This window comes from Pediococcus ethanolidurans (assembly GCF_001437405.1).
Taxonomy (GTDB): domain Bacteria; phylum Bacillota; class Bacilli; order Lactobacillales; family Lactobacillaceae; genus Pediococcus; species Pediococcus ethanolidurans.
Map to the genome: position 1 here is coordinate 1 of NZ_JQBY01000018.1, position 45,888 is coordinate 45,888.

At 38.5% G+C, this 45,888-nt stretch carries 59 protein-coding genes; 54 read left to right on the plus strand and 5 right to left on the minus strand.

What is annotated here, in order from left to right:
• A partial coding sequence (locus tag IV87_RS07870) for an A24 family peptidase (protein WP_057807137.1) occupies positions 1-671 on the minus strand: 671 nt, incomplete at its 3' end.
• Between the two features lie 996 nt (positions 672-1,667).
• On the opposite strand from IV87_RS07870, the gene rpsL reads away from it, so the two are divergent.
• The 3 genes from rpsL (at position 1,668) to fusA (ending at position 4,800) form a co-directional block, all read left to right on the plus strand.
• Positions 1,668-2,081: a 30S ribosomal protein S12 gene (gene rpsL, locus IV87_RS07875; RefSeq protein WP_046871289.1), complete on the plus strand. Its 414-nt coding sequence runs from the start codon at positions 1,668-1,670 to the stop codon at positions 2,079-2,081.
• 13 nt (positions 2,082-2,094) lie between these two features.
• Positions 2,095-2,565, plus strand: coding sequence for a 30S ribosomal protein S7 (gene rpsG, locus IV87_RS07880; RefSeq protein WP_057782453.1), 471 nt, complete (start codon positions 2,095-2,097; stop codon positions 2,563-2,565).
• Positions 2,566-2,700: 135 nt separating this feature from the next.
• Complete coding sequence (fusA, locus tag IV87_RS07885; protein ID WP_057807139.1) at positions 2,701-4,800, plus strand: elongation factor G; 2,100 nt, start codon at positions 2,701-2,703, stop codon at positions 4,798-4,800.
• Positions 4,801-4,885: 85 nt separating this feature from the next.
• Here fusA and IV87_RS07890 read toward each other — a convergent pair whose 3' ends face one another.
• Positions 4,886-5,440, minus strand: a complete 555-nt coding sequence (locus IV87_RS07890) for a cysteine hydrolase family protein (protein ID WP_057807141.1) — start codon at positions 5,438-5,440, stop codon at positions 4,886-4,888.
• A gap of 298 nt (positions 5,441-5,738) precedes the next feature.
• Here IV87_RS07890 and rpsJ point away from each other — a divergent pair, with 298 nt between their 5' ends.
• From rpsJ to rpsI, 35 genes are all read left to right on the plus strand, one after another.
• Positions 5,739-6,047 carry a 30S ribosomal protein S10 gene (gene rpsJ, locus IV87_RS07895; RefSeq protein ID WP_046871293.1) on the plus strand — a complete coding sequence of 103 codons (309 nt, stop codon included), beginning with the start codon at positions 5,739-5,741 and terminating at the stop codon, positions 6,045-6,047.
• 48 nt (positions 6,048-6,095) lie between these two features.
• Entirely contained in the window at positions 6,096-6,731 is a 636-nt protein-coding gene (rplC, locus tag IV87_RS07900) for a 50S ribosomal protein L3 (RefSeq protein ID WP_057807144.1), read from the plus strand.
• Positions 6,732-6,749: 18 nt separating this feature from the next.
• Positions 6,750-7,373: a 50S ribosomal protein L4 gene (gene rplD / locus IV87_RS07905; protein ID WP_057807146.1), complete on the plus strand. Its 624-nt coding sequence runs from the start codon at positions 6,750-6,752 to the stop codon at positions 7,371-7,373.
• Positions 7,373-7,660, plus strand: coding sequence for a 50S ribosomal protein L23 (gene rplW, locus IV87_RS07910; RefSeq protein WP_057751148.1), 288 nt, complete (start codon positions 7,373-7,375; stop codon positions 7,658-7,660). Before rplD ends, rplW begins: the two co-directional genes overlap by 1 nt.
• 26 nt (positions 7,661-7,686) lie before the next feature.
• A complete protein-coding gene (gene rplB / locus IV87_RS07915) occupies positions 7,687-8,535 on the plus strand; it encodes a 50S ribosomal protein L2 (protein ID WP_057807148.1) in 849 nt (282 codons plus the stop codon).
• Positions 8,536-8,564: 29 nt separating this feature from the next.
• Positions 8,565-8,849, plus strand: coding sequence for a 30S ribosomal protein S19 (gene rpsS, locus IV87_RS07920; protein WP_057807150.1), 285 nt, complete (start codon positions 8,565-8,567; stop codon positions 8,847-8,849).
• A 12-nt stretch (positions 8,850-8,861) separates the two neighbouring features.
• Positions 8,862-9,209 carry a 50S ribosomal protein L22 gene (gene rplV / locus IV87_RS07925; protein WP_057782471.1) on the plus strand — a complete coding sequence of 116 codons (348 nt, stop codon included), beginning with the start codon at positions 8,862-8,864 and terminating at the stop codon, positions 9,207-9,209.
• Between the two features lie 12 nt (positions 9,210-9,221).
• Positions 9,222-9,893: a 30S ribosomal protein S3 gene (gene rpsC, locus IV87_RS07930; protein WP_057807153.1), complete on the plus strand. Its 672-nt coding sequence runs from the start codon at positions 9,222-9,224 to the stop codon at positions 9,891-9,893.
• A 2-nt stretch (positions 9,894-9,895) separates the two neighbouring features.
• Positions 9,896-10,330, plus strand: a complete 435-nt coding sequence (gene rplP, locus IV87_RS07935) for a 50S ribosomal protein L16 (protein WP_057782475.1) — start codon at positions 9,896-9,898, stop codon at positions 10,328-10,330.
• Positions 10,320-10,514 (plus strand): 50S ribosomal protein L29, encoded by a 195-nt coding sequence (rpmC, locus tag IV87_RS07940; RefSeq protein WP_057807155.1) that lies wholly within the window; start codon positions 10,320-10,322, stop codon positions 10,512-10,514. The genes rplP and rpmC overlap by 11 nt, the downstream gene beginning before the upstream one ends.
• 27 nt (positions 10,515-10,541) lie before the next feature.
• The gene (gene rpsQ, locus IV87_RS07945; RefSeq protein ID WP_057807157.1) at positions 10,542-10,808 is read left to right on the plus strand and encodes a 30S ribosomal protein S17; all 267 of its coding nucleotides are present in this window, start codon (positions 10,542-10,544) and stop codon (positions 10,806-10,808) included.
• 54 nt (positions 10,809-10,862) lie between these two features.
• The gene (gene rplN, locus IV87_RS07950; RefSeq protein WP_057782481.1) at positions 10,863-11,231 is read left to right on the plus strand and encodes a 50S ribosomal protein L14; all 369 of its coding nucleotides are present in this window, start codon (positions 10,863-10,865) and stop codon (positions 11,229-11,231) included.
• A gap of 33 nt (positions 11,232-11,264) precedes the next feature.
• The gene (gene rplX / locus IV87_RS07955) at positions 11,265-11,576 is read left to right on the plus strand and encodes a 50S ribosomal protein L24 (protein WP_057807159.1); all 312 of its coding nucleotides are present in this window, start codon (positions 11,265-11,267) and stop codon (positions 11,574-11,576) included.
• A 25-nt stretch (positions 11,577-11,601) separates the two neighbouring features.
• The gene (gene rplE, locus IV87_RS07960; protein WP_057807161.1) at positions 11,602-12,144 is read left to right on the plus strand and encodes a 50S ribosomal protein L5; all 543 of its coding nucleotides are present in this window, start codon (positions 11,602-11,604) and stop codon (positions 12,142-12,144) included.
• Between the two features lie 18 nt (positions 12,145-12,162).
• A complete protein-coding gene (locus IV87_RS10920) occupies positions 12,163-12,348 on the plus strand; it encodes a type Z 30S ribosomal protein S14 (RefSeq protein WP_074693903.1) in 186 nt (61 codons plus the stop codon).
• Positions 12,349-12,382: 34 nt separating this feature from the next.
• Complete coding sequence (gene rpsH, locus IV87_RS07965) at positions 12,383-12,781, plus strand: 30S ribosomal protein S8 (RefSeq protein ID WP_057807163.1); 399 nt, start codon at positions 12,383-12,385, stop codon at positions 12,779-12,781.
• A gap of 30 nt (positions 12,782-12,811) precedes the next feature.
• Complete coding sequence (gene rplF / locus IV87_RS07970; protein WP_057807166.1) at positions 12,812-13,348, plus strand: 50S ribosomal protein L6; 537 nt, start codon at positions 12,812-12,814, stop codon at positions 13,346-13,348.
• Between the two features lie 43 nt (positions 13,349-13,391).
• Positions 13,392-13,748, plus strand: coding sequence for a 50S ribosomal protein L18 (rplR, locus tag IV87_RS07975; RefSeq protein ID WP_074693901.1), 357 nt, complete (start codon positions 13,392-13,394; stop codon positions 13,746-13,748).
• A gap of 21 nt (positions 13,749-13,769) precedes the next feature.
• On the plus strand, positions 13,770-14,273 hold the full coding sequence (rpsE, locus tag IV87_RS07980) for a 30S ribosomal protein S5 (protein WP_057807170.1): 504 nt from the start codon (positions 13,770-13,772) through the stop codon (positions 14,271-14,273).
• Between the two features lie 13 nt (positions 14,274-14,286).
• Complete coding sequence (rpmD, locus tag IV87_RS07985) at positions 14,287-14,469, plus strand: 50S ribosomal protein L30 (protein ID WP_057751191.1); 183 nt, start codon at positions 14,287-14,289, stop codon at positions 14,467-14,469.
• 28 nt (positions 14,470-14,497) lie between these two features.
• A complete protein-coding gene (gene rplO / locus IV87_RS07990) occupies positions 14,498-14,932 on the plus strand; it encodes a 50S ribosomal protein L15 (RefSeq protein WP_057807172.1) in 435 nt (144 codons plus the stop codon).
• Positions 14,932-16,245: a preprotein translocase subunit SecY gene (secY, locus tag IV87_RS07995; protein ID WP_057807174.1), complete on the plus strand. Its 1,314-nt coding sequence runs from the start codon at positions 14,932-14,934 to the stop codon at positions 16,243-16,245. The genes rplO and secY overlap by 1 nt, the downstream gene beginning before the upstream one ends.
• Before the next feature lie 16 nt (positions 16,246-16,261).
• On the plus strand, positions 16,262-16,921 hold the full coding sequence (locus IV87_RS08000; protein WP_057807175.1) for an adenylate kinase: 660 nt from the start codon (positions 16,262-16,264) through the stop codon (positions 16,919-16,921).
• Positions 16,922-17,082: 161 nt separating this feature from the next.
• On the plus strand, positions 17,083-17,301 hold the full coding sequence (gene infA, locus IV87_RS08005) for a translation initiation factor IF-1 (RefSeq protein ID WP_057771895.1): 219 nt from the start codon (positions 17,083-17,085) through the stop codon (positions 17,299-17,301).
• Positions 17,302-17,327: 26 nt separating this feature from the next.
• A complete protein-coding gene (rpmJ, locus tag IV87_RS08010; protein ID WP_011668476.1) occupies positions 17,328-17,447 on the plus strand; it encodes a 50S ribosomal protein L36 in 120 nt (39 codons plus the stop codon).
• 21 nt (positions 17,448-17,468) lie between these two features.
• Complete coding sequence (gene rpsM / locus IV87_RS08015) at positions 17,469-17,834, plus strand: 30S ribosomal protein S13 (protein WP_057751206.1); 366 nt, start codon at positions 17,469-17,471, stop codon at positions 17,832-17,834.
• Between the two features lie 21 nt (positions 17,835-17,855).
• Positions 17,856-18,245, plus strand: a complete 390-nt coding sequence (gene rpsK / locus IV87_RS08020) for a 30S ribosomal protein S11 (RefSeq protein WP_057782502.1) — start codon at positions 17,856-17,858, stop codon at positions 18,243-18,245.
• A gap of 82 nt (positions 18,246-18,327) precedes the next feature.
• Positions 18,328-19,272 carry a DNA-directed RNA polymerase subunit alpha gene (locus tag IV87_RS08025; protein ID WP_057807177.1) on the plus strand — a complete coding sequence of 315 codons (945 nt, stop codon included), beginning with the start codon at positions 18,328-18,330 and terminating at the stop codon, positions 19,270-19,272.
• Positions 19,273-19,293: 21 nt separating this feature from the next.
• A complete protein-coding gene (gene rplQ, locus IV87_RS08030) occupies positions 19,294-19,677 on the plus strand; it encodes a 50S ribosomal protein L17 (RefSeq protein WP_057807179.1) in 384 nt (127 codons plus the stop codon).
• Between the two features lie 244 nt (positions 19,678-19,921).
• Positions 19,922-20,758 (plus strand): energy-coupling factor ABC transporter ATP-binding protein, encoded by an 837-nt coding sequence (locus IV87_RS08035; protein WP_057807224.1) that lies wholly within the window; start codon positions 19,922-19,924, stop codon positions 20,756-20,758.
• Positions 20,734-21,606: an energy-coupling factor ABC transporter ATP-binding protein gene (locus IV87_RS08040; RefSeq protein ID WP_057807181.1), complete on the plus strand. Its 873-nt coding sequence runs from the start codon at positions 20,734-20,736 to the stop codon at positions 21,604-21,606. Before IV87_RS08035 ends, IV87_RS08040 begins: the two co-directional genes overlap by 25 nt.
• Entirely contained in the window at positions 21,599-22,396 is a 798-nt protein-coding gene (locus IV87_RS08045; protein WP_057807183.1) for an energy-coupling factor transporter transmembrane component T family protein, read from the plus strand. Before IV87_RS08040 ends, IV87_RS08045 begins: the two co-directional genes overlap by 8 nt.
• Before the next feature lie 10 nt (positions 22,397-22,406).
• Complete coding sequence (truA, locus tag IV87_RS08050; protein ID WP_057807185.1) at positions 22,407-23,174, plus strand: tRNA pseudouridine(38-40) synthase TruA; 768 nt, start codon at positions 22,407-22,409, stop codon at positions 23,172-23,174.
• A 119-nt stretch (positions 23,175-23,293) separates the two neighbouring features.
• Entirely contained in the window at positions 23,294-23,737 is a 444-nt protein-coding gene (gene rplM, locus IV87_RS08055; protein WP_057807186.1) for a 50S ribosomal protein L13, read from the plus strand.
• Positions 23,738-23,751: 14 nt separating this feature from the next.
• The gene (gene rpsI / locus IV87_RS08060; RefSeq protein WP_057782518.1) at positions 23,752-24,144 is read left to right on the plus strand and encodes a 30S ribosomal protein S9; all 393 of its coding nucleotides are present in this window, start codon (positions 23,752-23,754) and stop codon (positions 24,142-24,144) included.
• Positions 24,145-24,280: 136 nt separating this feature from the next.
• Here the strand turns inward: rpsI and IV87_RS08065 are convergent, their stop codons facing one another.
• Positions 24,281-24,817, minus strand: a complete 537-nt coding sequence (locus IV87_RS08065; RefSeq protein WP_057807188.1) for a phenolic acid decarboxylase — start codon at positions 24,815-24,817, stop codon at positions 24,281-24,283.
• Between the two features lie 115 nt (positions 24,818-24,932).
• On the opposite strand from IV87_RS08065, the gene IV87_RS08070 reads away from it, so the two are divergent.
• A complete protein-coding gene (locus tag IV87_RS08070; protein WP_057807190.1) occupies positions 24,933-25,472 on the plus strand; it encodes a PadR family transcriptional regulator in 540 nt (179 codons plus the stop codon).
• A gap of 138 nt (positions 25,473-25,610) precedes the next feature.
• A complete protein-coding gene (locus tag IV87_RS08075) occupies positions 25,611-27,032 on the plus strand; it encodes an amino acid permease (protein WP_057807192.1) in 1,422 nt (473 codons plus the stop codon).
• 240 nt (positions 27,033-27,272) lie between these two features.
• Here IV87_RS08075 and IV87_RS08080 read toward each other — a convergent pair whose 3' ends face one another.
• Entirely contained in the window at positions 27,273-28,226 is a 954-nt protein-coding gene (locus IV87_RS08080) for an NAD(P)-dependent oxidoreductase (protein WP_057807194.1), read from the minus strand.
• Between the two features lie 116 nt (positions 28,227-28,342).
• On the opposite strand from IV87_RS08080, the gene IV87_RS08085 reads away from it, so the two are divergent.
• The 13 genes from IV87_RS08085 (at position 28,343) to IV87_RS08145 (ending at position 43,457) form a co-directional block, all read left to right on the plus strand.
• The gene (locus tag IV87_RS08085) at positions 28,343-28,948 is read left to right on the plus strand and encodes an ECF transporter S component (RefSeq protein WP_057807196.1); all 606 of its coding nucleotides are present in this window, start codon (positions 28,343-28,345) and stop codon (positions 28,946-28,948) included.
• A gap of 35 nt (positions 28,949-28,983) precedes the next feature.
• Positions 28,984-29,625, plus strand: coding sequence for a glycoside hydrolase family 73 protein (locus tag IV87_RS08090; protein WP_057807227.1), 642 nt, complete (start codon positions 28,984-28,986; stop codon positions 29,623-29,625).
• 19 nt (positions 29,626-29,644) lie between these two features.
• Positions 29,645-30,217, plus strand: a complete 573-nt coding sequence (locus IV87_RS08095; RefSeq protein ID WP_057807198.1) for a xanthine phosphoribosyltransferase — start codon at positions 29,645-29,647, stop codon at positions 30,215-30,217.
• Positions 30,218-30,349: 132 nt separating this feature from the next.
• A complete protein-coding gene (locus IV87_RS08100) occupies positions 30,350-31,519 on the plus strand; it encodes an ATP-grasp domain-containing protein (protein WP_057807200.1) in 1,170 nt (389 codons plus the stop codon).
• A 199-nt stretch (positions 31,520-31,718) separates the two neighbouring features.
• Positions 31,719-33,986: a DNA helicase PcrA gene (pcrA, locus tag IV87_RS08105; protein WP_057807202.1), complete on the plus strand. Its 2,268-nt coding sequence runs from the start codon at positions 31,719-31,721 to the stop codon at positions 33,984-33,986.
• Between the two features lie 112 nt (positions 33,987-34,098).
• Positions 34,099-35,256 (plus strand): CamS family sex pheromone protein, encoded by a 1,158-nt coding sequence (locus IV87_RS08110; RefSeq protein WP_057807205.1) that lies wholly within the window; start codon positions 34,099-34,101, stop codon positions 35,254-35,256.
• 75 nt (positions 35,257-35,331) lie between these two features.
• Positions 35,332-35,649, plus strand: coding sequence for an Asp-tRNA(Asn)/Glu-tRNA(Gln) amidotransferase subunit GatC (gene gatC / locus IV87_RS08115; RefSeq protein WP_057807207.1), 318 nt, complete (start codon positions 35,332-35,334; stop codon positions 35,647-35,649).
• Positions 35,650-37,113: an Asp-tRNA(Asn)/Glu-tRNA(Gln) amidotransferase subunit GatA gene (gene gatA, locus IV87_RS08120; RefSeq protein ID WP_057807209.1), complete on the plus strand. Its 1,464-nt coding sequence runs from the start codon at positions 35,650-35,652 to the stop codon at positions 37,111-37,113.
• Positions 37,113-38,540: an Asp-tRNA(Asn)/Glu-tRNA(Gln) amidotransferase subunit GatB gene (gene gatB / locus IV87_RS08125; protein WP_057807211.1), complete on the plus strand. Its 1,428-nt coding sequence runs from the start codon at positions 37,113-37,115 to the stop codon at positions 38,538-38,540. The genes gatA and gatB overlap by 1 nt, the downstream gene beginning before the upstream one ends.
• A 24-nt stretch (positions 38,541-38,564) precedes the next feature.
• On the plus strand, positions 38,565-39,578 hold the full coding sequence (locus IV87_RS08130) for a diacylglycerol kinase (protein ID WP_057807212.1): 1,014 nt from the start codon (positions 38,565-38,567) through the stop codon (positions 39,576-39,578).
• Between the two features lie 101 nt (positions 39,579-39,679).
• On the plus strand, positions 39,680-41,050 hold the full coding sequence (rlmD, locus tag IV87_RS08135; protein ID WP_057807214.1) for a 23S rRNA (uracil(1939)-C(5))-methyltransferase RlmD: 1,371 nt from the start codon (positions 39,680-39,682) through the stop codon (positions 41,048-41,050).
• Between the two features lie 731 nt (positions 41,051-41,781).
• Positions 41,782-42,231, plus strand: a complete 450-nt coding sequence (locus IV87_RS08140; RefSeq protein WP_057807216.1) for a helix-turn-helix domain-containing protein — start codon at positions 41,782-41,784, stop codon at positions 42,229-42,231.
• A gap of 269 nt (positions 42,232-42,500) precedes the next feature.
• Positions 42,501-43,457 (plus strand): DHH family phosphoesterase, encoded by a 957-nt coding sequence (locus IV87_RS08145; RefSeq protein ID WP_057807218.1) that lies wholly within the window; start codon positions 42,501-42,503, stop codon positions 43,455-43,457.
• A gap of 87 nt (positions 43,458-43,544) precedes the next feature.
• Here the strand turns inward: IV87_RS08145 and IV87_RS08150 are convergent, their stop codons facing one another.
• Positions 43,545-44,870 carry an APC family permease gene (locus IV87_RS08150; protein WP_057807220.1) on the minus strand — a complete coding sequence of 442 codons (1,326 nt, stop codon included), beginning with the start codon at positions 44,868-44,870 and terminating at the stop codon, positions 43,545-43,547.
• A 132-nt stretch (positions 44,871-45,002) separates the two neighbouring features.
• Here IV87_RS08150 and IV87_RS08155 point away from each other — a divergent pair, with 132 nt between their 5' ends.
• Positions 45,003-45,785 (plus strand): GH25 family lysozyme, encoded by a 783-nt coding sequence (locus tag IV87_RS08155; RefSeq protein ID WP_057807222.1) that lies wholly within the window; start codon positions 45,003-45,005, stop codon positions 45,783-45,785.
• The last annotated feature ends 103 nt before the right edge of the window (positions 45,786-45,888 follow it).

Genomic DNA, 45,888 nt, shown 5'->3' on the forward strand with positions numbered 1-45,888 from the left:
TTCACCAATACCAGAAAGTGTAGACCCATAAATGGTGTTTTACGTTTATGAAAATAAGGAAAACAAAATTTAAAAATTAAACAAAGCCCAGAAGCCAGCCAAATTATTTTGGGAATGGCTTGGATAGTTAGAAGAATGCCGAACACTAGAATAAGTTCAAAGTCGGCTTCACCTAAGCCTTTGATAATGTTACTAAACTGAAAACGAGTAAAAAGACTGAGTACTAAAAGGGAAAACAGTAATAGGTTTATCGGTGTGAACTGTTCGATGATTCCCGTAAGACCCAGTAACCCGATCCACATGCCATTTACAGAAGTAGTTTTTAAGTCAACTAAACTTAGATAAACGAGTAAAGTAACTACAACCAATTTTGAACTCAATTCCAAAGGAGAAGTTGATCGGTCAGCAAGTTGTAAATAAAGTGTGCCCAAAGTTAATTCGATTAAGCAAGAAGTCGGTGAAAATTTCTGATGACAAAAACGACATTTGCCATTTAAGAGGCAATAGCTGACAATAGGAATGAGGTCAAAAAGTTTTAGGGTGGTTTGACAGTTTGAACAGTGAGAACGGGGCCACATGATTGATTGATGTGTTTGACTTCTATCAAAACAGAGCGTAAGAAAAGAACCAATTGTGGTACCGGTTATGAAAAAATAAAGTTTGATGAGCATGTTAGTTTCCTCCTTCATTTAATAAACTACAAAATTTTGGGATGATTTTTTTAAACTAATTTTGTTGTTATGATTATTTTTTGTGTTAGGGAACTAAGTGCAATTTTTGTGGTTTTAACTTTAAGCAGATTCTTAAAGTTTGAAAGTATCAAAATTACTTCAATAACTGATGGTAAACGACATAGTCTATAAAAAATAGTCTAATTGCCGTCCTGCGGCTCACCCGGTCTGGAACAGGGTGGGCACGATTTGAAGCCAAGAAGTACACTTGTCTTCAAACTCGGCCTTATTCTAAGTAATAAATTACTAAGAATAATTTCACCCCTGAGACCAATCGCTTCCGGACTAAAAATGTTTGATGTTAAATAATACTCAGTAACATTGATATAACACCATTTATATCGATGCATTGGTTACAAAGATTAGACTTAGTCTGGAAGCAAATGGGCTCAGTAGTGACATTTATCTTAGCGGGTTTCGCTTAGATAAAGGCCGAGCTTAGAGACGTGTATTTCGGCTCTAAGTTGTGCCCACTACTACGCAAAGAAGAATGATTTTCGTTCCGAAAATCTTGATGCTCCGTACGATGTCGATTCTTGTGGCCAAGACCGCCGCAAGAACTCGCACTACGTTCCAGCCCAAATTTGCTGGAAGACGGCATTTAAATCTAATTTTGTTACTATGAGCACTTTTATATCAGGTAACGAGATGTTTTTTACAGTTTAAGCCTCAGCAAATTCATTAAATACGAGTGAAAGCCTATTAAGTGGGGGATAAGTACTAATATTTTTTTGATAAATGTTTGACAAGTTATGCTGATGATGATAATCTAAAAAAGGTGCTTTTTGTGGACAGGTTCTGTATTAGACAGACATGCTGACTGAAAACGGTGGCACAAAGCCATGTTGAGGCGGTTTTTTTTATCAATAAAAAAGACCCACCTGGATGTGTGTACTTAAACAATTAAGATTATATATTTGGAAGGGGAAACAATTAATGCCTACAATCAACCAATTGGTTCGTAAGGGTCGTCATTCACACGGTTCTAAATCTAAGGCTCCTGCTTTAAATTATGGCTATAACAGCATGAAGAAAAAAGCTGTTGCTAACCCAGCACCACAAAAACGTGGCGTTGCAACTCGTGTTGGTACCATGACACCTAAGAAACCTAACTCTGCTTTACGTAAATATGCTCGTGTACGTCTTTCTAACTTGATCGAAGTTACAGCATATATCCCAGGAATCGGACATAACCTTCAGGAACATAGTGTTGTGCTCATTCGTGGCGGTCGTGTTAAGGATTTACCTGGTGTACGTTATCACGTTATCCGTGGTGCACTTGATACTGCCGGTGTTACTGATCGTAAACAAAGCCGTTCTAAATACGGTACAAAGAAACCTAAGAAGTAAGGAGGTTATTTAAATGCCAAGAAAAGGCCCTGCATCAAAACGCGAAGTATTACCTGATCCAATTTACAACTCAAAACTAGTAACTCGTTTAATTAACCATTTAATGTTAGATGGTAAACGTGGTACAGCTTCAAAGATTCTCTATAATGCATTCGACGTCATCAAATCCGAAACTGGTAATGAACCAACTGAGGTATTTGATGAAGCTATGAAGAACATTATGCCAGTTCTTGAAGTTAAAGCTCGTCGTGTTGGTGGTTCTAACTACCAAGTACCAATTGAAGTACGTCCCGATCGTCGGACAACTTTAGGACTTCGTTGGCTCGTGAACTATTCACGCCTTCGTGGTGAACATACAATGACAGAACGTCTTGCTCGTGAAATCATGGACGCTGCAAATAATACAGGTGCTTCAGTTAAAAAGCGTGAAGATACTCATAGAATGGCTGAAGCCAACCGAGCATTTGCTCATTATCGTTGGTAATTTTCCGCTTGTTGCTTAATCCATGTTTATGGGAAAAGCAATGACGAATGGCTATTATATGAAGTCCATATAGTAGTCATTTTTTCTAATTTTGACTCTTTAACCATTAATTTGAAGGGAGAAACATTTTTTAATATGGCTAACAAAAGAGAATTTCCACTTGAAAAGACTCGTAATATCGGAATCATGGCTCATATCGATGCTGGTAAAACGACTACTACAGAGCGGATTTTGTACTACACTGGTAAAATTCACAAAATTGGTGAAACCCATGATGGTGCTTCACAAATGGACTGGATGGCCCAAGAACAAGAACGTGGTATCACAATCACATCAGCTGCTACTACAGCTGCTTGGAAAGATCATCGAATCAACATCATTGATACACCAGGACATGTGGACTTCACTGTTGAAGTTGAACGTTCATTACGTGTTTTAGATGGTGCCGTTGCGGTTCTTGATGCCCAAGCTGGTGTTGAACCTCAAACAGAAACTGTTTGGCGTCAGGCTTCTGATTACAGTGTTCCACGAATTGTTTTTGCAAATAAGATGGATAAAGTTGGCGCTGACTTTGACTATTCTGTACAAACAATCAAGGATCGTCTTCAAGCTAATGCTTTACCAATTCAAATGCCAATTGGTGCCGAAGATGATTTTGAAGGGGTTATTGACCTCGTTGAAATGAAGGCTGATCTTTATGATGAAGATCAACTTGGTACTGAATGGGATACGGTTGATGTTCCTGATAAGTATAAGGAAGAGGCTGAAAAGCGTCGGACTGAAATGATTGAACAATTAGCTGATATTGATGATGACATCATGGAAAAATACCTTGGTGGCGAAGAAATCAGTAAAGAAGAAATCAAAGCTGCTATTCGTAAAGGTACATTGAATCTTGAATTATTCCCTGTTTTAGCTGGTTCAGCTTTCAAGAACAAGGGTGTTCAGATGATGTTGGATGCTGTTGTTGATTATTTACCATCACCATTGGATGTTAAACCATACAACGCGATTGATCCTGATACTGATGAACCTGTTGAGTTAACCGCTGGTGATGACAAACCATTTGCTGCTTTAGCATTTAAAGTTGCAACTGATCCATTCGTTGGTCGTTTGACTTACATTCGAGTTTATACTGGAACTTTGGAATCAGGTTCTTATGTATTGAACTCAACCAAGGACAAACGTGAACGTGTTGGACGTTTACTACAGATGCATTCTAATCACCGTCAAGAAATCCCAGAAGTTTTCTCTGGTGATATTGCTGCTGCGATTGGTTTGAAGAATACAACTACAGGTGATTCATTAACTGATCCAGATCATCCATTACATTTGGAATCAATGGAATTCCCTGACCCAGTTATCCAAGTTGCCGTAGAACCAAAGTCTAAGGCCGACCAAGATAAGATGGATATTGCGCTTCAAAAACTTGCTGAAGAAGATCCTACATTCAAGGCTGAAACCAACCCTGAAACTGGTGAAACTTTGATTGCCGGAATGGGTGAGTTACATTTGGACATTATCATTGATCGTATGAAACGTGAATTTAACGTTGAAGCGACTGTTGGTGCTCCTCAAGTAGCTTATCGTGAAGCATTCACAAAACCAGCATCTGCTCAAGGTAAGTTTGTTCGTCAGTCTGGTGGTAAAGGTCAATATGGTGATGTTTGGATTGAATTCACACCTAATGAAGAGGGTAAAGGATTTGAATTCGAAGATGCCATTGTTGGTGGTGTTGTACCTCGTGAATTTATTCCAGCTGTTGAACAAGGTTTACGTGAAGCTTTGAATAATGGTGTTCTTGCAGGCTATCCATTAGTTGACTTGAAAGCTAAGTTATACGATGGTAGTTATCATGAAGTCGATTCTAGTGAAGCAGCTTTCAAGGTTGCTGCATCAATCTCACTTCATAATGCTGCTAAGAAGGCTGCTCCTGTAATCTTGGAACCAGTTATGAAGGTTGAAGTTCGTGTACCAGAAGAGTACATGGGTGATATCATGGGCCAAATTACAGCTCGTCGTGGCCGTGTCGAAGGTATGGAAGCTATTTCAGGTGCTGAAGAAATTCATGCATTTGTACCACTTTCAGAAATGTTTGGTTATGCAACAACCTTACGTTCAGCTTCACAGGGTCGTGGGACATTCACAATGACGTTTGATCATTACGAAGCAGTTCCTAAGTCTATTCAAGAAGATATCATCAAGAAAAATGGTGGTTCTTCAAGTAAGGACTAAAGTTAAATAAGTTAAAATAAAAAATCTCAACAAATTCAGTTTTTATACTGAGTTTGTTGAGATTTTTTTGTTTACATTAAATTGATTAAATAACTTGAGCACCCAAAGAATTTTTGAAATGTGTTAATGCCCAAGTGTGACCGTTTTGATCAAAACTGGCAACCGCATTTTGTGGGATTGTAAGTTGATAATTAAGATTATAAGCAGAAATTGCCGTGTGCAATACGCAAATATCTGTGCAAACACCGGTTAAGGTGAGTGAACAAATTTTGTGGGTTCTCAAAAAATTGTCTAAATTCGTGTTTACGAATGCACTGTATCTGTTTTTATCAAAATAATAAACATGTTCATCAGTTTGATGATTGTTAAACCAGATTTGAACTTGATCATATAATTCATGTCCCCATGTATTTTTTAAATTATGTGGGGGAAAAAGTTTTGTTTCAGGATGAAAAGGATCATTTTCTTTATGAAGATCAGTAGGGAAAATAACATAGTCCCCATTTTTTAGAAATGTATTTGCTAGTTTTAAAATTTCAGGTTCAATTTTCTGACCTGGTTTGCCAGTAGTAAGTGCACCAGAAGTATCAACAAAATCATTTGTGTAATCAATAATAAGAAGCGCCTTTGGATTTTTCATTAAAATTCCTCCAATCTTTTGTTTCATTATGAAACATAAATCGTTTTCATATGTTACAAATACGTTACATTTTTTTAAACGATAAATAAATACAATCAAAGCCTTGTAAAACCGCAGTTTATCTAGTATTATGGATAAGTACTTGAATTTTAGCGGGTGGATTATGCCCATTAATCAAGTAAAACAAGGAGCTTTGATGTGAAAGGTTGCGACACACCCGGCCGCTTTGCCACGACAGTGTGGCGGTAATTTTCACGGAGCAAGTCTCATTTTCAAAATAGACGAAGGAGGTAACACAATGGCAAAACAAAAAATTCGTATCCGTTTAAAGGCTTACGAACATCGCATTTTAGATCAGTCCGCAGACAAGATTGTCGAAACAGCAAAAAGAACTGGTGCCACAATTTCTGGTCCAATTCCATTGCCAACAGAACGTACAATTTATACGGTATTGAGCTCACCACATAAGTTCAAAAAAGCACGTGAGCAGTTTGAAATGCGTACTCACAAGCGTTTGATTGATATCGTTAACCCAACACCAAAGACAGTTGACTCATTGATGAAGTTAGATCTGCCAAGTGGCGTTGATATTGAAATCAAGCTTTAATTTTTAGAAACACAAATTTAGAATCACAATAATATTGGAGGTGTACTCATGACCACAAAAGGAATCTTAGGAAAAAAGGTTGGTATGACCCAAGTCTTTACTGATAACGGTGAATTAGTTCCCGTTACTGTTGTTGATACAACACCAAACGTTGTATTACAAGTTAAAACTGTCGAAAGTGATGGTTATAACGCAGTGCAATTAGGGTTCGATGACAAACGTAAAGTATTGAGCAACAAACCTGAACAAGGTCATGTAGCAAAAGCAAATACAAATCCTAAGCGCTTCATTCATGAAATCAGAGATGTTGAGCTGGGAGAATTAAAAGTCGGTGACGAAGTTAAAGCTGACTTGTTCGCAGCAGGCGATATCGTTGATGTCACAGGTACTTCTAAGGGACATGGTTTCCAAGGAAATATCAAGAAGGATGGACAACATCGTGGTCCGATGGCACATGGCTCTCGTTATCATCGTCGTCCAGGTTCATTAGGTGCAATTATTAACCGAGTGTTCCCTGGAAAGAAGTTACCAGGTCGTATGGGTAACAATACACGAACAGTTCAAAATCTAGAAGTCGTTAAGGCTGATACAGAAAACAATGTTTTATTGATCAAGGGTAATGTCCCAGGATCAAAGAACTCATTCTTAGTTGTTAAGAATGCAGTTAAACCACATAAAAAGTAGAAAGGAGGACTAAATTAAATGACAAGCGTATCTTTATATAAACAGGATGGTACGAAGAATGGTGACGTTGAACTTAACGCTGACATTTTTGGTATCACACCAAACGATAATGTGATTTTTGAAGCTGTTGTTATGCAACGCGCATCATTGCGCCAAGGCACACACGCCGTTAAAAATCGAAGTGCAGTTCGTGGTGGTGGTAAGAAGCCATGGCGTCAAAAGGGTACTGGTCGTGCACGTCAAGGTTCAATCCGTTCACCACAATGGCGTGGCGGTGGTATTGTATTTGGCCCCACACCTCGTTCATATGCATACAAATTGCCAAAGAAAATGCGTCGTTTAGCGTTGAAGTCTGTACTTTCACAAAAAGTATTGGATGACAGCTTAGTAGTTGTTGATGGTTACAGCTTTGATCAACCAAAGACCAAAGCATTTGCACAATCACTTGACAGCTTGAAAGTTTCAACGAAAGCATTATTAGTCCTTGAAGAAGATAACGAAGCAACTGCACGTGCAGCTCGCAACCTTGAAAATGTCAAAATTGTTTCACCAACTGGTGTAAATGTTTTAGATGTTGTCAATAGTGATAAGCTCGTTATTACTCAAAAGGCTCTTTCTCAAGTAGAGGAGGCTCTCGCATAATGGAATCACGTGATGTAATCTTACGTCCAGTTGTCACTGAAGCTTCAATGGCAGAAATGGATGACAAACGTTACACATTCGATGTTGATACTCGTGCAACCAAAACAGAAGTTAAAAAAGCTGTTGAAGATGTCTTTGATGTCAAAGTTGTTAAAGTAAACATTATGAATGTTAAAGGTAAACTCAAACGTCAGGGACGTTATTCTGGTTATACTAAGAAGCGTCGTAAGGCAATCGTTACATTGTCTTCTGACTCAAAAGAAATTAAATTATTCAACGAAGAATAATAACTAAACTATAGGAGGAAAAACACGTGGGGATTAAGAAATTTAAACCAACGACAAATGCTCGTCGTGGCATGACACAGCTTGATTATAGCGAAATTACCAAGACGACTCCTGAAAAATCGTTACTTGAATCTCAAAGCCACACAGCTGGCCGTAATAATTCTGGCCGTATGACCGTTCGTCATCGTGGCGGCGGTAATAAGCGTCAATATCGTATTATTGATTTCAAACGAATTAAAGACGATGTTGAGGCAACTGTTAAAGCTATTGAATATGATCCAAACAGAACAGCAAACATTGCATTACTTGTTTATGCTGATGGAGTTAAGTCATATATTATTGCACCAAAGGGCCTTAAGGTTGGCGACAAAGTTCAATCAGGTTCAGATGCTGATATTAAAGTTGGTAATGCTTTACCATTAACAGACATTCCTGTTGGTACCATTATTCACAATATCGAATTAAAACCTGGTAAGGGCGGTCAGTTGGCTCGTTCTGCCGGTGCTTCAGCACAATTACTTGGTAAGGAAGGCAAATACGTCTTAGTACGTTTAGCTTCATCTGAAGTTCGTATGATCTTATCTGCTGGTCGTGCCACAATCGGTGCTGTTGGTAATGAAGAACATGAATTGGTTAATGTTGGTAAGGCAGGACGTACTCGTTATGCTGGCCAACGTCCACACGTTCGTGGTTCTGTAATGAACCCTAACGATCATCCACATGGTGGTGGTGAAGGTAAAGCTCCAGTCGGTCGTCCATCGCCTCTTTCACCTTGGGGTAAGAAGACCATTGGTAAGAAGACACGTAACAAACGGAATAAATCCAATAAATTTATCGTTCGTGGTCGTAAGCGCGGTCGCTTAGGTAATATTTAGTCGAAAATTTCCCTAAAGGAGGTTTCATAATGAGTCGTAGTTTGAAAAAAGGACCATTTGCAGACGATTATCTTTTAAAGAAGATCGATGCACAAAAAGATCAAGACAAAAAGTCTGTAATCAAAACATGGTCACGTCGTTCCACAATTTTCCCAAGTTTTATCGGTTATACAATTGCTGTTTATGATGGCAGAAAACATGTCCCTGTTTATATTCAAGATGACATGGTTGGCCATAAACTTGGTGAGTTTGTTCCTACTCGAACATTCCATGGACATGGTACCGACGATAAGAAGACAACAGTTGCTAAATAAGGAGGATGAATCATGGCTGAACAAGTAACATCTGCACATGCAACTGCAAAAACTGTTCGCATTGCCGCTCGTAAGGTTCGTTTAGTAATTGATCTTATTAGAGGAAAAAGTGTCGCAGAAGCAATTGCAACTCTTAAGTTCACACCAAGAGGTGCATCACCAGTTGTAGAAAAAGTTTTAATGTCTGCTGTAGCTAATGCAGAAAACAACTTCGACTTAGATCGTGAAGATTTGGTTGTAAGTGAAGCTTATGTTAATGAAGGACCAACTTTAAAACGTTTCCGTCCTCGAGCAAAAGGTTCTGCTTCACCAATCAACAAACGAACAAGTCACATTACAGTAGTCGTATCTGAGAAATAGGAGGGAACACGCGTGGGTCAAAAAGTAAATCCAAATGGATTTCGTGTTGGTGTCATCCGTGACTGGGAAGCAAAATGGTATGCTGAAAAAGATTTTGCTAACTACTTACGTGAAGATTTACAAATTCGTAAATTCATCTCAACTAAGCTTGCCGACGCATCTGTTTCCAATGTAGAAATCGAACGTGCTGCAAATCGCGTGAACATTTCAATCCATACTGCAAAACCAGGTATGGTCATTGGAAAAGGCGGATCCGAGGTAGAAAGCTTACGTAAACAATTAAATGAACTTACAGGTAAACGAGTTCATATTAATATTATTGAAATCAAGAAACCTGATTTAGATGCCAAATTAGTTGGTGAAAACATTGCTGCTCAATTGGAAGGCCGTGTTGCTTTCCGTCGCGCAATGAAACAAGCTATGCAACGTACAATGCGTGCAGGTGCTAAGGGTATTAAAACTCAGGTTGCAGGTCGTTTGAACGGAGCAGATATGTCCCGTGTTGAACATTATTCTGAAGGAACGGTTCCATTGCATACATTACGTGCTGATGTGGATTATGCTTGGGTTGAAGCAAGTACTACATACGGTCGTTTGGGTGTTAAAACTTGGATCTACCGTGGAGAAATCTTACCAGAAGCTAAGAGTTCCAAAGGAAATTCTAAAGAACAAGGAGGGAAATAATCATGCTAGTACCAAAACGAGTTAAGTTCCGTCGTGTGCATCGTGGTAAAATGCGTGGTGCCGCAAAGGGCGGTAGAACCGTTACATTCGGTGATTACGGTTTACAAGCTTTAGATTCACATTGGATCTCAAACCGTCAGATTGAAGCAGCACGTGTTGCTATGAACCGTCACATGAAACGTGGTGGTAAGGTTTGGATCAAAATTTTCCCTCACAAGTCTTACACTTCTAAAGGTGTAGGTGTTCGTATGGGTAATGGTAAAGGTACACCTGAAGGTTGGGTAGCACCAGTTAAACGCGGTAAGGTTATGTTCGAAGTCGGTGGTGTTAGTGAAGAAGTTGCACGTGAATCATTACGTCTTGCTTCCATGAAACTACCCGTTAGAACGAAGATTATCAAACGCGAGGAAGTAGGTGGCGAATCAGATGAAGGCTAAAGAAATTAATGAATTAACCACTGATGAGATGCTTAAAAAGGAACAAGATTATAAGGATGAGCTTTTTAACTTACGTTTTCAATTAGCAACTGGCCAATTGGAAAACACTGCTCGTCTCAAGCAAGTTCGTAAGAACATTGCACGAATTAAAACTGTTTTGCGTCAAAAAGAATTAAACAAGTAGAAGAATACGAAGGGAGGAACTTAACACATGAGTGAAGAACGTAACGCTCGTAAAGTATATCAAGGCCGTGTTGTTTCAGACAAGATGGATAAAACAATCACAGTTCAGATTAATACTTACAAAACGCACCCTGTTTATGGCAAACGTGTTAAATATTCAAAGAAATATAAAGCACATGATGAGAATAATGAAGCTAAAGTTGGCGATGTTGTAAGAATCATGGAAACACGGCCTTTGTCCGCAACCAAACGATTCCGTTTACTTGATATCGTTGAGAAAGCAGTTACTATCTAAATTTGTTATTTTAATTTCGTATTCTGATACAAAAATGGAAGGAGGACACTAACTGTGATCCAACAAGAGAGTCGTTTAAAAGTTGCTGACAATTCAGGTGCACGTGAAATTTTGGTAATCAAGGTTTTAGGTGGATCTCGAGTAAAATTTGGTTATATTGGTGATACTATTGTGGCTACTGTCAAACAAGCAACACCAGGTGGCGTTGTCAAAAAAGGTGACGTCGTTAAGGCAGTTGTTGTTCGTACTAAAGATGGTGCACACCGTGCTGATGGCTCATACATCAAATTTGATGAAAATGCTGCAGTTTTAATCAAAGATGATAAGAGCCCTCAAGGAACACGTATCTTCGGACCCGTTGCACGTGAATTGCGTGACAAAGATTACATGAAGATTGTTTCTTTGGCCCCTGAAGTATTGTAAATAACAATCGGATCTAAGGAGGTGCGACACGGCATGTTCGTAAAAAATGGTGATAAAGTTCGCGTAATTAGCGGCAAAGAAAAAGGCAAAGAGGGCACAATTATTAAAACCCTTGCTAAGAAAAATCGCGTTGTGGTTGAAGGCCTTAACAAAGTTAAAAAACATCAGAAAGCAAGCAATGAAAACCCTCAAGGTGGAATTCTTGATGTAGAAGCTGCAATTGATGCTTCTAACGTGATGTTAATTGATCCATCAACTAATGAACCTACTCGTGTAGGCTACAAAGTTGTAGATGGTAAAAAAGTACGTTTTGCTAAAAAATCTGGCGAAACAATCGATAAATAATTCATGAAAGGAGGAAAAATTTTTCATGTCTAACCGTTTAAAAGAAAAATACGTTAAAGAAGTTACTCCAGCGCTTGTAAAAAAGTTTGATTACACTTCAGTAATGCAGGCACCCAAGGTCAACAAAGTTGTCTTAAATATGGGTGTTGGTGATGCAACAACTAATGCTAAGAATCTTGACGAAGCTGTTGAAGAATTAACATTGATCTCTGGTCAAAAACCTTTGGTAACAAAGGCTAAGAAGTCAATTGCCGGATTCCGTTTACGTGAAGGTATGTCAATTGGTGCTAAAGTTACACTTCGTGGCGAACGCATGTATGATTTCTTAGATAAGTTAATCAATGTGTCGTTACCACGTGTTCGTGACTTCCATGGTGTTAGTTCAAAGGCTTTTGATGGCCGTGGAAACTATACACTTGGTGTCCGTGAACAATTAATCTTCCCTGAAATTGATTATGATAATGTTAACCATGTTCGTGGTTTAGATATTGTTATCGTAACAACTGCTCAGACAGATGAAGAATCACGTGAATTATTGGCACAACTTGGAATGCCATTCGAAAAGTAAACGAAGGGAGCAATAAATTTGGCAAAAAAATCGTTAGTTATTAAGAGTCAACGTCCTGCAAAGTATTCGACACAAAACTACACACGTTGTGAGCGTTGTGGCCGTCCACACTCTGTATATCGTAAGTTCCATCTTTGCCGCATTTGTCTTCGCGAGTTAGCTCATGAAGGCCAAATCCCTGGCATGAAAAAAGCAAGCTGGTAAAAAGTATACCGGAGTAAAAGGAGGGTAAACATTAATGTCTATGACTGATCCTATTGCAGATTTCTTAACACGTATTCGTAATGCGAACATGGTTCGTCACGAATCTTTAGAAGTTCCTGCATCAACAATCAAACATGATATTGCTGAAATTCTTAAGAACGAAGGCTTTATCAAGGACGTCGAATATGTCGATGACGACAAGCAAGGTATTATTCGTGTGTTCCTTAAATATGGTAAAAACAAAGAACGTGTTATTACTGGATTGAAACGTATTTCAAAACCAGGTTTACGTTCATATGTAAAAGCTGATGATGTACCAAAGGTTTTGAATGGTTTAGGTATCGCAATCATTTCAACATCTGAAGGTGTAATCACTGATAAAGAAGCTCGCGCTAAAAAAATCGGTGGCGAAGTTTTAGCTTACGTTTGGTAAAATTTTAAAAAGTAAGGAGGTGCAGTTAAATTGAGTCGTATTGGTTATAAAGCTGTAGAAATTCCATCTGGCGTTGAAGTCAAGGCCGATGGTGATCAAGTTACTGTTAAGGGTCCTAAGGGAACATTAACTCGTACTGTTAGCACTGAGATCACAATGTCTGTAAAGGATAACGTGGTTACATTTGATCGCCCAACTAATGATAATAAAATGCGTGCCTTACATGGAGCAACTCGTGCAAACTTTAACAACATGGTTGAAGGAGTTACTAAAGGTTACAAAAAAGACTTACAGTTAGTTGGTGTTGGTTATCGTGCACAACTTAAGGGAAAAACACTGGTTTTAAACTTAGGTTATTCCAATCCTGTTGAACTGGAAACTCCTGCTGATTTACAGTTAGAAGTTCCTGATAACACACATATCACGGTTAGTGGAATTAGCAAACAACGTGTTGGCGATTTTGCTGCTGAGATTCGTGCCGTTCGTTCTCCAGAACCTTATAAAGGCAAGGGTGTTCGCTATGTTGGTGAATACGTTCGTCTTAAGGAAGGTAAAACTGGTAAGTAATGCCGCTTAGGCTAGTCATTAGAATATTCTAGAGGTGAAAATTGTGATTTCAAAACCAGATAAAAATAAAACACGTCAAAGACGTCATTTACGTGTTCGTAATAAGATTTCTGGGACTGCAGAGTGCCCACGCTTAAATGTATATCGTTCAAATAAAAACATCTACGCTCAAGTAATTGATGACGTAGCGGGTGTAACGCTAGCAAGTGCCTCAACATTGGACAGTGAAGTTAGTGGAGATTCAAAAACTGATCAAGCAAGTTCTGTTGGTGCTTTGGTTGCAAAACGCGCAACAGAAAAGAAAATTGAAAAAGTCGTTTTCGATCGTGGCGGATACTTGTACCATGGCCGAGTTCAAGCTTTAGCTGAAGCTGCTCGTGAAAACGGACTTAAATTCTAAGATAAGGAGGGAATACCGTACATGTCGAATTATATCGATCCAGAAAAGTTAGACTTAGAAGATCGGGTTGTTGGTATCAACCGTGTTACTAAGGTTGTTAAAGGTGGCCGTCGTCTTCGTTTTGCTGCTTTAGTCGTTGTTGGCGATAAAAATGGTCACGTTGGTTTTGGTACTGGTAAAGCTCAAGAAGTTCCAGAAGCTATTCGTAAGGCTGTTGAAACTGCTACAAAGAGTTTGGTCCAAGTCCCAATTATTGGCACAACCATCCCTCACGAAATCATCGGTGAGTTTGGTGGCGGACGAATTTTATTAAAGCCTGCTGAAGAAGGTTCTGGTGTTGCAGCTGGTGGTGCTGTTCGTGCCGTTATGGAACTTGCAGGAGTAGATGATGTTACAAGTAAACGTTTAGGTTCAAACACACCTGTAAACGTTATTCGTGCAACATTTGAAGGTTTGAAGGGCTTACGTAGTGCTGAAGAAATTGCTTCATTACGTGGTGTTTCTGCAGAACACTTGGCTGAATAAGGAGGAACAAAAGATGGCTCAATTAAAGATTACACTTATTAAGAGTGCAGTACATCGCCTCCCCAAGCAACGTAAGATTGTTAAAGAATTAGGTTTGGGACGGGTTAATAGCTCAGTCGTTTTACCTAATAATGAGGCGACTCGTGGTGCAATTTTCCATATTGCCCATTTAATCGAAGTTGAAGAAGTTAAATAATTTAATTAGTTAGGAGGTGCCGATACTTATGAAGTTGAATGAATTAAAACCTAGTGAAGGTTCACGTAAGGTACGTAACCGTGTTGGACGTGGAACCTCATCTGGTAATGGTAAGACATCTGGCCGTGGTCAAAAAGGCCAAAAGGCTCGTGGAAAAGTTCGTTTGGGCTTTGAAGGTGGCCAAATGCCACTTTATCGTCGAATTCCAAAACGAGGCTTTACTAACATTAACCGTAAAGAGTATGCCATTGTAAATTTGACAAACTTAAATGCGTTTGATGAAGGTGCAGAAGTTACACCAGAAGCTCTTTTAAAAGCTGGTGTAATTAATAAAGTGCTTAGTGGTGTTAAAGTTTTGGGTGACGGTGAGTTATCTAAGAAATTAACAGTTAAAGCTAATAAGTTCTCAGAAAGTGCAGTAAAAGCAATTGAAGCTGCAGGTGGCAAAACTGAGGTGATTTAATGCTATCGACTATCAAAAACGCTTTTAAAGTAAAGGATATTAGAAATAAAATTCTGTTTACCCTAGGTGTTTTGATTATTTATCGTTTAGGTGCGTATATCACAGTTCCTGGGATTAACGCCAAAGCATTACAAAGTGTTGCTTCCTCTGGATTGGTTGGCATCTTAAATACCTTTAGTGGTGGTGGCCTATCCAATTATTCTATTTTTGCGATGGGTGTTTCTCCATACATTACTGCGCAAATTGTTATTCAACTTTTGCAAATGGACATTGTTCCTAGGTTTGTTGAATGGAGTAAACAAGGTGAAGTTGGTCGACGTAAGTTAAATCAGGCTACGCGGTACTTAACTATCATATTGGCGTTTGTCCAATCGGTTGGTATTACAGCTGGATTTAATGCGTTAAGCAGCTTGAACTTGGTTAAAGATCCTAGTGTGCAGACTTATGTCACAATAGGACTTATCTTGACTGGTGGAACAATGTTAGCAACCTGGATGGGTGATATGATCACCGATCGAGGTCTTGGTAATGGTGTTTCAATCTTGATTTTTGCCGGAATTATCGCACGAACACCAACAAGTATTTATCAAATTTATCAAGAACAATTTGTGGATACTGCTAAAAGTCAATGGTTGAACAGTTATATTTTTGTGGCTGTTTTGATTATTGCCGTATTGGCAATCGTGATCTTTGTTACTTGGGTTCAACAGGCTAGTCGTCGTGTTCCAATTCAGTATACAAGAAGAGCGTCAGGTGCACCTGACAGTAGTTACTTACCTTTAAAGGTTAATGTAGCTGGTGTTATTCCAGTTATCTTTGCGAGTTCATTTATTGCAACACCTCAAACTATCTTGATGGCTTTTGCAAATAATCACTCCTCTGATACTTGGTACCAAATTTTGTCGGATGTGTTTAACATGCAAACGACAGATGGTGCAATTTTGTACACATTCTTGATTGTCGTCTTTACCTTCTTCTATGCATTTGTTCAGGTTAACCCTGAAAAATTGGCAGAGAATCTTCAAAAACAAGGAAGTTATATTCCGGGAGTTTGGCCTGGTCATGAAACACAGAGTTATGTGTCTCAATTGTTAATTCGTTTGTCAGTAGTTGGATCGCTATTTTTAGGATTAGTTTCACTAATTCCATTGTTGGCACAAGACTTCTGGAACTTGGATGAATCAATTGGTTTAGGCGGAACAAGTTTGTTGATTGTCGTTGGTGTTGCAATTGAAATCATCAGTCAGATTGATGGTTTAATGATGAAACGCGAATATGTCGGTTTTATCAGAACACCAGAACAAACCAAATAATTGGAGGAAAACAAAAATGACAACTCTTAATCTCGTTTTGATGGGATTACCAGGTGCTGGTAAGGGTACCCAGGCACAAAAGATTGTTGCTGAATTTCATACAGTTCATATTTCAACTGGTGACATTTTCCGAGCAGCAATGAAAAATGGCACTAAGATGGGAATTGAAGCTAAGAAATTTATTGATCAAGGTAATTTGGTTCCAGATTCCGTTACTGACGGAATTGTGGAAGATCGTCTTGCTGAGGATGATACTAATGCCGGCTTTATGCTGGATGGTTATCCTCGTAATCTTGAACAAGCTAATGCTTTGGACAAGATGACTGCAAAATTGAACAAACCAATCAATGCGGTTATTAATATCCACGTTGATCCGGAAGTTTTGATTGAGCGTCTGTCAGGACGATTCATTTGTAAAAATTGTGGCGCAACATACCATAAGCTATACAACCCACCAAAGGTTGAAGGTACTTGTGATGTTTGTGGACACCATGAATTTTATCAGCGTGATGATGACAAACCTGAAACGGTTAAAAATCGCATTGAAGTTAATACAAAGTTAAATACACCACTCATTGATTTTTATAATGATAAAAAATTATTATATACAGTTAATGGTGATCAAGATATTGACGATGTATACAAAGAAATTCAAAAGGTATTACGAGCTATTTAATGCATGCCTGTTCATTATTACCAGTTAATTTTGTTTATTTGCAAATGAAATTACCTTATGGTAAACTTGTTCAGGTTTAGTTTATGGTACTTTTAAGTTACAATAAGCACTGAACGACTGAGTTTGTAAAGAAAAGAACAGTGAAATGGGAGGCACATTTAGTGGCAAAAGATAATGTCATTGAAATTGAAGGCAAGGTAAAAGAAACTTTACCAAATGCGATGTTTAAAGTTGAACTCGAAAACGGTCATGAAATATTAGCACACGTTTCTGGAAAGATTCGTATGCATTATATTCGGATTCTTCCGGGAGATAAGGTAACTGTGGAAATGTCGCCATACGATCTTTCAAAGGGTCGTATTACCTATCGTTTCAGATAAGTTTTAACGTTTTAGGAGGAATATTCATGAAAGTACGTCCATCAGTAAAACCAATGTGTGAACATTGTAAAGTAATTAAACGTAAGGGACGCGTTATGGTTATTTGCTCAGCAAATCCAAAGCATAAACAGCGTCAAGGAAAATAATTAATCTGGAGGTGAAATTTAATGGCTCGTATTGCAGGTGTTGATTTACCACGAGATAAACGAATCGTGATTGGTTTAACATACATTTTTGGTATCGGAAATACTACTGCTAAAAAGATTTTAAAGGATGCTGGTGTCTCTGAAGATGTCCGTGTTCGTGATCTTTCTGCAGATGATGAAGATAAAGTTCGTGCACAAGTAGATAACTACCGTGTTGAAGGAGATCTTCGTCGTTCAGTAAGTCTTGATATTAAACGTCTCCAAGAAATCGGTTCATATCGTGGCATGCGTCATCGTCGTGGACTCCCAGTTCGTGGACAAAACACGAAGAATAATGCACGTACTCGTAAAGGCAAGAAAGTTTCAATCGCCGGAAGAAAGAAATAATAAATAAAGGAGGCTAGCATATTGGCAACCAGAAAGACTACTCGTAAGCGTCGAGTAAGAAAAAATATTGAAGCTGGTGTGGCACATATCCACTCAACTTTTAACAATACATTAGTTATGATTACAGATCCTCAAGGAAACGCTGTTGCATGGTCATCAGCAGGTTCACTTGGATTTAAAGGTAGTCGTAAATCGACTCCATTTGCTGCTCAAATGGCTTCTGAAGCTGCAGCAAAAGCAGCAATGGAACATGGTATGAAATCCGTTGAAGTTGCTGTTAAGGGTCCTGGTTCTGGTCGTGAAGCTGCTATTCGTGCTCTCCAATCTACTGGATTGGAAGTTACTGCTATTCGCGATGTTACACCAGTTCCTCATAATGGTTCTCGTCCTCCAAAGCGCCGTCGTGTATAGTGCGTCAATTTTTTGAGGGCTAACTTCATGATGCATTCCAAGTTACTATGCACAACGCGTTTTGAAAGGGGTAAAGATTAGAATGATCGAATTTGAAAAACCAAACATTCATAAGATTGATGAGAATGCAAATTACGGCAAGTTTGTTGTAGAACCACTTGAACGTGGCTATGGAACAACCTTAGGTAATTCGTTACGTCGTATTTTGTTATCGTCATTACCGGGTGCAGCGGTTACAAGCATTCAAATTGATGGCGTTCTTCATGAGTTTTCAACGATTGAAGGCGTAGTTGAAGATGTCACACAAATCATCTTAAACATTAAAAAGGTTTCTTTAAAGATTGAAAGTGACGATGAAAAATCTTTAGAAATTAATGTTAAAGGACCTGCTACTGTCACTGCTGGTGACATTCAGGGCGACAGTGATGTTGAGATCCTTAATCCGGATCAGTATATTTGTACCGTTGCCGATGGTGTTACCTTTCATGCCGTTTTAACAGCTGATACTGGTCGTGGTTATGTTTCGGCTGATGAAAATAAGGCTCGCAAGGATGATATGCCAATTGGTGTACTTCCAATCGATTCCATTTATACCCCAATCGAGCGTGTCAACTATCAGGTTGAAAATACACGTGTTGGTCAGCGGGATGACTATGATAAGCTTACTTTGGATGTTTGGACTGACGGTTCAATTAGTCCTAGTGAGGCTACTAGTCTTTCAGCAAAGATCCTAACGGAACACTTGGCATTATTTGTTAATTTAACGGATGAAGCTCAAGATGCTGAAATCATGGTCGAAAAGGAAGAAACACATAAAGAAAAAATGTTGGAAATGTCCATCGAAGAGCTTGATTTATCAGTTCGTTCATACAATTGTTTGAAGCGTGCTGGAATCAATACTGTTCAGGAATTAACTGACAAAACTGAAGCACAAATGATGAAAGTTCGTAATCTCGGACGCAAATCCCTTGAAGAAGTTAAAGTTAAATTAACTGATCTTGGACTTTCATTACGCAATGAAGACTAATTATAAGGAGGGTTTCCATTCATGGGCTATCGTAAATTAGGTCGTACGAGTTCACAACGCAAGGCTTTGCTTCGTGACTTAACTACTAACTTAATTGTTAATGAAAAGATTGTCACAACAGAAGCACGTGCTAAAGAAGTACGATCAACTACCGAAAAAATGATCACATTAGGTAAACGTGGGGATTTACATGCACGTCGACAAGCAGCTGCTTATCTTCGTAATGTAGTCGCTGATGTTGCTGAAGACGGTGACGAAGTTAAAGTTACTTCAGCTCTTCAGAAGTTGTTTGGTGATTTATCTACTCGTTACGCTGATCGTAAGGGTGGATACACACGAATTCTCAAGACTATGCCTCGTCGCGGAGACGCTGCACCAATGGTTATCTTGGAGTTTGTTGACTGAATTTTCAAACAAAAGGTTTAAATCTTTGAATTAACAAATTTATCACTAAGAGTTGTGGTAGGGTGTAATGATGTTGGAAGTAATTCCGAGTCTAGCCCACGGTTAATACGTTGTATTAACTATCACTACTTTTCAGTGATTTTTTTGTGTTTACATAAGAATGTATATTAGGGTGAGTGTTTTTGGTGTGGTAAAATAGAAAAAATAACTGTTGAAGAAATCTTTAATGAAGGAATATTTAGGCATGAATGACATAATCAAGGTCTCGCATTTAACTTATAAATATTTACAAAACGAGCTTCCCGCTTTGGATGATGTTTCGTTTTCTATTCCTAGTGGTGCTTGGGTCGCGATCGTGGGGCATAATGGGAGCGGTAAGAGTACGCTTGCACACTCCTTAGACGGCTTGATTGATTTTAAGCAGGGGCAAGTATTTATAGACGGGGTTGAATTAACTGAAGCGAACGTATGGAAAGTACGTAGTAAAATTGGCATGATTTTTCAGAATCCTGATAACCAATTTGTTGGTGCGACAGTTGAGGATGATGTTGCTTTTGGTTTGGAAAATATGGCAGTGCCTCATGATGAGATTCAAGCACGAGTTGATTCGGCACTTGCTCAAGTTCAAATGAGCGAATTTCGTCATAAACAGCCAGATCAGCTTTCAGGTGGACAAAAACAACGAGTTGCCTTGGCAGGTGTTATTGCTATGCAACCTAAGATTATTATTCTGGATGAGGCAACTAGTATGCTTGATCCAATTGGTCGCCAAGAAATTTTAGGAGTGATTAAACGATTACGGCGCAAACTAGGTATCACCGTTTTATCGATCACACATGAGATGGATGAAACAACTAGTGCTGATGAAATCATTGTCCTAAATGACGGAAAAATTATTGAATCCGGTAAGCCAAGCCTGATTTATGCCCATAGTGACTTATTATTAAAATTAGGGTTGGATGTCCCTTATTCACAGCGTCTTAAAGAGGCACTAAAATTACGACACATTCAAACACCGCAAGCTTATTCTGACGAGAAAGGAATGGTGGATTGGTTATGGCAATCACTTTTAAAAGCGTAAGTTATACCTATCAGCCTAATACGCCATTTGAATTCCATGCATTAAATGAGATATCTACTAAAATTGAAGATGGTTCGTTTACGGCCCTGATTGGTCATACCGGTAGTGGAAAGTCTACTTTTTTGCAACATCTAAACGCTTTACTAAAACCGACTTCAGGGACGGTTTTAATTGAAGATGCTACGATTACGCATGAAACAAGTAATAAGAATTTGAAACCATTACGAAAAAAAGTGGGAATCGTATTTCAATTTCCAGAAAAACAACTTTTCGCTGATACGGTCAAAAAAGATATTGCTTTTGGCCCAGAGAACTTTGGTAGTACTCCCGAAGAGGCCGGTAAACTTGCCAAAAAAATGATTGAACTGGTAGGTTTACCAGTTTCATTATTAGATCGATCACCGTTTGAATTATCAGGTGGTCAAATGCGCCGAGTTGCGATTGCTGGGGTTCTGGCTATGCAACCAAATGTTTTAGTTCTCGATGAGCCAACGGCCGGATTAGATCCAAGCGGTCGCCAAGAAATTATGCACTTATTTACAAGTTTACAACAGTCACAACATTTTACGATTGTGCTAGTTACGCATCAGATGGAAGATGTTGCCAATTATGCTAATCATGTGATTGTGATGGAACACGGAAAAATTGTTAAAGAGGGTCGTCCACGAGAGGTTTTTGCAGACGTTGAATGGCTCCATGACAAGCAACTTGATGTTCCGGCTAGTACCGAGTTTGCTTTTGAAATGGTAAAAAGAGGTTTTCACTTTGATAAATTGCCATTAACCGAACAAGAATTGGCCGATGATATCGCAGCGATGTTTAAACGAAGAAGGCGATCAAATGAATAAGTTACTGTTTGGTCGCTATATTCCTCAAGACTCGTTTGTGCATCATATGGATCCACGAGCAAAACTGGTGTTAAGCTTTTTGTATGTGATTGTTATTTTTTTTGCAAACAATTGGTGGATCTATTTATTAATGACGGTCGTTGCATTATTAAGCATTTGGGCTTCTAAAATTAATTTTAAACTATTTGTTGATGGAATCTTACCTTTGATATGGATCATTGCCTTTACAATGCTGATTCAGGTGTTTTTCGGTACTGGTGGGCATTTATACTGGCAATGGGGAATCTTTTCCGTTACGAGCCTCGGAATCCTTAATGCGGCGTATATTTTTGTTCGATTTACACTGATTATCTTAATTTCTACCTTATTAACGCTTTCCACTTCGCCAATTCAAATTTCGGATGCCATTGAATCTTTGTTGAAACCATTAGAGAAGGTTCATTTTCCCGTCTATGAAGTAGCGTTAATGTTATCAATTGCCTTACGGTTTGTACCGACATTGATGGATGAAACGGAATCGATTATGAATGCGCAACGTGCACGTGGCGTTGACTTTGGGACTGGAAACATTGTGCAACGGATAAAAAAGATTATTCCAATTTTAATCCCACTTTTCGTGAGTGCTTTCAACCGAGCTGAAGATTTAGCGACGGCAATGGAAGCCCGTGGTTATCAAGGTGGGGCCGGAAGAACTAAGTATCGTTTATTGAAATGGGGAATACGTGATACAATTGCAACGCTCATTTACTTATTGATGACGGTCGTCGTTTTTGCTTTACGTTTCTTTTAAGGAGAGTTTTATGTATCGCTATAAAATTACAATTGCCTATGATGGGACTAATTTTGCAGGGTTTCAAAAACAGCCGAAGCAACGAACTGTTGAAGAAGTGGTGGAAAGAGCAGTTAATAAGATTGCTAAAAAGCCGGCAAAATTGATTAAAGTTTATGGTTCCGGGCGAACTGATTCTGGAGTTCATGCGCTTGGTCAGGTTGTGCACTTCGACATTCCATTTGATCTAACTGAAACGGCAATGCTGCATGCATTAAATAGTATCTTGCCGTTGGATGTTGTTGTCTTAAAAGTTGAACACGTTTCACAAGAGTTTCATGCACGCTATGGAACACAAGGGAAACGTTACCAGTATCGCTTGGCGTTAGGTGAGTTTGTTGACCCTTTTAAACGTAATTATACTGGTCACTGGAAATTTCCACTGGATTTAAAACTGATTCAAAGTGCGTTGCCAGATTTAGTTGGTAAACACGATTTTACTAGTTTTTGTGCTTCCGGTGGTCATACCAAAACGAACATTCGTGAAATTTATGAGGCAACCGCAGTATTTGATAGACAACAAAATGAAATTATTTTTGAATTTTATGGGAGCGGATTTCTATATAACATGGTCAGAATCATGGTTGCAGTTTTAATTGAAATTGGCAGTCACAGACGACCAGTACATGATATTCCGCGTGTAATTGAGGCTAAAAGTAGGGATGAAGCTCGTGGAACCGCTCCAGCAAGTGGGTTATATTTAAAAAAAGTCTATTACCCGGCAAATTTTGGTAAATGATGATTGACTTTAGTGAAGGTAATTAGTAAAATTGAATTTGGTATTGTTTACCTCCACAAATAGGCCCCGGAAACTTATTAAAGTTGAGTTAAACAAAACAGAAATTGGAGGAAATACAAGTGCGTACAACATATTTAGCAAAACCAGGCGAAGTAGATCGCAAATGGTACGTAGTGGATGCTACAGATGTTCCTTTGGGACGTTTATCAAGTACAGTTGCATCTATCTTACGCGGTAAAAACAAACCAACATTCACACCAAACGTTGATACAGGTGACTATGTGATCGTTGTGAATGCAGCAAACGTTAAATTAACAGGTCGTAAAGCGACACGTAAAATTTACTATCATCATTCTAATCACCCAGGTGGCTTAAAGGCTAAGACTGCTGGTGAAATGCGTGATAAGACTCCTGAAAAATTAATTGAGACTTCAGTTAAGGGAATGCTTCCTCATAACTCACTGGGTCATAAAATGGGACTCAAATTACATGTCTATGCTGGCTCAGAACATGATCATCAAGCTCAACAACCTGAAAAGCTTGACATTACTAACTTAATTTAAGGAGGAAACGAATTTTGGCAGAAGCACAATATCGCGGCACTGGTCGCCGTAAAAACTCTGTTGCTCGTGTACGTCTTGTACCCGGAACAGGAAAAATTACTGTAAATGACAAAGCGATTGAAGATTACATCCCATTCGCTAACTTGCGTCAAGTTGTTATCCAACCATTTGAAGTTACAGAAACAACTGGCAATTACGATGTTCTCGTAAATGTTAATGGTGGTGGCTTCTCTGGACAATCTGGTGCTATTCGTCATGGAATTGCTCGTGCATTGCTTGATGTAGATCCTGATTTCCGTACACCTTTAAAACGTGCAGGTCTCTTAACTCGTGACCCTCGTATGAAGGAACGTAAGAAATATGGTCTTAAGAAAGCTCGTAAAGCAGGCCAATTCTCAAAACGTTAATATTATATCAATGTTTCAAACACTTCTTCGTTGCGAAGAAGTGTTTTTTTATACAAAAAAACCATAAACCGTTGATGAAAAAGGTATGCTCGTCACTAAATGTGACTAATCAAAAATGGTTTAAGGTTTTATTTATTTATTTGTGAATGCGTTTATAATTTTTGTCAAAATATTTTCCTGCGCGAATATCGTTAGGAAGTTCAGGATAAGGTGCTTCACTAATTACGTCTTCATTGTTTTGACCAGCATCACCCATGTAAGTAATATGTGCAAATTCGGGAACAACTAGTTTTGGATAAGTTTCATACTTTTCTCTTGAAGCCTTCATAAGGTCAATATGGTCATTTTGATAAGTGACCGTGATTTCAGGATGCTCCTGAACCCAACGAGGGAAGAAGATGGTACCGTTGAGTTTCTTTTCATTGGGAACAAAGTCTAATGCAACATCTGTACCAGTGGGTTCAGTCCAAGCAACCTTGTAGATTCCAGGAACCAGCATCACGATGTTAGCCTCTTGGTCTTTTACCCAACGACCAGCGACCATACCACCATGAATTCGATAATCAACAGTATGATCGTTCTTTGCATACCATTCATATTCCCAACCGTTATCATACGTGTAAATAAAATGAGTTCCTAAAAAGTCATCAAGTGTTTTAAATGTTTTTGTCATTATCAAAAGCCTCCATTAATTATTGATGTTAATTAATACGTGTAATTAATTACATGTTTTAATCAACTTGATCATGTTACAATATTTTTAAGAAAACGTCAAGGAGGAACCATTTATGGCTCAGAAAAATCGACTTAAATATATTTTATTGGGTTTATTAAAAGATAAAAGTCAAACTGGTTATGACCTGACCAAGTCGTTTGAATCGGATATTGGTGAGTTTTGGACTGCCAATCACAGCCAAATATATCCCTTATTAAAACGAATGGAAGCGGAACGCCTAATTGATCATAAAACTTCGTTAGTGGGAGAGAAGTTGCAAAAAAAAGAGTATTTTATTACTGAAACGGGAAGCCATACGTTTGAAAAGTGGTTAAAAAGTCCCTCAGAAATTGATACGATTCATGATGAGTTTATCTTAAAGTTGTACTTTATTGATGATCCTCAATCTGTTCTACTTAAACAGATGATTACAAGTCAACAAAGTTATCATCGAGACAAACTTGTGCATTTAAAAATGCAATTTAAAGAAAAATTTCCGAGCTCAAAACAAATCAAACAACATTTTGGACATTCGCTTGTTTTACGTCATGCCATTGAGCGTGAACAGGGGTATAGTGACTGGTTAAATGAGATTTATAAAACAATTAAATAAGTGAATTATTGACACCGAAGTGTTGAATTTGGGAAACTGGTTTTTAGAAAGTAAAAATCAAAATTGACATTTTATTAAATATTGATTAGAATTAAACACTATATTTAATTAAAAACTAACCATGATCGGAGAATAGAAATGTTGAATAAGGGTAAATTTGCGGACTTGTTTGTGCGTAAAGAAGTAAACACCGATATGTTTAAAAAAACAGGTTTGGAAAAATCACTCACGGCATTTAGTTTAACGACGATGGGAGTCGGCGCAATCGTTGGAGCAGGAATCTTTATCACTCCCGGAATTATTGCTGCCTTATATAGTGGTCCAGGTGTCTGGTTATCTTATTTAGTTGCTGCTGTTGTGTGTTCATTAGCTGCACTTTGTTATTCAGAGTTTTCATCCACCATTCCATTAGCAGGGAGTGCCTATACTTATATTTATACCGTGTTTGGTGAACTAATAGCGTGGGTTTTAGGTTGGGCGTTAATTTCAGAATATCTTTTTGCTGTTTCTTCGGTGGCTGTGAGTTGGTCGGCTTACTTTCAAAACATTTTGGCTGGTTTTCAAATTCACTTACCAGCAATGTTTCAAGCTGCTTATGGTACTTCTGGCAGTCCCCATGCACTTTTTGATTTACCAGCTTTTGTGATCACTATGATCATTGCTTATTTGTTAGTTCAGGGAGTTCGTGAATCAGCTAGAGTAAATGCAATTATGGTTATTTTAAAAATTTCGGTTATTTTACTTTTTATTGTTGTCGCGGCTTTCTACGTGCGTCCAAGCAATTTCAACCCAATCTTACCTTTTGGATTCAAAGGAGTCATTAAAGGCGCAGCAGTTGCCTTCTATGCCTATATTGGATTTGACGCGGTATCGACAGCGTCTGAAGAAGTCAAAAATCCTAAACGTGATATGCCAATTGGGATTGTTTCGTCGTTAATTGTAGCTTCTATTTTATATATTTCGTTATCAGTTGTTTTAGTTGGCGTGGTTCACTACACAAAATTAAACGTGGCCGATCCGGTTGCATTGGCATTACATTTAATTCATCAAAACTGGGTAGCAGGAATTGTGTCACTTGGTGCGGTAATCGGGATGACAACCGTTCTTATTGTGATGTCTTATGGTGGAACGCGATTGATTTTTGCGATTAGCCGTGATGGTCTGTTACCTAAGGCACTGCACAAACTGAATCCTAAAACGCATGTGCCAGTCATTAATACGTGGATTTTTGGGCTGATTGCCAGTATTTTTGCGGGTATCATTCCGTTAAGCAAAATTGCCGAACTTGTTAATATTGGAACTTTGTTTGCTTTTGCGATGGTGTCGTTGGGAGTTGTGTTCTTACGTAGTGATCATAAATTCCGCAATTTACCTAAATCGTTTGAAGTGCCGTTTTATCCATATATTCCGATCTTATCATTTGCAGCCTGTATTTATTTGATGCTTCAATTAGCTGCATTTACTTGGGAAATGTTTGGAATTTGGTTGGTTATCGGACTGGTCATCTATTTTGGTTATGGCTTTTCGCATAGTATTGCAAGAAAAAATGAAGACAAGTAAAAAATGAATGTTACATTTTGACTGGATACAAAAAGAGGCTGAAAAAAATTTTCAGTCTCTTTCTGTCTCTAAACTTTAATAACCAAAATTAGGGGCTCTGCTTAGTTACGAAAACCAAACGATTCAAGGGACGAATCATTCAGCTCTCTAGGCTACCATAGCAACTTATCGTTTTAACGATTTTGGTTGCATGGACAATGTAGTATGTTCGAAGTCAAAATACCTTTTTCACCAATCTCATTAATACCCATTTTGCATATTAATTTGATTAATCGGTACGGTACCATCGCGCATAAATTGTTTCAAATTGGGGAGAAAAATTTTATCCCATGCCTGACCTTGATGTTTGGTTTGAGCGGAGTAATGCGGTGTGATCAAAACATTCTTCATTTGCCATAAGGCATTGTCGGATGGTAATGGTTCTTCCTCAAAGACATCTAAAGCTGCATGTTGCAATTTTTGTTGATTCAACGCCTCAATTAGGGCTTTGGTATCCACGGATTTGCCCCGACCGACATTGATGAATAAATAAGTATTGTGTAAAGCATCGAAAAAGGTCTTGTCAAAGAAGTGGGTGGTCTGTGGCGTTAATGGCATAATGTTAACGAGCACATCACTTTTAGTTACGGCATGTCGCCAATCGTCTTGAGCAAAAGTGTCATCAAAATGGGCCGCCTTGTGTCCCGTACGGTTGACGCCGATAGTTTTTGCATGAAAGGCCTGCAACAAACGAGCTAATTCACTGCCGATGTGACCAGTGCCAAAGATAGTCCAGGTTGTTTCATTGAGAACAAAAGCATCACCAAAGTCAGCTTGTGGTTCCCAGTGGTGTTGTGCTGAACTTTCTAATACTTGTGGTAAATCACGCATGAAATATAAAGCATAAAGCAAAACGGTTTGTGAAATAGGCGCCGCGTGCACACCACTGACATTAGACACGATAACCTGTTTTTCTTTAAGTGTTTTAAGTGGTAAGTAGTCCACGCCCGCACTAATCGTTTGCAGCCATTTTAACGAACCATTAGAAACGGTCAAAACTTTTTGAGAAATATCCGGTTTCCAACCAAGCATGATCTCAATTGACGCGTAATCTTGCGGTGTGATGGATTCTTCAGTGAAAATATTGATGCCTAGTTGACGATAGGCGGCTAAATTCAATTCTGAATTATGTGTTAAAAGTAAAAGATTTTTCAAAATTTTACAACTCCTTATAAAGTAGCTCGTAATTAATTTTTCTGCTGCTTTCATGATATAATGATTTTTAACAATTAAGAAATCAAATGACTTTTTATCTTGTGAGGAAAATAAAAATGGGGAAAACTTCTGCTGGTCGAATTAGTATTTTAGGATTATTTGCTGCAATCATCATTCTACAAAATTATGTACCAATGATAGGCTATTTACCAGTTAGCCCGTTAAACATTACGACAATTCATATTACGGTCATCATTGCCGCTGTTGTTCTAGGCCCTGGTGATGGTGCCATTGTTGGTGGAATTTGGGGAGTTGTTGACTGGATTCGGGCATTAACGGTTACTTCTAGTGCTTTAGGCAACATTGTGATGGTTAATCCGTTAATTTCAGTTGTTCCAAGAATTCTTATTGGCCTAATTGCTGGGTGGTTATTTGCTAAGTTAGCCCGACCAAATAAGAGGTTAACGATGCCACTTGTGATAAGTGGAATTGCCGGTTCTTTGATTAATACCGTTCTAGTATTAGGTGGAATTGCGTTGTTCTTTGGAAATGGTTCGGCAATTCTGGCGGCAATTAATTTTCGGGCATTAACGCCGTACATTTTATTTGTGGCAGGTACGAATGGCATTCCAGAGGCGATTGCAGCCGGCATATTGGTTCCCTTAATAGCAGCACCGCTTCTGAAATATACGAAGCTAGGACAACAGCGTTTCAAGCACTGATTTTTGTCAGAAAATAAACAGAAAGATGGATGAATTTGGCGAAACGGAAAAAACGACGAAAGAATAATTTTTTATTTAAACGAGGAAAACTACAGTTGTCTGGGGTTATTTCGCTGGTTTTAGTTTTTGGATTATTAGTTGTGTTGTTTGTCCAGTTAGTACCTAAAATTTCGTTTACAAATTCAACACCGGCAACCAATTTGAATACACAAAATCATCAAAAATTTATTAAAACCATTGCGCCATATGCTCAGACAATGCACACCAAGTATGGTGTCTTACCAAGTATAACAATTGCACAGGCCATCTTAGAATCTGATTGGGGAACCAGTCAACTTTCCAGAGATTATAATAATTACTTTGGAATCAAGGGAACCATTTATCAAACAACCAAAGAAATGAAAACGCAAGAATTTGTAAATGGCAAATGGATTACGGTGACGGCTCGCTTTCGGGTGTACAATAGTTGGAAGGATTCCGTGAAGGATCACACACTGCTATTTGTGAATGGCACTAATTGGAATAAGAATCAGTATCAAAGTGTGCGCACTGCAACAGATTATAAAACGGCGGCTAAGGCACTTTACACTGCTGGCTACGCAACGGACCCTGGCTATCCTGCGAAGCTGATTAACCTAATTCAGACGTATGATTTAGAAAAATATGATCCACAATAAACTATTTGGAGGTAACGTTGTGAAATTATTAGAAGATCGTATCCGTAAAGAAGGAATTGTACTCCCACATAATGTTTTGAAAGTTGATAGTTTTTTAAATCATCAGGTGGATCCCCAACTTATGTTTGAAGTAGGTAAAGAGTTTGCAAAACGGTTTGCCGATAAGCAAATCACTAAAATTTTAACCGTAGAGTCTTCCGGGATTGCACCAGCTGTTATGACAGGTTTGGCAATGCAGGTGCCGGTTATTTTTGCAAGAAAGCATAAAAGCTTAACCTTAACTGATAATCTTTATACCGCGGATGTTTATTCTTATACCAAACAAACAACCAATAAAATTTCAATTGCCAAACGATTTATCGAACCGAATGATTCGGTGTTAATTATCGATGATTTCTTGGCTAATGGCCAGGCTGTTCAAGGACTGTTAACCATTGCAGATGACGCCAATATTAAAGTTCAAGGAATCGGTATTGTGATTGAAAAGACCTTCCAAAAGGGAAGAACATTAATCACCAAACGAAATATTCAATTGGAAGCGTTAGCGCAAATTAGTAGTTTAGAAAATGGAGAGGTCCAATTTTTAAATTAATGCAAAAACGCGGTGAATATACTTGCCAACAAGAGATGACAACAGTAAGATTAAATATGAAGAACTCTTGATCGGAAAAAAGATAAGAAAGAAATCTGCACGTTAATCGGTGCATAAGAATGGGTGGGTTAAATGGCAGTAGCAAATAATGCAACGTTATATCCCGGAAATACATTGGGAATTATTGGAGATAGTTCAAACGGCTCTCAATTAATTACAGCGGCACGGCGTTTAGGACTTCGAGTAATTGCTTATGGAGCTAATGAAGTTAGTGAAACCATGCAGTTAGCGGATGTACATATCGTTGGTGAGCCAAATGATGGTAATAAATTACGTGAATTTGGCGAAAAATGCGATTCTGTGATTTACGAATCCGAACATGTTGATGCACAAACACTGAAGTATTTGGAACAATTTACTAAAATACCGCAAGGAACCAATGCACTAGAAGTCACACAGGATCGTTTAATTGAACGTGCCTTTTTTGATCAATTAAATTTAAACTCAGCACCTTATGCAACTGTGATTAGTTTAAGTGATATTTATGAATCCATTAATTTGATTGGCTACCCAAGCATTTTGAAACCAATTCAAAAAAGCTTTGCGCCACATGCAGAATTACGAATTAACACGCAAACTGATATTCCAGAGGCTGCTGATCTTTTAAATGAACGAACTTATATTTTGGAATCAACAATTCCAGCACAACAAGAGTTGGTAATGACCATTGCTCAGGGAATGAATGGAGAACGTAAGATTTTTCCAATTGCCGAGAATGTCTATGATGAGGATCATTTGTTAGAAACGATTGTACCAGCTGCAGTTTCGGATAGTGTTCAAAATGAATTATTACGAATTACGAATGAAATTGCCGATGCGTTGGAATACGTGGGCGTTTTTGAAATTTCATTTTCAGTGACTAAGACGGAAGACATTTATGTTAAACGAATTGTGCCAGCAATTCACCGTCCAGGGTATGTGTTCAATCGTTCCACTAATGTGAGCGTGTTTGATCAGCATTTGCGGGCAATTGCAGGAATGCCATTGAGCGATATTAAGTTGTTTATGCCAACGATTATGGTTAATTTCGACAAGAGTCAGATGAGTGCGATTAGAACGCAGTGGAATATCAAGAATAATTGGTATTTTCATATGTATGCACAAAATAAGACAACTGAGAAACAAACAAGAGCAGGGTATGCGTTGGTTGAAGCTAATTCAACTCAGCAGGCACAAGAACAAATTGATAACACTGAAATCTGGAAGCATCAGACAGTGGTTGATTTTGGGAATGCTGAATAGCAAATTTCAAAACCAAACTAGCTAAAATTTAAACGTTAGTAGGAGAGTGAGTTTTACGAAACTCTCTTTTTTTGTGATTATGCAAGAAGTCTGAGTTATTTTGTTCTTGAGGGCCAAGTAGGGCTAACTTTTTGTTATAATTAAGTTCAATTGAGTTTTTTTAGAAAAAATGGGTTTTAGATAGAGAGGATTGAATCTTTTGACCGAAAATAGGTTATTGAAGGGTCTAAATGATAAACAAAAAGAGGCAGTTCAGGCAACTGAAGGGCCACTTTTAATTATGGCGGGTGCCGGAAGTGGCAAAACACGAGTTTTAACGCATCGCGTAGCCTATTTAATTGAAGAAAAGGCAATTAATCCCTGGAATATTTTAGCAATTACATTTACTAACAAAGCAGCTAAAGAAATGCGCGAACGAGTTATCAAATTACTTGGCAGTGCTGGTTCTGATATTTGGGTATCGACATTCCATGCACTGTGTGTACGTATTTTACGAAGAAATATTGATCAAATTGGTTATAATCGTGCTTTTTCAATTGCCGATACCAGTGAACAACGGACGCTTATGAAACATATCGTGGCTGATTTGAACTACGATCCAAAGAAGTTTGATCCTAAGTCATTGTTATCAGCAATTTCCAATGCTAAGAACGATTTATTAACACCTAAAGAATATAAGGCAACAGCTAAAACACCATTTGAAGTGGTTGTAGCTGATGCCTATGAAGAGTATCAACGTCGTTTGAAAATTAATCAAGCGCTCGACTTTGATGATCTCATTATGCAAACCATCATTTTGTTTCAAAAGCATCCGGATACTTTAAGTTTTTATCAAAACAAATTTCACTATATTCACGTTGATGAGTATCAGGATACCAATGAAGCACAATATACATTGGTTAATATGTTAGCGAAACGCTTCGAAAACATTTGTGTGGTGGGGGATGCTGACCAGAGTATTTATGGTTGGCGTGGAGCCGACATGCAAAACATTTTGAACTTTGAACAGGATTATAAAAATGCTCAGGTTATCTTACTGGAGCAAAATTATCGTTCAACTAAGAAAATTTTGGATGCAGCTAACTCAGTCATTAAAAACAACACAACTCGCCGTCCAAAAAAATTATGGACAGAAAATAAGGACGGGGACGATATTACTTATTATCGTGGTCAAAGTGAAAATGATGAAGTGCATTTCATTGTGCAACAAATCAAACAACAAATTGAGGACAATCATTACCAGTATGGCGACTTTGCAGTCTTGTATCGAACCAATGCACAATCGCGTGCGGTTGAAGATACATTTCTAAAATCGAGTGTTCCGTACACAATGGTGGGCGGACATAAGTTCTACGATCGAAAAGAAATTCGTGACGTATTGAGTTACTTGACCTTACTGGCCAATCCAGATGATTCTATGAGTTTTGAACGAGTTGTGAATGAACCTAAACGTGGCATTGGAACTAGTTCGATTGAAAAATTAACTGATTTTGCGAATTACAATCACTGGTCCCTTTTTGAAGCTGCGCAAAACGTTGAAGTGGCTAATGAAATTGCGGGACGAGCAAAAAATGCCATCGACCAGTTTGCATCGATCATGACTGATTTAAAGCGCATGGCAGAATTCCTGACAATCACAGATTTAACGGAACAGGTTTTAGATAAAACTGGTTACAAGGCTGAACTTGAAAAGTCCCGTTCATTAGAAGCACAAACGCGTCTTGAAAATATTGAAGAATTTTTAACTGTTACCAAACAATTTGATGATAGTCATCAGGACGAAGAAGAAACTACAGCCGAAACACGTTTAGCAGACTTTCTAGCTGACTTGGCATTAGTTTCGGATCAGGATAGTGTTGAAGAAGAGCCATCTGCAGTGACCTTGATGACGTTGCATGCAGCTAAAGGTCTTGAGTTTCCAGTGGTGTTCTTAATTGGGATGGAAGAAGGTATTTTTCCATTATCCCGAGCCGCAATGGATGAGGATCAACTTGAAGAGGAACGTCGGTTAGCCTACGTTGGAATTACGCGAGCTCAAAAGAAGTTGTACATTACCAATGCTTATTCACGAATGTTATATGGACGTTTACAAAATAATCCAGCGTCACGCTTTATTGAAGAAATTGACCCAGAGGTGTTGGAATCTGCTAATCAAACTGCCGGGGCAGCACCAAGTGGTTATGGTAATCAACGTAAAGATTATCCATTTGATAATAAGATGGCAAGAGCTACAGCAACAACTTATCATCGACCAGCAGCCAAACCGCAGAAATACGATGGTACGGGTGCAGATAAGGTAAGTTGGTCAGCTGGTGACAAGGTACAACATAAAGCGTGGGGTGTTGGAACTGTGGTGAAAGTAACTGGCAAGGGTGAAGATGCCGAGCTAGACATTGCATTTCCAGATCAAGGCGTTAAACGGTTATTAGCTGCATTTGCGCCAATTAGTCGTGTCCCAAAAGATTAAATATTAATTTTCGAGTAATAAATAGTATATATAGAGAAAAGACCTTGACAGTTTTTTGATTTAATCCTCATAATTCAAGAGTGAATTATGATTAAAACGGGAGGAATACACGGTGAATTTAAAGAAAAGTTTGCTTGGCGTTGCGGTGATTTTTAGTGCAATGATTCTGGCGTCGTGTGGAAGCAGCAGTAACAAGTCAAGTTCGAGTTCAAGTAGTACCAAAACAACCAGTTCAGAAAGTGGCAGCTATCAAGTTACGGGGCAAACTAACAATAGTCAGTATGCAGGAGTAATTAAAAATGGTAAGTATTTAACCAGTAAATCACGTGGTGTAACAGCGAGTCAAAATTCTAATTTGTTGAATTTAAAGAGTTTTGAAACGGGCCTACAGGATATTTCAAAAACGCAATTTTCAACATCTAAGTATATTTTTCAAGAAGGCCAATACCTCTCAAAAAGTACCGTCGAGAATTGGATTGGTCGTAAATCTAAATCAAATAGTGAAGGCTTAAACCCTGCTAGCAACGGATCAACAAGCCCAACCAAACGAAATCCAATTTATTTACAGAGTCTGGAAGAACAAGATTATGTTCAAAAGAGTGGCAGTAAACTAAAATTGAGTGGTGTCACAATTGGTTTAGCAATGAATTCAGTTGATTACTATCGTAAAACCACTTATGGTGCACAGTATCAAACAGATATTAGTGATGCTACTTTGGAAAAAGAGGGCAAGGCGATGGCAAAAGAGGTTTTGACTCGTCTCCGCAAAAAGGCCGCTCTTAAGAATGTTCCAATTGTCATTGCAATCTATAAGCAAGCTTCAAATGATAGTCTGATTGGTGGTAATTTTGTTAGTTACTCGGTAAATAACGGTAATTCCATTAGCAAGTGGAAAGCAATGAATATTCAAAACGTTGTTTTCCCACTAAAGACAGGCGAAAGTGCCCCTAATAGTAATGATGCAGATGCTTTTTCAAACTTTAAATCAGAAGTTGAAAGTTTCTTCCCTAATTTAAGCGGTGTGACTGCTCAGGCACAATACAAAAATGGGTCTTTGCAAGGCATGAACGTTTCCATTACAACGCAGTTTTATAGTGAAACGGAAATTAGTAGTTTTACACAATTTTTAGCAGATCAAGCAGAAAAGTATTTACCAAGCGGTGTCAAGACAGATATCACGGTTAGTTCAACCACAGATGGCGTTCAAAGCTTCTTAAGTCGTTCAAGCACGGCGAAGAGTTTTAAAACACATGTTTTTGGTAGCTATTAGTAATTAATCGCACTTTTATAAAGTTTAGCTGATTTATGGTAAAATAATTTGATAGATTTGAAAGAAGGATAACACATGGCAAACGAAGAAAAAATTGATAAAGCCCAAGTGGAGCACGTTGCCAGTTTAGCAAAGTTGGAGTTTGATGATGCTGATTTGGGTAAATTCACAACACAATTGGGTGATATTATGGAATTATTCAATACGTTAAGTGAAGTAGATACAACTGACGTAGAACCTACGTTTAGTGTGACAGATCAATTCAACACAATGCGAGAAGATGTTGCAGTTAATAGTCATGAAAAAGAGGCATTACTCAAAAATGCACCTGATACTCAGGATGGCTTTATCCGCGTTCCCGCAATTATTGACGAAAGTGAAGGTGCCAACTAGATGAATTATTTTGATACTGATTTGACTACGTTGCATGAAAAACTGGTCAATAAAGAACTGACTGCTGAACAATTGACACGTGAGACCTTAGCTAAAATCAAGGCTGATAACGAAGCAATCAATGCTTACATTACAATTGATGATGACGCGGCCATCGAAGCGGCAAAAGCCATTGATGCTAAAGGAATTAACCCAGATAACCTTTGGGCAGGAATTCCAGTAGCTGTTAAAGACAATATTGTCACCAAGGGATTACGGACGACAGCGGCTTCCAAGATTTTGGAAAACTTCAATCCGATTTATGATGCCACGGTTATTGAAAAATTACGTGCCAATGATGTAATTGTGATTGGAAAAACCAACTTGGATGAGTTTGCCATGGGTGGTTCAACAGAAACTTCCTACTTTAAAACGACACATAATCCTTGGAACTTAACCAAGGTACCTGGTGGTTCTTCGGGTGGTTCAGCTGCAACGGTGTCTGCTGGTGGCGTTTTAGCTGCTCTAGGGACTGATACAGGTGGTTCAATTCGGCAACCAGCATCATTCACTGGGGTTGTGGGTGTAAAGCCTACATATGGCCGTGTGTCACGTTGGGGAATTATTGCCTTTGGTTCTAGTTTGGATCAAGTGGGTCCCTTTACGCGCACAGTTAAAGATAATGCTGCCCTTTTGAACTTAATCGCTGGTCATGATGAGCACGATATGACCAGTTCTGACAAAGAAGTACCAGACTTTACGGCTGGTTTAGATGGTTCTGTTAAGGGCATGCGAGTGGCTTTACCAAAAGAATATTTGGGTGAAGGTGTGGATGAAAACGTCAAGAAAGCCGTTTTAGATGCTGCTAATACCTTTAAAGAATTAGGAGCAACGGTTGATGAGGTTTCATTACCTCACAGTAAATACGGAATTGCCGCTTACTACATCATCAGTTCTTCTGAAGCTTCTTCTAATCTGCAACGGTTTGATGGGATTCGTTATGGATTCCGTGCTAAAGACGTTAAGAATCTGGAAGATGTTTATGTTCGTTCCCGTTCAGAAGGATTTGGCGATGAAGTTAAACGCCGCATTATGTTAGGAACCTATTCACTTTCAGCTGGCTTTTATGATGCATACTTCCGTAAGGCTGCTGAAGTGCGAACAATGATGATCAATGATTTCAAGAAGGTTTTTGAAGATCATGACTTTATCATTGGCCCAACAGCCCCAACACCTGCATTTGGCATTGGTGAGGACTCATCTGATCCAAAGAAGATGTACATGAATGATGTTTTGACGGTACCAGTTAACATGGCTGGTTTACCTGGAATGTCATTACCTGCTGGCTTCAGTAATGGATTACCAGTTGGCTTACAAATTATTGCTAAACCATTTGATGAACAAACTTTGTACAAGGCAGGATATGCCTTTGAACAAGCAACAGATTTTCATAGTAAAACCCCTGAGATTGGAGGAGACAAATAATGAATTTTCAAACAACGATTGGACTTGAAGTCCATGTAGAATTAAAGACGAATTCTAAAATTTTTAGTCCGTCTCCAGTTGAATTCGGGGATGATCCTAATGCCAACACTAATGTAATCGATTGGGGTTATCCGGGTGTTTTACCTACAACCAATAAAGGCGTTGTGGAATCTGGCATTAAAGCTGCACTAGCTTTACATGCTGAAATCGAAAAACATAATCATTTTGATCGAAAAAATTACTTCTATCCTGATAATCCTAAAGCTTACCAAATTACGCAGGCGGACAAGCCAATTGCGCATGATGGCTGGATTGAAATTGAAGTTGATGGTGAAAAGAAAAAAATCGGTATTGCTGAAATGCATATTGAAGAAGATGCCGGTAAGAATACACATAATCCTAATGGCTATTCTTTTGTTGATTTAAACCGTCAGGGAACGCCTTTGATTGAAATTGTTTCTAAGCCAGATATTGCTTCACCAGATGAGGCTTATGCTTATCTTGAAGCTTTGCGTCAACGTATCCAATTTACGGGTGTGTCTGATGTGAAGATGGAAGAAGGATCCATGCGAGTGGACGTTAATATTTCGATTCGTCCTTATGGATCAGACAAGTTTGGTACTAAAACAGAATTAAAGAACTTGAACTCCTTTAATTTTGTTCGTAAAGGACTTGCCTTTGAAGAAAAACGGCAGCAACAAGTTCTGATGTCTGGTGGTACTATTCAACAAGAAACTCGGCGTTTTGATGAGGCTACTGGTCAAACAATCTTGATGCGTGTTAAGGAAGGCTCTGACGACTATCGTTACTTCCCAGAACCAGATTTGCCTGCTTTGGCAATTAGCGATGACTGGATTCATAGTATTGAAGAAGCAATGCCAGAGATGCCTGGTAAACGCCGTGCACGTTATGTAAATGAGTTAGGTCTTAAGGATTATGACGCGATGGTGCTTACGCAAACTAAGGAAATGTCAGATTTCTTTAATGAAACAGTTGCTAATGGTGCGGATGCTAAAATGGCTGCCAACTATCTGATGGGTGATGTAAATGCTTATCTGAATGATCAACAGGTTGATTTGCAAGATACAAAACTTACACCCGCTAACTTAGCTGCGATGATTAAGATGATTAGTGACGGCACAATTTCAACTAAGATTGCTAAAAAAGTGTTCAAGGCGCTTACAAAGGGTGAAGAACCAGTTGCTTGGGTTAAGAGTAAAGGCTTAGTTCAATTATCTGATCCTGCACAGTTACAGCCAATGATTAAAAAAATCGTCGATGATAACCAACAATCTGTTGATGACTTTAAGAATGGTAAAGATCGCGCAGTCGGCTACTTAGTGGGCCAAGTTATGAAACAGACTCATGGGCAAGCTAATCCAAAAGTTGTTAACGAGCTTTTGATGAAAGAATTAAATAATCGTTAATCAGATTTTCTCGGAGGAACCAAAATGCAAAAAAGAGCGCGCGTAATTTATAATCCAACTTCAGGGCGTGAAATTTTAAAACAAAATATGATCGACATTTTGAGTGTATTTGAGGAAGCTGGTTTTGAATCTAGTGCCTATGCCACAACACCAGAACCAGATTCTGCTCGTAACGAAGCAAGACGAGCTGCTAAAGCTGGTTTTGATTTGATTGTGGCAGCTGGTGGCGACGGTACAATTAATGAAGTGGTTAATGGAATTGCAGACTTACATTTCCGACCTATGATGGCAATTATTCCGGCTGGCACAACGAATGACTATGCACGAGCATTGAAAATTCCTCGTGAAGATCCAGTGGCTGCGGCTAAAGTTGTTTTAAAAGATCAGCGAATAAAGATGGATATTGGTAAAGCAGGCGATAATTACTTTATTAATATCGCAGCTGGAGGGTTACTCACGGAGTTGACCTATGATGTGCCATCAAACATGAAAAGTATCTTTGGCTATTTAGCTTACTTGGTAAAAGGGGCAGAGTTACTGCCACAAATTAAGCCAGTTGATATGGATATTGAATATGATGGGGAACATTTTAATGGTAAAGCTTCAATGTTCTTCTTAGCGTTGACGAATTCCATTGGTGGGTTTGAACAAATTGTTCCAGACGCGTCATTAGATGATGGTCGATTTACTTTGATTATTGTAAAGGCCTCTAATTTGGTTTCCATTCTGCATTTGATGGTTAAGGCACTAAATGGAAATCATATGAATGATCCGCGAATCATTTATCGCAAACCAAAACGAGTAAAGGTTAACCCGGTAAATGACCGTGTCATGGTCAATATCGATGGTGAATATGGTGGCGATGCACCCATGGTATTTAAAAATTTGCATAAACATATTGAAATGTTTGCAAATCTGGATAAAATTCCTAATGATGCTTATGATTTACCTGAACCAGGGATTGCCAAGGCCGAAGAAAACTTTGTTAAACAGGTGAAGAAGCTGCCTGATGACGATGAAACAGAACAAGATCAATGAAATTAATTAAAAGCCGTCCTTGAATGTGAGGTCTTTTCGTACCCATAATTCAATGGGACGGTTTTGTGATAGTTACTTGAAAAAGAAAAATGAGGATAAATATGAAATTTAAAGCACCAGTTACTAAAAATGAAACCTATGATGTCACCATTATGGATTTGACCTATCAAGGGATGGGCGTTGCCAAAATTGATAGTTTCCCGATTTTTGTTGCAAATAGTTTACCCGGTGAAGAAATCACCATGAAAGTTACCAAAGTTGCCAAGACATATGCATTTGGTCGTGTGCAATCGTGGAAATCTAAGAGCCCTGATCGTGTTGAAATTAAGGATAAACAGTACACACAAACAGGAATTGCCCCATTACAACATTTGGCCTATCCTGCGCAGTTGGAGTTTAAGCAACATCAAATTCAAGAGCTGTTTTATAAGGCTCATTTGGATGAAGTTGAAGTTAGTCCAACTGTTGGAATGGACAAACCATATGGTTACCGTAATAAGGCTCAGATTCCCGTCCGTAGTGTGAATGGTCAATTAACCACTGGTTTTTACCGTCGTAATAGTCACGACTTGGTACCAATTGAGGACTTCTATATCCAAGATCCTGAAATTGATAAAGCTATTTTAGTTGTCCGGGATATTTTGCGTAAATACCATACCGCACCCTATAACGAAAGTAATCATACCGGTGTGATTAAAACGATTATGGTACGTCGTGGTCACTTCACACATGAAATGATGATTGTGTTAATTACACGTGCTAAAAAGATTCCAATGAATTTTGAAATTGTGGAAGAAATTCGCAAACAACTTCCTGAAGTGAAGAGCATTATTCAAAATGTGAACGCAGCCCAGACAAACGTTTTGTTGGGTAAAGAAGAAAAAATTCTCTGGGGTAGTAACGTGATTCATGATGAATTACTGGGATTACGTTTTGCAATTTCAGCGGACTCCTTCTATCAAGTAAACCCCGTTCAAACAGATAAGTTGTATGACCTTGCGATTCAAAAAGCTGGTTTGACTGGTAAGGAAACGGTCATTGATGCTTATTGTGGAATTGGTACGATTTCGTTAGCTATGGCTAAACATGCTAAAAAAGTTTATGGTGTTGAAATTGTCGAGAAGGCGATTCAAGATGCTAAGATTAACGCTAAATTGAACGATATCCATAATGTGAGATTTACTGTTGGTAAGGCTGAAGAAAAAATGGCTGATTGGCAACATGATGGACTTGAACCTGATGTTATTGTGGTGGATCCGCCACGTAAGGGTTTGGCACCAGAGTTTATCACCGCTGCTGCTGAAATGGCACCAAAACGAGTTGTGTATGTGAGCTGTAATCCAGCCACTTTGGTAAGGGATGTGCAAACATTCATGGATAATGGTTATCATGTGGCACAACCAGTTATTCCATTGGATCAATTCCCACAAACACCACACGTTGAAAGTGTCACGGTGTTGGAACAAAACTAAATTAAGTATTTTGGGCTAGGTAGATGTAATCTGCTTAGTCTTTTTTTGTATAAATAAAGGTTGAAGTTACAAAAACACATCTTGTTACCTGATACAAAAGTGCTCATGTTAACGAAATTAGATTAAAATGCCGTCTTCCAGCAAATTTGGGCTGGAACGTAGTGGGCACGACTTAGAGCCGAAATGCACGTCTCTAAGCTCGGCCTTTATCTAAGCGAAACCCGCTAAGATAAATGTCACTACTGAGCCCATTTGCTTCCAGACTGAGTCTAATCTTTGCAACCAACGTACAGATATAGTAATTATGATATTAGCATTATTGAAGTTTCAAACGCGCTTAATTCGGAGGCAATTAGTCTTGTGTCACCCCGTTCCGGACCAAGTGAGTCGCAGGATTGCAGTTAAACTATTTTTTATAGGCTAAGTCGTTTAGCATCGGTTCTTGAAGTGATTTTGATGTTTTCAACCTTTAGTTACACAAATAAAACTAATATTCAGAATATGGTGTATTAACAGTATGGAGAATTAATTTAGCCAATTTTTTTATCGAAAGTTTGCTACTAATTAGTAGCGATCACAAATGATTGAAGTTAAACTATAAGTGACGAGGGAGTTTGTAAGTGAATAAAAATGTCGCTCTGGCTAAATAAAGTATTCATAATAAGTTTGTGATTGTAAGGTTAAATTCATTAGTTTTCATCTGTCGAATTAATGCTTGGAGGTAAAATAATATGGCAAAAACGTATATTAAAGATCATACGAATACATTTTTGATTCATGGTCATGAATATGAGGTTACGGCACCTGCTCGTTTTGCTTGCGAGACTGATGCATTGGTTGACGACTCCCAGTTAGACGATCAAGCAGTGGAGATTGCCAATCAAAGGTATCGTGCTGACTTGAGGCTGGTCTCTCCTGGTGAAATAAAAAAATATCGGTTAAAAATTGGTTTAACACAACGCGAATTCGCAAAATTGCTTGGCTGGAGTCCAAATACAGTTGCATTATATGAAACAGGGGCATTTCCATCTGAAGCTAACAATAAAGTGTTGAGGGCTCTAATGAATAATGATACTGTTTTGAAAGTATGGATTGTTGATGATATCGATAGACTGCCAAAAATTATTGTTCAAAAGCTAAAGAATTACTTTGAAAGAAATAGTGATGAACTCGTCATATAATAGTTTTCCTGGTAAAAGTGGAATAACGGTTAAGTCTAAACTAGTTGGTTATAAAATTTCTGAAAAAATAAAAAATAGATAAAGTGAAATTTTGTGTCAGTATTACTCTAAGCTAATAAAAAACAACTTGAAAGTCTATGTGTGTTTTTCAGAACTTTTGAATTGTTTTTTGTCGGTATACTTTTGCCAATCAACCAAACAGGCGGTATGATAATTACCATATTATAGTTATGCGACTTTTTTGAGTGTAATAAGAGAAGGTGTTTGCAGTGAACAAGGGTAATGAAGCAATCATACAACAAATTTTAAGTGAAATTGAAAAGTATCAAACGGTTATTATTCAGCGACATCGGGATGCTGACCCAGATGCTATTGGGAGCCAAGTTGGGTTGGCACAACTCTTGCGTATTTCTTACCCACATAAAACTATCTATACAGTGGGTGAAGAAGAACCCATCTTTGATTGGATTGGGAAAATGCAATCCGTTGAGGAACTAACTTATTCAAATGCGTTAGTTATTGTGGTAGACACGCCTAGCTGTGAGCGTATTTCTGGATCACATTATTTCCTAGGTGCTCAAACAATTAAGATTGATCATCATGTAAACATGGATTCCTTTGCTGATCTTAACTGGACTGATGAATCATTCTCAAGTGCTTCGGAAATGATCTATTACCTTGTTGCACATTCTAAAAATCACCTAAAACTTGATAAAAATAGTGCTCGTTGTTTGTATGCAGGGATTGTCGGTGATACGGGACGATTCTTGTATGATGATACCAGTTCGTATACTTTTTTTGTGGCGTCCAAATTACTTGAATATGGTTTTGATGCACCAACTGTTAATCGTTTTGAAGAAGATATGTCACCCAAGGTTGCAAAGCTGATGGCTTATGTTTTACAAAATGTGACCATCCTCGATTCGGGTTTGGCATACATTATTTTAAATCAGCAGATACTTCAAAAAATGACACTTTCGTCTGGAGAAGTGGATACAATTATTCCAGTGGTGGGAAAAATTGCAACTGTCAAAATTTGGGCAATTTTTAGAGAAAATGAAAATCATACCTATCATGCCAATCTTCGTTCTAAAAAGATGGTTGTGTATGATATTGCCAAGAAACATCACGGCGGAGATCATCCACTGTCAAGTGGGGCTGACGCCAAAAACAAAGCTGAAATTGAGCAGATTATTGAGGAACTTAATGCGTTACTTTCGGATTAGTGGTTAAAATTATTTTAATAAAAAACAGATCAATCTGAAATGACAGTAGAAATGTCAATTTCAAATTGATCTGTTTTTGGATCTAAATCAGTTACGATAATATTTTTTAGTTAAGTAATAAACAGGAATACCAAGCAAAGTGGCTGCTAAGCCAATCATGGCCAACGTAAATTGCGTCACGATGGTAGTTATCAAAATGAAAATACCACCGATAATTGCAATAACTGGAATCACTGGGTAACCAGGAACTCTATATGGACGCATCAAGTTTGGTTCACGCTTCCGGAGAATAAAAACGGCGATAAAAATGAGGAGGCTAAAGATCCACATAACGAACACGATCATATCAGTTAATAAATCGAAGTTACCAAGAACCATCATCAAAAGGGCAATGGCAAATTGTAAGATTCCCGCGCCGTATGGGGCAGCAGTATGTTTACTAACTTTGCGAATAAAGCCACTAAATGGCAGTGAATTTTCTTCGGCCATTGCTAAAGGCACCCGCATACCGGTCATTGAGTACCCATTGATGGCACCGTAGACAGAAATCAAGATACCGATGGTGACTAATTTGCCACCCATCACTCCTAAAAGCTTAATGGCAGATTCAGAAGCCGCATTTAGGTTGCCAGCAAGTTGTGAAATAGGTAAAGTTTTTAAGAAAACTAAGTTAATTAAGGTATAGGTAATGGTGATAAAAGCTAGCCCCCAGCCAATGGCGCGTGGCAAATCCTTTTCTGGATGTTTCATTTCACCGGCGATTGCGCCAACTCCCAGCCACCCGTCATAGGCAAACATGGTAGCTAACAAGCCGCTCGCAAATGCCGAAAACAGACTCGCATGAGCTGAATGGCTGGGCAGCAAGCTTAATGTTACACTAGTGGGTGCAAACAGACCAACTAAAACGATAATCACAATTGGAATTAGTTTAAAAATAAGTGCCCAGGATTGTAAGCGGCCAGCGGCTTTTGCGCCCAAGAAATTAATTAAAGTGATTGATAATCCGGCGAGAATTGCCACCGGCAAAGCAGCAGCGTTACTTAAGTGCATTAAGGAAACTACTTGCGATCCAAAAACAATGGACAAAGCTGCGATATTAGCAGGAAAGTAAATCAGTGTTTGTGCCCAACCAAAGAGGTATGCAGGCAGTTTACCATAGGTATATTCAATGTATTTAATGGCACCACCTGTTACTGGAATGGCAGCCGCAAGTTCCGCACTGGTCAGACCGGCGCAGATAGTTAGGAAACCACCTAATAGCCAAACAAGTAGAGTTAGTCCGGCAGATTGGGTGGCACTTACCACGCTGGCAACTTTGAAAAAGACACCACCACCGATGACCGTCCCCATCACTGTGGCAAGGGCCGCAAAAGTACCCACTTCTTTTTTAAGACCATCGTTTTTTTGTTGCATCAAACTTTCCTCACTTTTTGTATTCAGCAATTCTCCTATTATAGCAGAAATTATCAGGTGGACAAAAGGAAAACTCATCAAAATCGGAAATGGTGTACAATGGGAAAAAACAGCAGTAGGGGATGAATTGATTTGGCTAAGCAAGACATCAAACCGATTTATAGTACTACCTATAAACATAAAAGAACTGGTCGAAGACGTCGTTGGTTGTGGATTTTGCTTCTTATTTTTTTAATTGCCAGTGGGGTAACCGGTTGGCATTTCTGGAAACTTCATCAAACAGAGGCGTTGCAACAATATCCTATTCGTGGAATAAGTGTGTCACAGCAAGATGGTTTTGTAGACTTTCAAGGAGTTCAAAAAGCGGGAATGAAGTTTGCCTATCTGAAAAGTACGAGTGGAACAACGTATTTTGATGATAATTTTACGGCAAACTATGATCGAATTCAGGGAGCTGATTTAAAAGTCGGTGTTTATTTGGTGTTTAGTTTTGATAAATCAGCAGATGCACAAGCCAAGTATTTTATTAAGAAGGTTGGCCACAAGGTAGGTAATTTACCGATTGCGATTCAAGTGTCGTACTACGGTAATTACGCGGATAACCCGCCTAATAGCGCTAAACAAGGGAAAAAACTGCGGGCACTAACGCGTGAACTTGCCAATTACTATGCCTCACCTTGTATTGTATGGACTTCTAGCACAATTTCTAAAAAGATGATCACACCGTACCTTTCAGATAGTCGCCAATGGCTAGTTGTGGATAGTTTAACTAAACTAAGTAAATTAAAACTCAATAAGCAAACTGAATTTGTTCAGTACAGTAACGCGGCTGACTTGAAAGTGTCTGGTCAAAAAACAAGTTTTGCAACTTCAGTATTTACAGGGAAAAAGCAAACTTGGCAAGAAATTAATTAATAAGACTAAAAAAACGATTGTAACTACTAACTGTTACAATCGTTTTTTATGAAGGTCCTAAAGTTTGAAAGTACAAAAACACATCTCATTGTCTGATACAAAA

Coding starts and splice junctions, on each gene's coding strand:
- IV87_RS08100 (WP_057807200.1), top strand. CDS start 30,350: ATGGCAGTAGCAAATAATGCAACGTTATATCCCGGAAATACATTGGGA.
- rplQ (WP_057807179.1), top strand. CDS start 19,294: ATGGGCTATCGTAAATTAGGTCGTACGAGTTCACAACGCAAGGCTTTG.
- rpsM (WP_057751206.1), top strand. CDS start 17,469: ATGGCTCGTATTGCAGGTGTTGATTTACCACGAGATAAACGAATCGTG.
- rplE (WP_057807161.1), top strand. CDS start 11,602: ATGTCTAACCGTTTAAAAGAAAAATACGTTAAAGAAGTTACTCCAGCG.
- IV87_RS08035 (WP_057807224.1), top strand. CDS start 19,922: ATGAATGACATAATCAAGGTCTCGCATTTAACTTATAAATATTTACAA.
- IV87_RS07890 (WP_057807141.1), bottom strand. CDS start 5,440: ATGAAAAATCCAAAGGCGCTTCTTATTATTGATTACACAAATGATTTT.
- rplV (WP_057782471.1), top strand. CDS start 8,862: ATGGCTGAACAAGTAACATCTGCACATGCAACTGCAAAAACTGTTCGC.
- rpmJ (WP_011668476.1), top strand. CDS start 17,328: ATGAAAGTACGTCCATCAGTAAAACCAATGTGTGAACATTGTAAAGTA.
- rpmD (WP_057751191.1), top strand. CDS start 14,287: ATGGCTCAATTAAAGATTACACTTATTAAGAGTGCAGTACATCGCCTC.
- IV87_RS08065 (WP_057807188.1), bottom strand. CDS start 24,817: ATGACAAAAACATTTAAAACACTTGATGACTTTTTAGGAACTCATTTT.
- rlmD (WP_057807214.1), top strand. CDS start 39,680: ATGAAATTTAAAGCACCAGTTACTAAAAATGAAACCTATGATGTCACC.
- rplX (WP_057807159.1), top strand. CDS start 11,265: ATGTTCGTAAAAAATGGTGATAAAGTTCGCGTAATTAGCGGCAAAGAA.
- rplO (WP_057807172.1), top strand. CDS start 14,498: ATGAAGTTGAATGAATTAAAACCTAGTGAAGGTTCACGTAAGGTACGT.
- IV87_RS08070 (WP_057807190.1), top strand. CDS start 24,933: ATGGCTCAGAAAAATCGACTTAAATATATTTTATTGGGTTTATTAAAA.
- IV87_RS08040 (WP_057807181.1), top strand. CDS start 20,734: ATGGCAATCACTTTTAAAAGCGTAAGTTATACCTATCAGCCTAATACG.
- gatB (WP_057807211.1), top strand. CDS start 37,113: ATGAATTTTCAAACAACGATTGGACTTGAAGTCCATGTAGAATTAAAG.
- rpsS (WP_057807150.1), top strand. CDS start 8,565: ATGAGTCGTAGTTTGAAAAAAGGACCATTTGCAGACGATTATCTTTTA.
- IV87_RS08075 (WP_057807192.1), top strand. CDS start 25,611: ATGTTGAATAAGGGTAAATTTGCGGACTTGTTTGTGCGTAAAGAAGTA.
- rpsG (WP_057782453.1), top strand. CDS start 2,095: ATGCCAAGAAAAGGCCCTGCATCAAAACGCGAAGTATTACCTGATCCA.
- IV87_RS08000 (WP_057807175.1), top strand. CDS start 16,262: ATGACAACTCTTAATCTCGTTTTGATGGGATTACCAGGTGCTGGTAAG.
- IV87_RS08025 (WP_057807177.1), top strand. CDS start 18,328: ATGATCGAATTTGAAAAACCAAACATTCATAAGATTGATGAGAATGCA.
- rplD (WP_057807146.1), top strand. CDS start 6,750: ATGACAAGCGTATCTTTATATAAACAGGATGGTACGAAGAATGGTGAC.
- rpsQ (WP_057807157.1), top strand. CDS start 10,542: ATGAGTGAAGAACGTAACGCTCGTAAAGTATATCAAGGCCGTGTTGTT.
- IV87_RS08130 (WP_057807212.1), top strand. CDS start 38,565: ATGCAAAAAAGAGCGCGCGTAATTTATAATCCAACTTCAGGGCGTGAA.
- gatA (WP_057807209.1), top strand. CDS start 35,650: ATGAATTATTTTGATACTGATTTGACTACGTTGCATGAAAAACTGGTC.
- IV87_RS08140 (WP_057807216.1), top strand. CDS start 41,782: ATGGCAAAAACGTATATTAAAGATCATACGAATACATTTTTGATTCAT.
- rpsL (WP_046871289.1), top strand. CDS start 1,668: ATGCCTACAATCAACCAATTGGTTCGTAAGGGTCGTCATTCACACGGT.
- IV87_RS08045 (WP_057807183.1), top strand. CDS start 21,599: ATGAATAAGTTACTGTTTGGTCGCTATATTCCTCAAGACTCGTTTGTG.
- rpmC (WP_057807155.1), top strand. CDS start 10,320: ATGAAGGCTAAAGAAATTAATGAATTAACCACTGATGAGATGCTTAAA.
- rplW (WP_057751148.1), top strand. CDS start 7,373: ATGGAATCACGTGATGTAATCTTACGTCCAGTTGTCACTGAAGCTTCA.
- IV87_RS08150 (WP_057807220.1), bottom strand. CDS start 44,870: ATGCAACAAAAAAACGATGGTCTTAAAAAAGAAGTGGGTACTTTTGCG.
- secY (WP_057807174.1), top strand. CDS start 14,932: ATGCTATCGACTATCAAAAACGCTTTTAAAGTAAAGGATATTAGAAAT.
- truA (WP_057807185.1), top strand. CDS start 22,407: ATGTATCGCTATAAAATTACAATTGCCTATGATGGGACTAATTTTGCA.
- gatC (WP_057807207.1), top strand. CDS start 35,332: ATGGCAAACGAAGAAAAAATTGATAAAGCCCAAGTGGAGCACGTTGCC.
- rpsE (WP_057807170.1), top strand. CDS start 13,770: ATGTCGAATTATATCGATCCAGAAAAGTTAGACTTAGAAGATCGGGTT.
- rplP (WP_057782475.1), top strand. CDS start 9,896: ATGCTAGTACCAAAACGAGTTAAGTTCCGTCGTGTGCATCGTGGTAAA.
- fusA (WP_057807139.1), top strand. CDS start 2,701: ATGGCTAACAAAAGAGAATTTCCACTTGAAAAGACTCGTAATATCGGA.
- rpsH (WP_057807163.1), top strand. CDS start 12,383: ATGTCTATGACTGATCCTATTGCAGATTTCTTAACACGTATTCGTAAT.
- IV87_RS08085 (WP_057807196.1), top strand. CDS start 28,343: ATGGGGAAAACTTCTGCTGGTCGAATTAGTATTTTAGGATTATTTGCT.
- rpsJ (WP_046871293.1), top strand. CDS start 5,739: ATGGCAAAACAAAAAATTCGTATCCGTTTAAAGGCTTACGAACATCGC.
- rplC (WP_057807144.1), top strand. CDS start 6,096: ATGACCACAAAAGGAATCTTAGGAAAAAAGGTTGGTATGACCCAAGTC.